General features: G+C 72.3%; 52 protein-coding genes and 1 riboswitch (2 of these 53 only partly in view). Of the genes, 27 read left to right on the top strand and 25 right to left on the bottom strand.

The features are described from left to right. Positions 1 to 1,953 carry the 3' portion of an ATP-binding protein gene (locus DLJ58_RS23310; protein ID WP_124859256.1) on the top strand. 486 nt of this gene lie to the left of the window's left edge, so the window shows 1,953 of its 2,439 coding nt (coding positions 487-2,439); its start codon lies beyond the left edge, outside the window; its stop codon occupies positions 1,951 to 1,953. A gap of 70 nt (positions 1,954 to 2,023) precedes the next feature. Here DLJ58_RS23310 and DLJ58_RS23305 read toward each other — a convergent pair whose 3' ends face one another. From DLJ58_RS23305 to DLJ58_RS23285, 5 genes are read right to left on the bottom strand one after another with little or no spacing between them, the layout of a single operon-like run. Beyond that, positions 2,024 to 4,237, bottom strand: coding sequence for a DUF8189 domain-containing protein (locus DLJ58_RS23305; protein WP_124859254.1), 2,214 nt, complete (start codon positions 4,235 to 4,237; stop codon positions 2,024 to 2,026). Positions 4,238 to 4,283: 46 nt separating this feature from the next. Beyond that, the gene (locus DLJ58_RS23300; protein WP_124859252.1) at positions 4,284 to 6,371 is read right to left on the bottom strand and encodes an alpha-galactosidase; all 2,088 of its coding nucleotides are present in this window, start codon (positions 6,369 to 6,371) and stop codon (positions 4,284 to 4,286) included. Further along, positions 6,368 to 7,189, bottom strand: a complete 822-nt coding sequence (locus DLJ58_RS23295) for a carbohydrate ABC transporter permease (RefSeq protein ID WP_124859250.1) — start codon at positions 7,187 to 7,189, stop codon at positions 6,368 to 6,370. The genes DLJ58_RS23300 and DLJ58_RS23295 overlap by 4 nt, the downstream gene beginning before the upstream one ends. After that, complete coding sequence (locus DLJ58_RS23290) at positions 7,186 to 8,106, bottom strand: carbohydrate ABC transporter permease (RefSeq protein WP_124859248.1); 921 nt, start codon at positions 8,104 to 8,106, stop codon at positions 7,186 to 7,188. The genes DLJ58_RS23295 and DLJ58_RS23290 overlap by 4 nt, the downstream gene beginning before the upstream one ends. 1 nt (position 8,107) lies before the next feature. After that, positions 8,108 to 9,403 carry an ABC transporter substrate-binding protein gene (locus DLJ58_RS23285; protein WP_124859246.1) on the bottom strand — a complete coding sequence of 432 codons (1,296 nt, stop codon included), beginning with the start codon at positions 9,401 to 9,403 and terminating at the stop codon, positions 8,108 to 8,110. 159 nt (positions 9,404 to 9,562) lie between these two features. Here DLJ58_RS23285 and DLJ58_RS23280 point away from each other — a divergent pair, with 159 nt between their 5' ends. From DLJ58_RS23280 to DLJ58_RS23245, 8 genes are all read left to right on the top strand, one after another. Continuing rightward, positions 9,563 to 10,309 (top strand): SDR family NAD(P)-dependent oxidoreductase, encoded by a 747-nt coding sequence (locus DLJ58_RS23280; RefSeq protein ID WP_124859244.1) that lies wholly within the window; start codon positions 9,563 to 9,565, stop codon positions 10,307 to 10,309. A 35-nt stretch (positions 10,310 to 10,344) separates the two neighbouring features. Then, positions 10,345 to 11,055, top strand: a complete 711-nt coding sequence (locus tag DLJ58_RS23275; RefSeq protein ID WP_124859242.1) for a FadR/GntR family transcriptional regulator — start codon at positions 10,345 to 10,347, stop codon at positions 11,053 to 11,055. After that, positions 11,052 to 12,197 (top strand): galactonate dehydratase, encoded by a 1,146-nt coding sequence (gene dgoD, locus DLJ58_RS23270; RefSeq protein ID WP_124859240.1) that lies wholly within the window; start codon positions 11,052 to 11,054, stop codon positions 12,195 to 12,197. Before DLJ58_RS23275 ends, dgoD begins: the two co-directional genes overlap by 4 nt. Beyond that, positions 12,191 to 13,030, top strand: a complete 840-nt coding sequence (locus DLJ58_RS23265) for a hypothetical protein (RefSeq protein ID WP_124859238.1) — start codon at positions 12,191 to 12,193, stop codon at positions 13,028 to 13,030. Before dgoD ends, DLJ58_RS23265 begins: the two co-directional genes overlap by 7 nt. Before the next feature lie 10 nt (positions 13,031 to 13,040). Next, positions 13,041 to 13,661, top strand: coding sequence for a bifunctional 4-hydroxy-2-oxoglutarate aldolase/2-dehydro-3-deoxy-phosphogluconate aldolase (locus DLJ58_RS23260; RefSeq protein WP_124859236.1), 621 nt, complete (start codon positions 13,041 to 13,043; stop codon positions 13,659 to 13,661). Then, on the top strand, positions 13,658 to 14,599 hold the full coding sequence (locus DLJ58_RS23255) for a sugar kinase (RefSeq protein WP_124859234.1): 942 nt from the start codon (positions 13,658 to 13,660) through the stop codon (positions 14,597 to 14,599). Before DLJ58_RS23260 ends, DLJ58_RS23255 begins: the two co-directional genes overlap by 4 nt. A gap of 20 nt (positions 14,600 to 14,619) precedes the next feature. Further along, positions 14,620 to 15,501, top strand: a complete 882-nt coding sequence (locus tag DLJ58_RS23250) for an SMP-30/gluconolactonase/LRE family protein (protein ID WP_124859232.1) — start codon at positions 14,620 to 14,622, stop codon at positions 15,499 to 15,501. A 100-nt stretch (positions 15,502 to 15,601) separates the two neighbouring features. Next, a complete protein-coding gene (locus DLJ58_RS23245; protein WP_124859230.1) occupies positions 15,602 to 16,705 on the top strand; it encodes an L-dopachrome tautomerase-related protein in 1,104 nt (367 codons plus the stop codon). A 17-nt stretch (positions 16,706 to 16,722) separates the two neighbouring features. Here DLJ58_RS23245 and DLJ58_RS23240 read toward each other — a convergent pair whose 3' ends face one another. Further along, positions 16,723 to 17,478, bottom strand: coding sequence for a dienelactone hydrolase family protein (locus tag DLJ58_RS23240; RefSeq protein WP_124859228.1), 756 nt, complete (start codon positions 17,476 to 17,478; stop codon positions 16,723 to 16,725). A gap of 162 nt (positions 17,479 to 17,640) precedes the next feature. Between DLJ58_RS23240 and DLJ58_RS23235 the strand changes: the two genes are divergently transcribed. The 3 genes from DLJ58_RS23235 to DLJ58_RS34300 are packed head-to-tail and all read left to right on the top strand — an operon-like array spanning position 17,641 to position 18,975. Further along, positions 17,641 to 18,051, top strand: a complete 411-nt coding sequence (locus DLJ58_RS23235; RefSeq protein WP_124859226.1) for a hypothetical protein — start codon at positions 17,641 to 17,643, stop codon at positions 18,049 to 18,051. Then, complete coding sequence (locus DLJ58_RS23230; RefSeq protein ID WP_124859224.1) at positions 18,048 to 18,551, top strand: universal stress protein; 504 nt, start codon at positions 18,048 to 18,050, stop codon at positions 18,549 to 18,551. The genes DLJ58_RS23235 and DLJ58_RS23230 overlap by 4 nt, the downstream gene beginning before the upstream one ends. Positions 18,552 to 18,591: 40 nt before the next feature. Further along, positions 18,592 to 18,975 carry an SAV_915 family protein gene (locus DLJ58_RS34300; RefSeq protein WP_208741282.1) on the top strand — a complete coding sequence of 128 codons (384 nt, stop codon included), beginning with the start codon at positions 18,592 to 18,594 and terminating at the stop codon, positions 18,973 to 18,975. Here the strand turns inward: DLJ58_RS34300 and DLJ58_RS23220 are convergent. From DLJ58_RS23220 to DLJ58_RS23180, 8 genes are all read right to left on the bottom strand, one after another. Beyond that, the gene (locus DLJ58_RS23220; protein WP_244219090.1) at positions 18,876 to 20,891 is read right to left on the bottom strand and encodes an FAD-dependent oxidoreductase; all 2,016 of its coding nucleotides are present in this window, start codon (positions 20,889 to 20,891) and stop codon (positions 18,876 to 18,878) included. The two genes, DLJ58_RS34300 and DLJ58_RS23220, sit on opposite strands and share 100 nt — an antisense overlap. Before the next feature lie 102 nt (positions 20,892 to 20,993). Further along, positions 20,994 to 21,674, bottom strand: coding sequence for a response regulator (locus DLJ58_RS23215; RefSeq protein ID WP_124859222.1), 681 nt, complete (start codon positions 21,672 to 21,674; stop codon positions 20,994 to 20,996). After that, positions 21,671 to 24,220: a sensor histidine kinase gene (locus tag DLJ58_RS23210; RefSeq protein WP_124859220.1), complete on the bottom strand. Its 2,550-nt coding sequence runs from the start codon at positions 24,218 to 24,220 to the stop codon at positions 21,671 to 21,673. Before DLJ58_RS23210 ends, DLJ58_RS23215 begins: the two co-directional genes overlap by 4 nt. 74 nt (positions 24,221 to 24,294) lie before the next feature. Further along, positions 24,295 to 25,176, bottom strand: a complete 882-nt coding sequence (locus DLJ58_RS23205; RefSeq protein ID WP_124859218.1) for a potassium-transporting ATPase subunit C — start codon at positions 25,174 to 25,176, stop codon at positions 24,295 to 24,297. After that, positions 25,176 to 27,371 (bottom strand): potassium-transporting ATPase subunit KdpB, encoded by a 2,196-nt coding sequence (gene kdpB / locus DLJ58_RS23200; RefSeq protein WP_124859216.1) that lies wholly within the window; start codon positions 27,369 to 27,371, stop codon positions 25,176 to 25,178. The genes DLJ58_RS23205 and kdpB overlap by 1 nt, the downstream gene beginning before the upstream one ends. Before the next feature lie 20 nt (positions 27,372 to 27,391). After that, positions 27,392 to 29,047, bottom strand: a complete 1,656-nt coding sequence (kdpA, locus tag DLJ58_RS23195) for a potassium-transporting ATPase subunit KdpA (RefSeq protein ID WP_124859214.1) — start codon at positions 29,045 to 29,047, stop codon at positions 27,392 to 27,394. Beyond that, positions 29,047 to 29,136, bottom strand: coding sequence for a K(+)-transporting ATPase subunit F (gene kdpF / locus DLJ58_RS23190; protein WP_036410889.1), 90 nt, complete (start codon positions 29,134 to 29,136; stop codon positions 29,047 to 29,049). Before kdpF ends, kdpA begins: the two co-directional genes overlap by 1 nt. Positions 29,137 to 29,602: 466 nt before the next feature. Further along, complete coding sequence (locus DLJ58_RS23180) at positions 29,603 to 30,643, bottom strand: TRM11 family SAM-dependent methyltransferase (RefSeq protein WP_112603623.1); 1,041 nt, start codon at positions 30,641 to 30,643, stop codon at positions 29,603 to 29,605. 72 nt (positions 30,644 to 30,715) lie between these two features. Between DLJ58_RS23180 and DLJ58_RS23175 the strand changes: the two genes are divergently transcribed. Further along, positions 30,716 to 31,594 (top strand): zf-HC2 domain-containing protein, encoded by an 879-nt coding sequence (locus DLJ58_RS23175; protein ID WP_124859212.1) that lies wholly within the window; start codon positions 30,716 to 30,718, stop codon positions 31,592 to 31,594. Between the two features lie 9 nt (positions 31,595 to 31,603). Here the strand turns inward: DLJ58_RS23175 and DLJ58_RS23170 are convergent, their stop codons facing one another. The 3 genes from DLJ58_RS23170 to DLJ58_RS23160 all read right to left on the bottom strand — a co-directional run bounded on the left by DLJ58_RS23170 (position 31,604) and on the right by DLJ58_RS23160 (position 34,002). Next, positions 31,604 to 32,263: a CGNR zinc finger domain-containing protein gene (locus tag DLJ58_RS23170; protein WP_124859210.1), complete on the bottom strand. Its 660-nt coding sequence runs from the start codon at positions 32,261 to 32,263 to the stop codon at positions 31,604 to 31,606. Positions 32,264 to 32,267: 4 nt separating this feature from the next. Beyond that, a complete protein-coding gene (locus DLJ58_RS23165) occupies positions 32,268 to 33,116 on the bottom strand; it encodes an MBL fold metallo-hydrolase (protein ID WP_124859208.1) in 849 nt (282 codons plus the stop codon). 229 nt (positions 33,117 to 33,345) lie between these two features. Next, complete coding sequence (locus DLJ58_RS23160; protein WP_124859206.1) at positions 33,346 to 34,002, bottom strand: TetR/AcrR family transcriptional regulator; 657 nt, start codon at positions 34,000 to 34,002, stop codon at positions 33,346 to 33,348. Between the two features lie 320 nt (positions 34,003 to 34,322). On the opposite strand from DLJ58_RS23160, the gene DLJ58_RS23155 reads away from it, so the two are divergent. From DLJ58_RS23155 to DLJ58_RS23135, 5 genes are all read left to right on the top strand, one after another. Next, positions 34,323 to 35,489, top strand: coding sequence for an acyl-CoA dehydrogenase family protein (locus DLJ58_RS23155; protein ID WP_124859204.1), 1,167 nt, complete (start codon positions 34,323 to 34,325; stop codon positions 35,487 to 35,489). Further along, the gene (locus DLJ58_RS23150) at positions 35,479 to 36,693 is read left to right on the top strand and encodes an acetyl-CoA C-acetyltransferase (protein WP_124859202.1); all 1,215 of its coding nucleotides are present in this window, start codon (positions 35,479 to 35,481) and stop codon (positions 36,691 to 36,693) included. The genes DLJ58_RS23155 and DLJ58_RS23150 overlap by 11 nt, the downstream gene beginning before the upstream one ends. 14 nt (positions 36,694 to 36,707) lie before the next feature. After that, positions 36,708 to 38,873, top strand: coding sequence for a 3-hydroxyacyl-CoA dehydrogenase NAD-binding domain-containing protein (locus DLJ58_RS23145; protein WP_124859200.1), 2,166 nt, complete (start codon positions 36,708 to 36,710; stop codon positions 38,871 to 38,873). Further along, positions 38,870 to 39,994, top strand: a complete 1,125-nt coding sequence (locus tag DLJ58_RS23140; protein ID WP_124859198.1) for a CaiB/BaiF CoA transferase family protein — start codon at positions 38,870 to 38,872, stop codon at positions 39,992 to 39,994. The genes DLJ58_RS23145 and DLJ58_RS23140 overlap by 4 nt, the downstream gene beginning before the upstream one ends. Positions 39,995 to 40,071: 77 nt before the next feature. Further along, the gene (locus DLJ58_RS23135) at positions 40,072 to 40,347 is read left to right on the top strand and encodes a hypothetical protein (protein WP_124859196.1); all 276 of its coding nucleotides are present in this window, start codon (positions 40,072 to 40,074) and stop codon (positions 40,345 to 40,347) included. Here DLJ58_RS23135 and DLJ58_RS23130 read toward each other — a convergent pair whose 3' ends face one another. Together DLJ58_RS23130 and DLJ58_RS23125 are read right to left on the bottom strand one after the other, a co-directional pair. Continuing rightward, positions 40,348 to 41,193 (bottom strand): cytochrome c oxidase assembly protein, encoded by an 846-nt coding sequence (locus tag DLJ58_RS23130; protein ID WP_124859195.1) that lies wholly within the window; start codon positions 41,191 to 41,193, stop codon positions 40,348 to 40,350. Continuing rightward, positions 41,190 to 41,675, bottom strand: a complete 486-nt coding sequence (locus tag DLJ58_RS23125; RefSeq protein ID WP_244219089.1) for a DUF2243 domain-containing protein — start codon at positions 41,673 to 41,675, stop codon at positions 41,190 to 41,192. The genes DLJ58_RS23130 and DLJ58_RS23125 overlap by 4 nt, the downstream gene beginning before the upstream one ends. Positions 41,676 to 41,858: 183 nt before the next feature. Between DLJ58_RS23125 and DLJ58_RS23120 the strand changes: the two genes are divergently transcribed. The 4 genes from DLJ58_RS23120 (at position 41,859) to DLJ58_RS23105 (ending at position 45,617) form a co-directional block, all read left to right on the top strand. Further along, entirely contained in the window at positions 41,859 to 43,115 is a 1,257-nt protein-coding gene (locus DLJ58_RS23120; RefSeq protein WP_124859193.1) for a DUF2786 domain-containing protein, read from the top strand. Between the two features lie 147 nt (positions 43,116 to 43,262). Beyond that, positions 43,263 to 43,619, top strand: a complete 357-nt coding sequence (locus DLJ58_RS23115; RefSeq protein WP_244219096.1) for a YciI family protein — start codon at positions 43,263 to 43,265, stop codon at positions 43,617 to 43,619. Beyond that, a complete protein-coding gene (locus DLJ58_RS23110) occupies positions 43,616 to 44,869 on the top strand; it encodes an RNA polymerase sigma factor (RefSeq protein ID WP_124859189.1) in 1,254 nt (417 codons plus the stop codon). Before DLJ58_RS23115 ends, DLJ58_RS23110 begins: the two co-directional genes overlap by 4 nt. Before the next feature lie 91 nt (positions 44,870 to 44,960). Continuing rightward, positions 44,961 to 45,617 (top strand): class I SAM-dependent methyltransferase, encoded by a 657-nt coding sequence (locus DLJ58_RS23105; protein ID WP_124859187.1) that lies wholly within the window; start codon positions 44,961 to 44,963, stop codon positions 45,615 to 45,617. A 92-nt stretch (positions 45,618 to 45,709) separates the two neighbouring features. Here the strand turns inward: DLJ58_RS23105 and DLJ58_RS23100 are convergent, their stop codons facing one another. The 4 genes from DLJ58_RS23100 to DLJ58_RS23085 form a co-directional block, all read right to left on the bottom strand. Next, positions 45,710 to 45,883 carry a CsbD family protein gene (locus tag DLJ58_RS23100; protein WP_036410891.1) on the bottom strand — a complete coding sequence of 58 codons (174 nt, stop codon included), beginning with the start codon at positions 45,881 to 45,883 and terminating at the stop codon, positions 45,710 to 45,712. Between the two features lie 74 nt (positions 45,884 to 45,957). Continuing rightward, on the bottom strand, positions 45,958 to 48,204 hold the full coding sequence (locus tag DLJ58_RS23095; protein ID WP_124859185.1) for a heavy metal translocating P-type ATPase: 2,247 nt from the start codon (positions 48,202 to 48,204) through the stop codon (positions 45,958 to 45,960). 12 nt (positions 48,205 to 48,216) lie between these two features. Beyond that, complete coding sequence (locus DLJ58_RS23090; RefSeq protein ID WP_124859183.1) at positions 48,217 to 49,185, bottom strand: hypothetical protein; 969 nt, start codon at positions 49,183 to 49,185, stop codon at positions 48,217 to 48,219. Between the two features lie 13 nt (positions 49,186 to 49,198). Continuing rightward, positions 49,199 to 49,408, bottom strand: coding sequence for a heavy-metal-associated domain-containing protein (locus DLJ58_RS23085; RefSeq protein WP_124859181.1), 210 nt, complete (start codon positions 49,406 to 49,408; stop codon positions 49,199 to 49,201). A gap of 95 nt (positions 49,409 to 49,503) precedes the next feature. Here DLJ58_RS23085 and DLJ58_RS23080 point away from each other — a divergent pair, with 95 nt between their 5' ends. Then, positions 49,504 to 49,800, top strand: a complete 297-nt coding sequence (locus DLJ58_RS23080; protein ID WP_088951268.1) for a metal-sensitive transcriptional regulator — start codon at positions 49,504 to 49,506, stop codon at positions 49,798 to 49,800. Between the two features lie 6 nt (positions 49,801 to 49,806). Here the strand turns inward: DLJ58_RS23080 and DLJ58_RS23075 are convergent, their stop codons facing one another. Next, positions 49,807 to 51,900: a heavy metal translocating P-type ATPase gene (locus DLJ58_RS23075; RefSeq protein WP_124859179.1), complete on the bottom strand. Its 2,094-nt coding sequence runs from the start codon at positions 51,898 to 51,900 to the stop codon at positions 49,807 to 49,809. A gap of 362 nt (positions 51,901 to 52,262) precedes the next feature. Here DLJ58_RS23075 and DLJ58_RS23070 point away from each other — a divergent pair, with 362 nt between their 5' ends. After that, positions 52,263 to 53,633: a YibE/F family protein gene (locus tag DLJ58_RS23070; RefSeq protein ID WP_124859178.1), complete on the top strand. Its 1,371-nt coding sequence runs from the start codon at positions 52,263 to 52,265 to the stop codon at positions 53,631 to 53,633. Positions 53,634 to 53,799: 166 nt separating this feature from the next. Further along, a riboswitch (cyclic di-AMP (ydaO/yuaA leader) is annotated at positions 53,800 to 53,930 on the top strand. A 4-nt stretch (positions 53,931 to 53,934) separates the two neighbouring features. Continuing rightward, positions 53,935 to 54,954, top strand: a complete 1,020-nt coding sequence (locus DLJ58_RS23065; RefSeq protein WP_124859177.1) for a coiled-coil domain-containing protein — start codon at positions 53,935 to 53,937, stop codon at positions 54,952 to 54,954. A 56-nt stretch (positions 54,955 to 55,010) separates the two neighbouring features. Here the strand turns inward: DLJ58_RS23065 and DLJ58_RS23060 are convergent, their stop codons facing one another. Next, the gene (locus tag DLJ58_RS23060; RefSeq protein ID WP_124859175.1) at positions 55,011 to 55,748 is read right to left on the bottom strand and encodes a carbonic anhydrase; all 738 of its coding nucleotides are present in this window, start codon (positions 55,746 to 55,748) and stop codon (positions 55,011 to 55,013) included. Between the two features lie 226 nt (positions 55,749 to 55,974). Here DLJ58_RS23060 and DLJ58_RS23055 point away from each other — a divergent pair, with 226 nt between their 5' ends. Both DLJ58_RS23055 and mycP read left to right on the top strand, forming a co-directional pair. Further along, positions 55,975 to 56,310, top strand: a complete 336-nt coding sequence (locus DLJ58_RS23055) for a helix-turn-helix transcriptional regulator (RefSeq protein WP_124859173.1) — start codon at positions 55,975 to 55,977, stop codon at positions 56,308 to 56,310. A 51-nt stretch (positions 56,311 to 56,361) separates the two neighbouring features. Further along, positions 56,362 to 56,732, top strand: the beginning of a protein-coding gene (mycP, locus tag DLJ58_RS23050; RefSeq protein WP_244219088.1) for a type VII secretion-associated serine protease mycosin. It continues 859 nt past the right edge of the window; 371 of the gene's 1,230 nt are visible here — the first part of the coding sequence; it begins with the start codon at positions 56,362 to 56,364; its stop codon lies off the right edge, out of view.

Genomic DNA, 56,732 nt, shown 5'->3' with positions numbered 1-56,732 from the left:
CACTGGGCTGACCCGGCGACCTGCGAACTCCTCGCCTACCTGAGCACCCACCCGGTGGAGGGGCTGGCCGTGGTGCTGACCGCGCGTACGGCGACGCCGGGGAGCAGTACGCCGATCCACGACGCCCTGGCGCGGACTCCCCCGTGGAGCGTCACACGCGTTGCGCTCAGCCCGCTGGACGCCGACGACGTACGACGGCTGGCGGCCCGCACCCTGCGCCTCGATGATCCTCCGCAGCAACTGACCGCCACTCTGCTCGACCGCACCGCCGGCATCCCGTTCGTGGTCGAGGAGGTGCTGCGGACGCTCGCCGAGCGGGGCGGCGACCCGTTGGCCGACGACAGTGTCCCGTTCGTCCTGCGTGATGTGCTGCTCTGGCGGCTGCGCCCGCTCGACGAGGCCACCCGGGAGGTGCTCGGCGCGGCGGCCGTACTGGGGATGACACCTGATCAGCGCATCCTCGCCTCTGTGCTCAGCCTCGACCGGGTGACGATCGGCGCGGCGTTGACCGCCGCACACCGGGCGGGCCTGCTGCACGACGCCGGGGACGGCCTGCGGTTCCGGCACGACCTGGCCCGCCAGGTGGTGTACGACCTGGTGCCCCGGGAGAACCGGGAGTGGCTGCACCTGCGGGTGGCACGGGTCTTGGAACAGGAACTGCCGAGGCCGGTGGCCCAACTGGCGCACCACTACCGTCGGGCCGGCAGCGGGGCCGACTTCGTCCGCAACGCCGAGGCGGCCGCCGACCTGGCCACCGAGCGCGGCGACGACGCGACCGCCGCCGGCTTCCTGCTCCAGACGATGGACATCGCCGAGCTGCCCCGGCCGGTACGGGTTCGGCTCGCCGCCAAGTTGGGCCGGTCGGCCATCGACGGACTCAGCCAGGCCGAGGCGATCCCGGTGCTGGAACGGCTGCTCGCCGACCGACGGTTGCCGCCGGGCGCCCGCGGTGAGCTGGGTCTGGTGCTCGGGCGGATGCTGCGCCAGCAGGGCGAGGCGCTGCGCGGGTACACCGAGATCGAGCGTGCCGTGCCGTACCTGCGTGCACCGCGCCGCAAGGCCCCGGCGCTCGCGGTGCTGGCGGCCCCCGACACCGTCGTCGGCCGGCACGTCGACGACCACCTGGCCCGCTGCGCGGAGGCGGAGACCGCCGCCGCGGCCAGCGGGGATCCGGCGGCGCACCTCGCGGTCCGCATCGCCCGAGCCTCGCTGCTGCTGGAGCTGGGTGACCCCGCGGCCTGGGCGATCATCTCCGAGCTGCGCGCGTCCGCCGAACTGGCCGACCGGCCCCGCGAGCACGCACGAGCCTGCCTGAACTGGGCGCAGGGCGCGCTGCACGCCGGTCACCCGGAGCAGGCCGAAGCGTTGCTGGCGGCTGGGCGGGCGCTGGTCGACGAGACCGGGTACGAGCGGCTGACGTCCCTGGTGGAGGCGACCGAACTGTCGCTGGACCGGGCCGCCGGCCGTCTGGACGGGCTCGCCGAGCGGCTCAGCCAGTTGGTCGTCAGCAGCGAACGGATGCCGGTCACCCTGCTGGACGCGCGGGTCGAACTGGCGACCGTGCTGGCCCGTACCGCCGGCACCGCAAGCGACAGGCACGACCAGGTCGAATCGGCCGAGCGGGCGCTGTGGGAGGTGGTGGCCGACGCCCGGCGGGTCGGTGCGGTCTGGCCGCTGGTGCAGGCGCTCTCGGCGCTGGCCCGGCTCACCCTGACCTGGCGTCCGGACGAGGCCGTCCGGCACGCGGCGGAGGCGCTGGCGCTGGTACGCGGGAAGGGCATCCTGGCGTGGGCCGCCGAGGCCGTGTTGGTGCTGGCCGAGGCGGCAGCCGCAGCCGGTGATCCGGGTCGGGCCGCGGGACCGGTGGCCGAGTTGGAGGCCGGGATCGCGGGCCGGGACGCACCGCTGGCCCAGGCCGCCCTTCGCCGATGCCGGGAACTCGTCCCGGCCTGAGCGGCCGAGCCGGCCTCAGTCGGTAGTGCGGGGGTGGCGGGCCGTCAGGTCGACGGCCCGCCACCGTGGATCAGAGGGTGACCTGGTGCACCCGGTCGTCAACGCCGCGTACCGCCAGCCAGGCGCTGCCGTTGGCACCGGCGGCGGCCCCGGGCGCACCCCGGAACGCGTCGGTCGCGAACTCACCGCGCCGGAACCAGCCACCCCAGGCACCGTCGGCCAGGTTGCGCTGCCAGAGCCGGTTGTCGGCGGCCAGCGCGAACAGGTAGACCCGGCCGGAGGTGGCGAGCAGGGTCGGGCTGCCGCTGGTGGTGCCGCCCAGGTTCGTCCAGGCCGACCAGGTGGTGCCGGTCCGGCTGCTCCACCACACCTCGTCGGTGCGGCTGCGGACCGCCACGTGCAGCACGCCGGCATCGTCGACGACCGCGCTCGGCCGACCGTAGAACGGCCGGTTCTCGGGAGCCCCGACGCCGGTCCAGCCGGCGTTCGGCGTACGCGACCAGAGCTTGCCGTCGGCACCGCGGGCGACGAGGGTCCACTGCGTCGGGTTGGTCCAGGCCACCGTGGGCGCGTCGGTCAGCGTGCCACCGAGGCTGCGCCACGGTCCCCAGTTGCCGGCGACGTAACTGCGCTGCCAGGCCGCGTTGTCGGTGCCGCGGACGAACACGTCGAGCCGCCCGTCGGCGGAGCCGTACGCCGCCGGCTGGCCGAGGATCCGGCCGCCGACCGGGCCGCCGAGCGAGGTCCAGTGCGTGCCCCACGTCGTACCGGTGCGGGTGTTGACCGCCAGCCCACCGGAAGCATCGCGGACGAAGGCGGTGGCGTGGGTGTCGTCCACCCGGACCAGCGCCGGGCTGGCGCTGGCGGTGCCACCGAGGTCAGCGCCGGCGACCTGGTCGGTGCCGGTCAGACCGAGCATGGCCACCCCGTGCGCCGGCACCTCGACGGTGTACGAGCCGGTGAACGGCTGTACGCCCGGGCTGCCCGGTTGAGCGTCCACTGTGGAGCGGGACCACAGGTCACGAACCTTGACCGACCCGCCGAGGGCGACGTCGGCGAAGTTCACTGTGATCTGCTGGGCGGTGTCGTGCCGGTTGAGCAGTGCGACCGCCCGCTTTCCGGAGCCGGTGAGCACCTTGCTCCAGACCTGCGCGTCGGTGCCGGTGTCGGCGACCTTGACGCCCTGCCGGACCAGCGGGTCCTGGTCCACCGCGATGATCTCCGGGTTGGTCAGCGCCGAGATCATCTCCTTCGGCAGGCCACGCGGGTCGGAGCCGATCACCAGCGGCGCGGCCATGATGGCCCACATGCCGAGCTGCGTCTTGGACTCGTCCAGGCTCAACTCGTACCCGCCGTCGGGCAGCGGGCGCATCGGCAGCAGGTAGTCCGGGTCGTTGTAGTGCCCCGGCCCGGTGGCCGCCGGGTGGTACGCGTTGACGTCCATGTTGCGCAGCACCCACGGGTACGCCCACTGCGGGGACGGGTCGGTGAGCCCTACATCCGTGTAGGTCCGCCAGGAGTCGGCGACGGTGGGCGCGTACGTGTAGCTCCAGGTGGAGAGCTGCTCCGGGGTGTACGGGCCGCCGCCCCAGTCCGAGCTGACCGGGTTGCAGATGTTGAGCAGCATCGGTCGGGGCGACTGGCGTACCGCCTCGGCCAACTCCCGGAAGGTGGTCTCCGGGTCGAGGCCGGCGGCCCGGCCGCACAGCCAGTCGGCCTTCAGCGCGTCGAAGCCCCAGCCGGCGAACTGGGCGATGTCCGCCCGGTAGTGGCCGTTGCTGCCGAGCCCACACTGCCCCGGCAGGTACGGGCCGGCGTCGGTGTAGATGCCGGCCTTCATCCCCTTGCTGTGGATGTACGCGGCCAGCGCGGCCATTCCGCCGGGGAAGCGGGCCGGGTCGGCGACGAGCTGACCGGCCTCGTTGCGCGGGGTGGGTGCGGCCCAGTTGCCGTCGATCCAGACGTAGGTGTAGCCGGCGTCCCGAAGGCCACTGTGGACCATGTAGTCGGTGACCGACCGTACTTCGGCCTCGGTGGGGTCGCCACCGAGGCCGAAGTAGGTGTTCCAGCCCTGGTAGGGCGTCGGGGCGAGCCCGCTGTTGAAGAAGGTCGGCGCTCCCTGGTCCTCGGCACCGGTGGCCGCCGGGGCATGACCGGGGCGGCCCGGCCCGTGGCCGGCCTGTGGTGGGTCGGCGTGGGGTGGGCCGGCCATCGCCGGCATCGGGCCGGCCAGGCCCAGGCCGAGCACGGCCAGGGCAGCGGTCAGCGGTCGGTTCAGGCGCATGGAGGTACTCCTGTCCCTCGGGGGTGGGGGTGGTGGTGCTCCGATCTCAGCCGCGGGTCAGCACGATGAGGTCGGCGTCGTGGGTCGCGCTCCACTGCACGGGCAGGCCGACGGTGACGAGGTGGCTGCCGGAGTAGTGCCGATCGCCGTGCGAGTAACGGCCAGTCGGGTCGAGGCCGCGCAGGGGCAACCGGACCGGACGGGACGGAAGCAGCCCGGCGCCGTCGAGCCGGCCGGTGTGCCAGGCCAGGACGACCACCTGGTTCTCGTCCGGCGCGGTGTACTGCACCGCACAGCGGGCCTGGTCGGGGCCACCGATCAGGTGCACCTCGCCGTGCGTGACGACGTCCCGGATCTCCTTGTAGCGGGCGATCCAGCCGGCCGCCTCGGCCCGCTCGGCGGCGGTCCACGCCCGGATGTCCGCACCGATGCCGAGCACACCGGCCATCGCCAGGACGAATCGGAACGCCAGCGACCGGGGGCGGGGGTCGAACAAGCCGGGCGCGTCGGTGACCCAGGAGCTGAGCAGGTGTGGGGCGTTGGCGTGCAGGAAGCCGTACTGGATGGCCAGCCGGTCCAGCGGGCCGGTGTTGTCGCTGGGCCAGAAGACGTCGGCCCGGGCGGCCATCGCCAGGTCGGTCCGCGCGCCCCCGCCGGCGCACGCCTCGATCAGCACACCGGGATGGTCCCGGCGCAACCGCTCGTAGATCCGGTGCAGGTTGGCGACGTGCGCGCCGTCCAGGTCGAGCGGGCCCACCCCGCCGGACCGACCCGGTTCGGTACGCGGCCGGTTGAAGTCCCACTTCAGGTAGTCGATGTCGTACCGGCGCAGCAGGCCGTCGACGGTGGAGTGGACGAACTCGGCGACCTCCGGCCGGCCCAGGTCGAGCAGGTACTGGTTGCGGACCGGGGTGAGTGGTCGGCCGTCGACGGAGTAGACCCAGTCCGGGTGCTCGGCGTACAGGGACGACTTCGGGTTGACGCATTCCGGCTCGACCCAGAGCCCGAAGTTCAGCCCGAGGGCGCGGACGTCGGCGATGAAGGTGTCGAACCCGGCCGGGAACTTCGCCGGGTCTGGCGTCCAGTCGCCCAGCCCGGCGGTGTCGTCGTCGCGGCCCACGAACCAGCCGTCGTCCACGACGAACGTCTCCACGCCCAGCTCGGCGGCGATCCGGGCGAGCGCGAGCTGACTCTGCGCCTCGACGGCGAAGTAGGTCGCCTCCCAGGAGTTGTAGAGCACCGGGCGAGGGCTGAGCCGGTCGGCGGCCAGCAACCGCTGGTGGGTGTGCCAGACCCGGGCCAGCCCGTCCAGGCCGTCCGGGCTGTACGCGCCGGTGGCCGCCGGCAGGGCCAACCGCTCGCCCGCGGCCAGTTCCAGCGGGCCGTCGACCAGCTGACGGCCGACCCGGACCCGGGTCAGGCCGCCGGTGTCCCGCTCTGCGCTGATCTCCCACGAGCCGGTCCACGCCAGCGCGATCCCCCAGGCCGGGCCGGCCGGCTCGGCGGTGTCGCGCACGGCCAGCCAGGGCACGTGCAGATGCCCGGGTACGCCCTGGGAACTGCCGATGCCGAACGCGCCGTGGCCCAGCTCGACGTGGGACAGCTGGAACTCCTGCTCCCACTGGCCCCACTGGTGGCTGAGCAGCGCGCCGTGCGGCGTCGGTACGCAGAACCCGCCCGATCCGGCCCGGACGACCCGCAGCGCGTCGGTGCCGTCGTTGGCCAGCTCGACCCACCGCTGCACCACGTCGGTGCCGGCGGGCACCCGGTAGTGCACTGTGGCGCGCAGCCCGGTGACCGGGTCGGCGAAGTCGACGGCCAACTGCCGCTGGTCGGCGTCGATACGCGCGTCGGTGTGCACGAAGCCCACCCGGCGCTGCCCGTTCGAAGTCTCGATCACCAGGTCCGCGCCGGTGAACGGGCGGTCGGCGTCGGTGGCGTACTCGATGGGGGCCGCGTCGCCGGCGGTGAGGAACGGGACCGGACCGTCGTAGGCGACCGGCGAGGGCCCGTCGGAGACGCCGTGCGGCCCCCACGCGACAAGTTCCAGCCAGCGACCGTGCGCGGGCACCGCCACGGTGTACTCGGTGTGCGTGCCCCGCAGCGTCCAGCGCTGCCCGGTCTCGGCGGTCACTTGACCGCTCCGAGCGCCAGGCCGGAGACGAAGTGCCGCTGGAAGCGGAGGAACACCGCGACGGTGGGCACGGCCGCGATGACCGTACCGGCGGCGATGACGTTCCAGGACGAGACGAACTGGCCCTGAAGGGCGAGCAGCGCCGGGGTGACCGGCATGTTGTCATCGGTACGCAGCACGGTGATCGCCCAGAGCAGGTCGTTGAAGATCCAGGTGAAGGAGAGCGCCCCGAGAGCGGCCAGCGCGGGTCGGGTCAGCGGCAGCATCACCCGGGTGAAGATCTGCGCCGTGCCGGCACCGTCGATGGTGGCCGCCTCCTGGATCTCGCCCGGCAGGTCCCGCATGAAGCCGTGCAGGACGAACGTGTAGAAGCCGAGCCCGAAGCCGACCTGCACCGCGATCAACGCCCAGAGCGTGTCGTACAGGCCGGTCAGCTCGCTGAACTTGGCCACCGGGATGAGCAGGATCTGCGGTGGGAGCAGGTTGCCGGCGAGCATCAGCAGCAGGATCGTGCGCCGCCCGGGGATCCGGAAGCGACTCAGCGCGAACGCGGCCATCGCGGCCAACCCCAGGCTCAGCGCCACCGACGGGACGGTGACCAGCATGCTGTTGATCAGCGCCCGCAGCTCGCCGCCGTCGGTCCACGCCTGCCGGTAGGTGTCCAGTGTGAACGACTGGGGCAGGCTGCCCACGCCGTGCGCGGCGATGTCGTCGAACGACCGGGTGGACATCACCACCACCCAGAGCACCGGGCCCAGCCAGAGGAGCGAGAGCAGGACCATGCCGGTGTGGAAGGCCCCGGTACGGAGCTTGTTCATGACGCTTCCTCCCGGAACGCGCGGACCAGGTAGCCGAGGATGACGGCCAGCGCGAGCACGAAGATCACTACAGCGATCGCCGAGGCGTAGCCCAGCCGCAGGCTCTGGAACGCGGTCGAGTACATGTAGGTGCTGAGCAGCTCCGACGAGTGGTACGGCCCGCCCTTGGTCAGCGACCAGACGATGTCGAACGAGCGCAGCGAGTCGATCACGATGACCGACAGCACCACGGCGTTGACCCCCTTGAGCTGGGGAATCGTGACGTGTCGTAGCCGCTGCCAGGCGTTGGCGCCGTCCATCCGGGCCGCCTCGTGCAGCGCCGGGTCGATCGCCTTCAACCCGGCCAGGAACAGCACCATCACGTACCCGATCTGCCGCCACAGCGCGGGCAGGATCACCGCGTACAGGGCGGTCTGCGGGTCGGCGAGCCAGGGCCGGATCAGCTGCTCCAGGCCGACCGCCCGCAGCAGCGTGTCGGCGATGCCGTCGGGCTGGTAGAAGACCCGCCAGACCAGCGCGGTCACCACCAGCGAGAACACCACAGGGGTGAACAGCGCGGCCCGGTAGAAGCCGACGAAGCGCCGCTCCTTCTGCAGGACGAGCGCCATGCCGAAGCCACCCAGCACGGAGAGGCCGCCGAAGAGCACCAGCCAGATCACCGTGTTGACCAGCGCACCCCGGAAGGTGGCGTCGCCGGCCAGCTCGACGTAGTTGTCGGTGCCGACGAAGGTCGGCGGTGTCATCCCGTCCCAGCGGGTGAGGGAGAACCAGAAGCCCTGGATCGCCGGCCAGAAGACCCAGACGCTCTCGACCGCGAACGGCACGAGGACGAACGCCACCAGCAGCGGCGACAGTCGAGCCGACCGTCGCCGCCGCCGGGTGGGGGTGACCGAAGTCGTGGAGATCGTTGCTGTCACGTCAGCCCTTGAAGACCTTCTCGGCGCCGGCCTGCCACTCCCGCAGGATCGCGTCGATCTGGTCCGGCTTGTCGATGAACTTGGTCAGCGCGGTGTCCGCGGTCGGCTGAAGCGCGTCACTGGAGTCGCGGTTGAAGAACTGGGTCAGCTCCTTGGCCTCGTTCAGCATCGCCTTGCCCTTGACCACCAGCGGCGAGTCCGACGCCTTGGCCCTGGGGTTGGCCGGCAGCACGATGCCGGAGCTGGCCTTGACGTACGCCTCCTGGGCCTCGACCCCGGCCAGGTAGCTGAGCAGGGCCTTGGTGCCGGTCGGGTTGGCGGTCTTCGCGCTGGCGAAGAAGCCGTCGGTCGGCGCCTCCTCGGCCAGCGGCACCGCCGGGTCGATGATCGGGAACCGGAAGAAGTCCAGGTCGCCGAGCGCGTCCTTGGGCGCGGCGTCGGCGAAGAAGGTGCCGATCAGGAACATGCCGGTCTTGCCGGCCAGCAGCGCGGTGGTCGCCTCCTGGAACGGGTACGCCTTGCCCTTGGGGTCGAAATAGGGCAGGGCCTCGCGCCAGCGGGTGAAGACCGCCTTGACCTTCGGGTCGTCGAAGCGCTGCTTGCCGGCGAGCAGCTCGCGGTGGAACGGCGCGCCGTTGATCCGGATGTTCAGGTAGTCGAACCAGGCCGAGGCCACCCACGGGGTGTCGCCGAGGCCGATGCCGATCGGCGGGACGCCCTTGCTCTTCAGCGTCTCGCAGAGCGCCAGGAACTCGGTCCACGTCTTCGGCTCCTGCACGCCCCACTTGGCGAAGTTGGACTTGCGGTAGAAGAAGCCCCACCAGTAGTTGTTCATCGGCACGAAGATCTGCTTGCCGCTGGCGTCGGTGGAGAGGGTGCGCAGCGACTGGGGGTAGTCGTCCAGTGACTTCCACACCTCGGAGACGTCCAGCAGCAGGTTCTTGCTGGCGTAGTCGTTGGCGACCGAGCCCGCGTACCAGGTGTAGAGGTCCGGCGGGTTGGCCGAGGTCAGGTAGGTCGGCAGCTGGGTCCGGAAGGTCTCCGAGGCGATCGTGTTGAGGCTCGCCGTGCCCTTGCCCTGCGCGTTGAAGGTCTCGATCAGCTTCTCCATCGCCGCCTTGGCCTGCGGCGAGGAGAGGTTGGACTGGATGGTGACCGCGCCCGAGCCGTTGCTCGTGGTCGGCCCGCTGGCGGAGCTGGCGCACGCGCTGAGGAACGAGCTGGCGCCGAGCGCGCCCAGTCCGGCGAGCCCAAGGTGGCCAAGGAATCGCCGGCGACCGGGGTCGAAGTCGCTCACGGAGGTATCCCTTCCTTTACGACACTCAGCGTCACCACGCGATGTGTCGTCCATGTGAATGCTGTGACGAGAAGGTTGCATCGGCCGTCGCCGGCTGTCAAGATATCTTCGTAATTAATGATTAGACGAGTCCAAGGCGAGGGTCAGGTGGATCAGCCTATGCGTCGGCTTGAGGGCAAGAACGCGCTGGTCACCGGTGCGATGGGTGGGATCGGCGCGGCCATCGCCCGGCGACTCGCCGCCGAGGGGGCAGCGGTCGCGCTGCTCGACGTGGCCGACCCGGCCCCACTGGCCGAGGAACTGACCGCGCGGGGCGACCGCGCACTGTCCGTAGTGGGCGATGTCAGCGACGAGGCCGACTGGACGGCCGCCGTGAGCGCCGTACGGGACCGCCTCGGCCCGGTCGACATCCTGGTCAGCACCGCGTACGCCGTGCGGGTCGCCCCGGCGCACGAGACCAGCCGGCAGTCCTGGGACCACCAGCTCGGCGTCAGCCTCACCGGCTCGTTCCTCGGCGTCCGCGCCTGCCTGGACGACCTGCGGGCACGCTCGGGCGCGGTGGTGCTGATCTCCTCGGTGCACGCGCTGGTCGGGTTGCCCGGCCGGCCCGCGTACGCCGCGGCCAAGGGCGGCCTGGTCGCGCTCGGCCGCCAACTCGCCGTCGAGTACGGCCCGCAGGTGCGGGTCAACACCGTGCTGCCCGGGCCGATCCTCACCGCCGCCTGGGCAGACGTGTCCGAAGAGGACCGCCGTCGCAGCATCGCGGAGACCGTCGCGAAGCGCTTCGGCACACCGGACGAGGTGGCCGCCACGGTCGCCTTCCTCGCCTCGCCGGACGCCGCCTACGTCACCGGCGCGAGCCTCGTGGTGGACGGTGGCTGGACAGCGGTGAAAGCCTCGGCCTGAGAGATCGATACCGACCAGCGAAAAGGCCAGGAGCATTGGCACAGTACGCACGCCGCGGCGTCCACGGGCAGACCGTCGAAGCGATCGCCCGTCGCATCCTCACCGGCGAGATCGCCGCCGGCGCGACCCTGAACATCGTCGCGTTGCAGGAGGAGTTCGACGTCAGCCTCACGGCGCTCCGCGAGGCGCTGAAGGTCCTCTCGGCCAAGGGCATCGTCGACGCCCGACAGAAGCGCGGCACCTTCGTCCGACCCCGTGCGGACTGGAACCTGCTCGACGGTGACGTGATCCGCTGGCAGTTCGCCGAGGGCACCGACCAGCGGTTGCTCGACCAACTGCACGAGGTGCGCGCCATCATCGAACCGGCCGCCGCACGGCTGGCCGCCACCCGCGCCACCGAGGACGACCTGACCGCCCTCGACCAGGCGCTGGCCGAAATGGCCCAGGCCAACGGCGATCCCGCCGCCGCCATCGCCGCCGACCTCGCCTTCCACCGAGCGCTGCTCACCGCCACCCACAACGAACTGCTGGAGCGGATGGAGGTGGTGATGGAGACCGGGCTCGCCGAACGGGACCGGCTGGTGCACGGTGGCAGCCCGCACGACGACCCGGTGCCCAGCCACCGCGCGGTGGTCGACGCACTGCGCGACCGGGACGAGACGGCGGCCGAGACCGCGATGCGTCAGTTGCTGGACAAGGCCGTCCGCGACGTCGAGAAGGCACGGGGACGAAGGGGCAGTCAGTGAAGATCGAGCGGATCGAGACCTTCCTGGTCGCGCCACGGTGGTTGTTCTGCCGGGTGGAGACCGACGACGGGTTGGTCGGGTGGGGTGAGCCGGTGGTCGAGGGCCGCGCCGAGGTGGTGCGCAGCGCGGTCGAGGTGCTCTCCGAACATCTGATCGGTGCGGACCCCCTGCGCATCGAGCAGCACTGGCAGGTGCTCACCAAGGGCGGCTTCTACCGGGGCGGCCCGATCCTCTCCAGCGCGGTCGCCGGTCTCGACCAGGCGCTCTGGGACATCGCCGGGCAGGCGTACGGCGCGCCGGTGCACGCGCTGCTCGGCGGGCACGTACGCGACCGGGTGCGGATCTACTCGTGGATCGGCGGTGACGAACCCGGCGAGGTGGCCGACGCCGCCGCCGCGCAGGTCGCCGCCGGCCTCACCGGGGTCAAGATGAACGCCTGCGGGCGGCTCTCGCCGATCCCCACCCCGGCCGAAGTGGACGCGGTCATCGGCCGGGTGGCCGCCGCCCGCGAGGTGCTCGGCCCCGACCGGGACATCGCCGTGGACTTCCACGGTCGCGCCGGAATGGCCGCCGTCCGCCGGATCCTGCCCGAGCTGGCCGCCCTGCGCCCGTTCTTCGTGGAGGAGCCGGTCCTGCCCGATCAGGCTCACCACCTGCGCGACATCGTCGCCAGCACGTCGATCCCGGTGGCCACCGGCGAACGGCTCTACGGTCGGTCCGAGTTCCTCGGCCCGTTGCAGGCCGGGGTCGCCGTGGTCCAACCGGACCTGTCGCACGCCGGTGGGATCTCCGAGGTCCGCCGGATCGCCGCGCTGGCCGAGACGTACGGCGCGCTGCTCGCCCCGCACTGCCCGCTCGGCCCGATCTCCCTGGCGGCCAGCCTCCAGGTGGCCTTCGCGACGCCGAACTTCCTGATCCAGGAGCAGAGCATCGGCATCCACTACAACGCCGGCTCGGAGTTGCTGGACTACCTGGTCGACCCGGAGCCGTTCCGATTCGTGGACGGGCACATCGCCCGCCTCGACCGGCCCGGCCTGGGCATCACTGTCGACGAGGTGGCGGTCCGCAAGGCCGCCCAGACCCCACACGCCTGGCGCAACCCGGTCTGGCAGCACGCCGACGGGTCCTTCGCCGAGTGGTGACCGGCGCGCGGCCGGTGGCCCTGCGGGTGGCGTACGACGCGGCGCACGGCGGTCGGTGGACGAGTCTGCGCGGTGGCGGCCGGGAGTGGCTCTGGCGTGGCCCTGCACCCGGCCGGCACGAGGTATGCCCCGACGACGCGTTCGTCGACGCCGGTGGGCTGGAGGAGTGCCTGCCCACAGTGCGCGGCGAGCCCGACCACGGCGAGGTGTGGTCGCGGCAGTGGCGCAGCGGCGGCCCCGGCACCGCTGTCATCGAGCGGCCGACGTTCACGCTGAGCCGGCGGATCACCGACTCCGGCGGCGTGGTGGTGGCCGACTACCTGTTGGCCGCCGACCCCGGGTACCGGTTCGTCTGGGCCGCGCACGCCCTGCTCGACCTCTCCACCGCCGCGCGCCTCGACGCGCCCACCGGCACCCCGACCCGGCTGCACCCGGAAGCCGCCGCGCTCCTGCCACCGGGCAGCTGGCCCATCGGCGACCCGTGGTTGACCGGGCCGTGGCCGGCCCCGGCCGGGCTGACCCTGGACATGTTCGGGCCGGACGACGGGACCGCGCTCGGCGCGGTGCTGCTCGACTGCGCCCGGGTGCAGGTGATCGACGGCCCCGACCGGCTGACTCTGGAGCTGGAGTGCGCCGGCCAGCCCCGGAGCACCGCGCTCTGGCGCAACCTGGGCGGCTGGCCGGCGGACGGCCCCTACCGCAGCATCGGGATCGAACCGATGCTCGGCGCTGCCTTCGACCTGGCCGACGCCGGCCCCTCCGACGCGGCGGTCGTCCCGCCCACCGGAGAGGTCACCTGGCGACTCACCATCTCCGCCCACCGCAACCACTGAGGACACCGTGATGAACCTGCTCGACGAGCTGCGTACCCACCGGCTGTTGGCCATCGTGCGCGGTCCGGACCCGGCCGCCGCCCTGACCGCCGTACTCACACTGGCCGAGAGTGGCGTCGCACTGGTCGAGGTCTCGATGACCAGCGCCGACGCGCTCGGCGTCATCCGCCGCGCCCGGGCCGCCCTCGGACCCGACTTCGCCCTGGGCGCCGGCACCGTGCTCAGCGTCGAGGACGCCCGCGCGGCGGCCGACGCGGGCGCCGGTTTCCTGGTCACCCCGGCCATCGCGGCGAGCCTCGCCGAGGGCGGCCGGCTCGGGCTGCCGGTGCTCGCCGGCGCCCTCACCCCCACCGAGGTGGTGCGGGCCAACGATGGCGGGGCCACCGCGATCAAGCTCTTCCCGGCGTCGCTCGGCGGGCCCGACTACCTCGGCGCGCTGCGCGACCCGTTCCCCGGTACCGCGTTCGTACCGGTCGGTGGTGTCGACGCGGACGGTGCTCGACGCTACCTCGACCGGGGCGCGACAGCGGTCGGCGTCGGTTCCCCTCTGCTCGGTGACGCCGTCCGTGGCGGCGACACGGCGGCGCTGCGCGAGCGATCCGCCGCCTTCCTCGCGGCGGTCCGGCGATGACCGACCTGCTCACGCTCGGTGAGACGATGGCGGCGTTCCGCATCACCGGCCCACTGCGACTGGGCGGTACCGCAGGTATCTCCGTGGCCGGGTCCGAGTCGAACGTGGCGATCGGCATGGCCCGGCTCGGCCACCGGGCGGCCTGGGTCGGTGTCACCGGCGACGACGAGCCCGGCGAGCTGGTTCGCCGTACGCTGCGCGCCGAGGGTGTCGACCTGACCTGGTCCCGGGTCGACGCGACCGCCCCGACCGGGCTGATCGTCTTCGAGAACCGGGTCGCCGACATCAACCGGGTCACCTACCACCGCGCTGGCTCGGCCGGCTCCCGGCTGGGCCCGGCCGACGTGACAGGGGCCTTCGACGCGCCCGGTCCGCCACCCCGGCTGCTGCACGTCACCGGCATCACCTGCGCGCTCGGCGTCGGGCCGTACCAGGCGGTGGTGGAGGGCGTGCGGCGCGCCCGCGTCGCCGGCAGCACGATCTGCCTGGACGTCAACCACCGCAACCGGCTCTGGTCGGTCGCCGAGGCCGCCGCCGCGCTACGCCCGCTGCTGCCCTCGATCGACCTGGTGATCGCCTCCGACGACGAGTTGGCGGTGCTCACCGATGCGACCGACCCGGCCTCGGCGCTACTCTCGGCCGGCGTCACCGAGGTCGTGGTCAAGCACGGTGCCGATGGAGCGACCAGCCACAGTGCGACCGGCACCATCCACCGTCCAGCCCGGACGGTGCCGGTGGTGGACACCGTCGGCGCGGGCGACGCCTTCGTCGCCGGGCTGCTCTCCGGCTGGCTCGACGGCGTCGACGCATCGGCCCGACTGGACCGGGCCGTCACCACCGGCGCGTTCGCGGTCGCCACCCGGGGCGACTGGGAGGGCCTGCCCGACCGGGCCGAGCTGGCGCTGCTCGACCACGGCCCCGGCGGTACGGTCCGCTGACGACCCATTGGAGGAGCACCATGGAGCTGACCGAGCCGACCGTCTGGAGCACCGACCGGCTGGAGTTGGGTGAGGGCCTGCGCTGGGTCGACGACCGGCTGGTCCTCGTCGACCTGCTGGCCGGGCGACTGTTGGAGACCGACGGCGACGCCCCGACCCCGCTGCGGGAGCTACGCCGCCTCGACGTGCCGCTCGGCGCGGTGGCCCCGGTGGCCGACCGACCCGGCGAATGGCTGGCCGCCGCCGGGACCGGCGTCACGGTGCTGCCCGCCACCGGCGACCCTCGCCCGGTCGCCGAGCTGGTCGCCGACGCGCCCGAGCCGACCCGGATGAACGACGCGGTCGCCGACCCGCACGGCCGCTTCTGGGCCGGCAGCATGACGTACGCGATGGTGCCCGGCGGGGGCACGCTGTTCCGCCTCACCCCGGGCGCCGAGCCGGTCCCCGCGGTGACCGGGCTGACCATCCCGAACGGGCCGGCGTTCGACGCGACCGGCACCACCATGTACCTGGCCGACACCCCGCGTGGCGAGATCGACCGGTTCACCGTCGACCCCGCCACCGGTGACCTGCGCGGGCGGGAGCCGTTCCTGCGGTTGTCCCCCTCCGACGGCGGCCCGGACGGCATGACGCTCGACGCGGCCGGCCACCTCTGGATCGCGTTGTGGGGCGGCTCGGCGGTACGTCGCTACCGGCCCGACGGCACCCTCGACCGGGAGATCCGGCTGCCGGCCAAGCAGCCGGCCGGCATCTGCCTGGGCGGCCCCGACCTGCGGCGACTCTTCATCGGCACCGCCCGGGTGGGGCTGGACTCGGCGGGCCCGCAGGACGGCGCGCTGCTCGCGGTGGACGTCCCGGTGCCCGGCCTGCCCGCCGCGCGGGCCGGCGCGCCAACGAGCTGATCGGAGGCATATCGGACGCCCGGGCGGGAACAACCGCACCGAAGCGCCGTAACAGCCGACCGGTAGGGAGCGAGCCGATGAGCACCGTGGGGCGGACGTCATGAACGGGCCGGTCGGCGACGAGCCGATGGGCGAGCTGGAGCTCGTGCACACCTTCACCGGCCCGATGCCGACCGGGGTGAGCGTCTCGCATCGGGGCCGGATCTTCGTCAACTTCCCGAAATGGGGCGACGAGGTGCCGGCCACCGTCGTCGAGCTGCGCGACGGCCGGGAGATGCCCTACCCCGACCAGGCCTGGAACGACCCGTCCGGCGACGACGACGCGGGCGCGTTCGTCTCGGTACAGAGCATCGTGGTGGACCCGGCCGACCGGCTCTGGGTGCTGGACACCGGCAGCCCGATGTTCCAGCCCACCAAGCCGGGCGGCCCCAAGCTGGTCCGGATCGACCTGGACACCGACACCGTCGCCCAGGTGATCACCTTCCCGGCGGACGTGGCGCTGCCGACGACGTACCTCAACGACGTCCGCTTCGACCTGCGGCGGGGCGAGGCGGGGGTCGCCTACATCACCGACTCGGCGGACTCCGGGCCGAACGGGATCATCGTGGTGGACCTGGCCAGCGGGGCCTCCTGGCGGCGGCTGCACGACCACCCGTCCACCAAGGCGGAGCCGCTGACGTCGTTCCGGCCGGTGGTCGAGGGCCGGCCGTTCCTCGAACGGCCGGCCGACGGCCCGCCGAAACCGGTGAGCATGGGCTCCGACGGCATCGCCATCTCCGCCGACGGCGATCGGCTCTACTACTGCCCGCTGGCGTCCCGGCGCCTGCACAGCGTGTCCACCGAGGCGCTGGCCGACCCGGGCGTCACCCAGGAGGCGGTCGCCGCCTCAGTGGTCGACGAGGGCGACCGGGGCACCGCCTCGGACGGGTTGGAGAGCGACGACGCCGGACGGCTCTACCTCACCTCGTACGAGCACAACGCGGTGCTGCGTCGACTGCCCGACGGCGAGTACGAGACGCTGGTGCACGACCCGCGACTGCTCTGGCCGGACACCATGTCGGTGGCCACCGACGGGTACCTCTACGTCACCGCCAACCAACTGCACCGGCAGCCGCAGTACCAGCGGGGCAAGGACCTACGGCGCAAGCCGTACGCGCTGTTCCGCACCCGCATCGACGCCGGCCCGGTGCTGCTGCGCCGCTGACCAGGCCGGCGCGCTCGTCAGCTGACGGGCAGGGTGCGGTCCAGGAGGTCGAACAGGGCGGCCCAGTGCCGCTCGGTGGCCTGCTCGTCGAACATCGGGGTGTCGGCCATGGTGAAGCCGTGGTGCGCGCCCGCGTACACCTCGGAGCGGTAACGCACCCCGGCGGCGTCGAGCGCCTTCTCCAGCGTGGCGATCTGCTCGGGCGTCGCCGACTGGTCGGCGTCGGCGTGCCCGAAGTACACCTCGCCGATGATCGAGGCAACGCCCAGGTGGGGGCTGTCCGGCGCGTCGGTGACGAGGTGCCCGCCGTGGAAGCTGGCGATGGCCGCGATGCGGTCCGGGTGCGCCTCGATGGCCCGTAGCGCGTTCGTGCCGCCCAGGCAGTAGCCGGTGATGGCGACCGGGCCCGGCCGGACGTCGTCGCGGGCGGCCAGGAAGTCGGTGTACGCGGCGGTGTCCCGGCTGATCGCCTCGGGGGTCAGCGCCTGGGCCAGCGGTGCGATCTTCGCGAAGAGCGCGCCGCGCTGGTCGGCCTCACCGAGGCGGGCCAGGTCGAACAGCGGTGCCCGGCCGCCCCGGTAGAACAGGTGGGGCGTCAGCACCAGGTAGCCCCGGGCGGCGATCCGCTCGGCCATCTCGACCAGGCGGGGGCGCGGCCCGAAGGCGTCCATGAAGAGCAGTACCGCCGGGAACGGGCCCTCGCCGTCCGGTCGGGTCAGGCTCGCGTCCGCCACTCCGTCGCTGGTCGGGATGTCCACCGTTGTCGTCAGCACCGTGCCTCCTCGTACGCCGATCTTGGTCCGTTCGGACGTTACTCGCCGTATCTGGGTATCCGGCGGGCAGCCGCGTGAACGCGGCGTCAAGAAATGGCGGTGGCCCGTCGAAACCGCGTATCGACTGGCGCTCCGCCGTCGCTCGGTGGTGACGATGGGTCCATGAGTCCTTGGCGGATGACACGCTGGGAACGCGGTGGACCACCACCCGGCACCGACACGGCCAGCGACCCCGGCGAGCCCGCGACCAGAGCGGAAGAACCGGTACGGCGACACGAGGCGCTGGTCAGCGTCCGGCTCGGCCCGTCCGCGCCCGGCAGCCACCTGGTGGAGTACCTGCGGCACGAGCCGTGCGCAGTCGACGCGTGGTGGATCGCCGCCGACGTCGATGCCGTGGTCCGTCTCTCCGCCGACAGCATCACCGTGTTGCACCGCGCCGTGGCCGACCTGCGCCTGCGCGCCGGGGTGGAGGTGGCGGAGGCCAACTACATCCTCCGCGCGCTCGACCTGACCACGCCGGCCGACCCGCGTACCGGGAAGGACGCCCCGGCGTGGGTGGGGTCCGCCGCATGAACCGCCGCACCGGTGCCCACCGGATCGTGGTGGGAGTCGACCGCTCGTTCGCCGGGATGCAGGCGCTGCGCCGGGCGATGGAACTGGCCCGCCGCGACGGCGCGCAGCTGGACGCCGTCCGCGCCTGGGTCTTCGCGCCGACGTGGCGACCCGGCACCCTGACCTGGCGGTGGCAGGACGAGTGTGACCGGGCGGCCCTGATCTACCTGCGCGGCGTCTTCGACGCGGCGCTCGGTGGCGTGCCCCGGGACGTGACGGTGCGGCTGGTGGCGACCCAGGGATACGCCGGGCAGGTGCTTGTCGACCACGCGCACCGGGAATCCGACCTGCTGGTCGTCGGTAGCCCGGATCGCGGTCGGTTCGGCAGGTCCCGTGGCCACGTCACCCGGTACTGCGTGACCCGTGCGGCAGTACCCGTCGTCACGGTGCCCGCGCCGACCTGGGCGCGCGCCGCGACGATCCGCCGCTTCGCCCGCGACCTCGAACGATTCAGCCGATGACTGTCGCTTCGCGACACGTGTGGAAAGGACCAACCCGACAATGGACGAGGGCCCGATAATCTTCGCCGTTCCGGTGCGCGACCTGCCGGGACGGCTGGTGCGGACAGTGCGGACCGGCCGTTCGCCGCAGGGGCAACGGGTGGGTATCGCCTTCACCCGACCGGAGCTGCTGGTCGCCGCGATGGGCGCGGACCAGCCCTGGGAAGAGCTGTGCGAGTCCGCACTGCGGGGCATGCTGCGCCCGCTCGGAATCGACGTGATCCAGGTCGACCCGCTGCTGGTGGCACCGCCGATCGACCGGGTCGACCCGGCGCCGCGTGTCGCTCAGGCGCGGACGAAGCGGACCGCGTCCGCGACCACGAAGCCGTCGGTGTCCTCGGTTCGGATCAGCACGCTCCCGTCGCTGCCCGCCGTGAAGGGGTAGGTGCCCAGCGCCACCCACTGGCCGCCGGCCTGTCGCTGGTCCACCGTCCTGGTGATCAGCCCACCGGCGTACGCGATGTCCACCGGCACGTTCGTCGCCCGGTTGGAGTGCGCGGTCCAGCGCAGCTGCACCGTCCACGACCCGGCGGTGGGCAGCGTCGGGCGGAACCGCAGCCGGTTGACCCCCTTGCCGACGTTGCCGTCGTGCTCGTAGTCCGGCCCGTAGTAGCCGCCGCTGCTGGTGCTGCGCAACCACGTCCCGGCCCGGGTGATCCCGCTGGTCGACGCGTTGTCCAGGATCACCTCGCTGGTGGAGCCCCACTCCAGCACCGCGCCGTCCTGGCGGAGCCGGGTCTGGAGGGCGGGCACGGAAACGGCCTGCACGGCGAGGTTCCCGGCGAGCGCCAGGGACGCCGCGGTGGCTGCGGCCTGCCCGAGGATCATGAAGACGGGTTCCATCCGGATCGAGCCGTACGCGATGTGACTCGCCGAGAGGCAGACCGGCACCAGCAGGTTGGCGCACTGCGCCTGGTGCGGCACGATCGCGCGATAGCTCACCGGGTACGGCGCCGGCACGCCGATCTGCACGTCCCCCTCGTTGCGCACCTTGCCGTCGACGACCACCCGCTGACAGTTGTGCGAGTCCATCGTGTAGCTGGCCAGGCCCACCGAGTCGGTGGCGCGTACCCGGCCCCGACAGTCGGCCTCGGTCATCACGTACGCGGAGATCATCCGCCGTGCCTCGCGGATGTAGAGCATCGGTGGCCAGCCGCCCGTGCCGGTGAACTCGTCGACCGGCAGCCCCCACCGGGCCGTCGAGTCGCGGACCGACGCCGGCAGTCGGGGGTCGTTGGCCAGGAACCACATCAGCCCCTGCTGGTAGGTGCGGTGCTCGGCGATGATGCTCTCCCGCGTCGCCCAGCTCGCCGTCGGGTACGCGTAGTTGAACCCGATGTTGTCGGTCGACACGGCGCCGTTGTTGTTGGAGTCGGTCTTCCCGCCGCCGACCGAGTGGGTGGTGAAGTACGGCCCGGTGTAGCCGGCCTGGATGTGCCGCAGCAGCAGCTCGTACCGGACCGGGTCGTAACCGGACGGCTTGCCGAACGGGATCCGGTTGGCCGCCTGGGTCAGGCACATCCGGAAGCAGTACGCCTGGATCCGGTCGTCGCCGCTGCCCTGTGGGGCGAGGGGCGTGGCGGAGATGCCCGGTAGCAGCCCGCTGGCGGGCGAGCCGGCCGTCACGTACGGGTCGACGGGGTAGGCGAACTGGTGGGTGTTGCGCGACTGCACCCCGTTGATCGTCTCGCCGTAGGTGTCGTTGGACTCCCGCCCGACGGTGAACCCCACCCCGGCCATGGCCAGCAGATCGCCCTCGTAGGTGGCGTCGACGAACACCCCGCCCCGGTAGATCGACCCGTCCTCGGTGCGCAGCTCGGTGATCCGGTTCCCGGTTCGGCCGAGGCCGGCCAGCCGGGCGTCGACGACCACCGGGACGCCCGCCTCGGCCAGCATCTCGGCGAAGACGTCGGTGGCCACGTGTGGTTCGAAGGTCATCCGCAGCGGCGAGGTCGGCGTGAGGGTTCCGCCGTGGTACCTCACGTACACCCGGCGGTAGAACTCGGCGGCGAGCCCACCGATGGACGCCTGGACGCCGGTGTCGGTGGCGCCCAGCCCGGCGGTGCTCAACCCGCCGACGTGGCCGGTGGGCTCCACCACCACGGCGGTGCGGCCGAGCCGGCGCATGGTGATCGCGGCGGCCAGCCCGCCGGAGGTGGCGCCGTAGACGACCAGGTCGGCGGTGGTGACGGCGGCTCGGGCGGGGGCGGCCCGAAACGGGTCGGTGAGACCGGCCAGGACGAGGCCGGCGCCGCTGGCGACCAGCAGCCGACGACGGGACAGGGGAAGGGGCACGGACACGGCGGGCTCCCGAGGGGTAACCGGTGAAGGGGACGGTTACAGAAGCACGCCGCTGCCGCTGCGAAAGAAATTCTTCAATCTCTGCCGGCGGGTGTCAACGGGTCACGGCCGGTAGCGGTAACCCATTCCCGGCTCGGTGATGAGGTGGCGAGGGCGGGCCGGGTCGTCCTCCAGCTTGCGCCGCAGCTGGGCCAGGTACTGCCGCAGGTAGTTGGTCTCGTTCTGGTATTCCGGCCCCCACACGTCCTGGAGGAGCTGACGTTGGCTGACCAACTTGCCGGGGTGACGCAGCAGCTTCTCCAGCACGCTCCACTGGATGGGGGTCAGCTTGACCTCGGTGCCGTCGTCCCGCAGCACGCTGTGGTCGGCCAGGTCGACGGTGTGCTGGCCGATCCGCAGGGCCGGCACCGATTCGCTGGGCGCGCCGAGGCGGCGGGTCACCGCGCGGATGCGGGCCAGCAACTCCTCCACCCCGAACGGCTTGGTGACGTAGTCGTCCGCGCCCGCGTCCAGCGCCGCGACCTTGTCCTCGCTGCCGGCCCGGCCGGAAAGCACGATGATCGGCACGGTGGTCCACCCGCGCAGGCCCCGGATCACCTCCACGCCGTCGATGTCGGGCAGGCCGAGGTCCAGCACCACCAAATCGGGCGGGTGGCTGGCGGCGGCCTTCAACGCGGCGGCCCCGGTGCCGGCGACGTCCACGTCGTACCGGCGGGCGCGCAGGTTGATGCGCAGGGCACGCAGGATCTGCGGTTCGTCGTCGACGACCAGGATGCGCGTCATTCCTGCGGCCCCTCCGAGCTGGTCGGCGCGGCCGGCAACCGCAGCACCATGGTGAGCCCACCGCCGGGGGTGGTCTCCGGGGTGATGCTGCCACCCATCGCCTCGGCCAACCCCCGGGACAGGGCAAGACCGAGACCGACGCCGGTCTGGTTGTCCCGGTCCCCGAGTCGTTGGAACGGCAGGAAGACGTGCTCCCACTGGTCCTCCGGGATGCCCGGCCCCCGGTCGATCACCCGCAGCTCGACCTGACCGGCGTGGGCGCTCGCGGTGATCGTGGGCGGCTGACCGGGCGGGCTGTACCGCAGCGCATTGGCGACGATGTTGACCAGCACCCGTTCCAGCAGGCCCGGGTCGGCGGTGGCGGCCGGCAGGTCGGCCGGGATGTCCGTGCCGACCGTCGCGGCCGCCGGGCCAAGTTCGTCAAGCGCCAGGGGTACGGCGTCCTCCAGGCCGATCGCGGTCGCCGAGATGCCCAGCACGCCCGCCTGGAGCCGGCTCATGTCCAGCAGGTTGCCGACCAGCCGGGCGAGGCGGTCCAGCGACTCCTCGGCGGTCTCCAACAGCTCCTCCCGGTCGGACTCGTCGAACTCGATGTCGTGGCTGCGCAGGCTGGTCACGGCTGCCTTCGCGGACGCCAGCGGCGTACGCAGGTCGTGGCTGACCGCGGCGAGCAGTGCGGTGCGCATCCGGTCCGCGGCGGCCAGCGGCCGGGCGGTGGCGGCCTCCTCGGCGAGCCGTTCCTGGCGCAGCGCGACGGCGGCCTGGGCGGCGAACGCCTCGACGATGCGGCGGTCGGCGGCCTCCAGCCGTCGGCCACAGAGCACGACGGTGATCCGGTCGTCGACCGGTACCGTCGTCTCACCGCCTTCGGGCGTGCAGGGCGGGCTCTCGCCGACGCTGGCCACGACGCACCAGGCGTGCTCCTCGCGGGCCCGTTCGGGGCGTCCGCTGGCCTCCTCGGCCAGCTCCAGGACGCTCACGGCACGCAGCCCGAAGGTCTCCCGGAGCTGTTCCAGCAGTGCGGGAAGTGGGCGGTCGCCGCGCAGCACGCCACCGGCGAGGGCGGCGAGGGTCTGCGCGTCGGCGGCGGCGCGGGCGGCCTCCCGGGTGCGCCGGGCGGCCACGTCGACGACCCAGCTCACCGCCAGCGCCACGGCGACGAAGACGGCCAGGGCGAGCAGGTTGTCGGCCTCGGCGATGGTCAACGTGCGGTATGGCGGGGTGAAGAACCAGTTGAGCAGCAGCGAGCCGCCGAGCGCGGCGACCAGGGCCGGCCACACCCCACCGACCAGCGCGACACCGACGACCCCGGCGAGGAACAGCAGGATGTCGTTGGTCAGCGTCAGGTCGGGCAGTGTCCTCAGCAGCACTGTGAGCAGCGGCATCCCCAGCGCGGCCAGACCGAAGCCGAGCAGCCGTCGACGCCGGGACAGCGCCGCCGGCACGGCCATGGCTCGACGGCCCTTGCCGGCCTGCTTGTGGGTGACCAGGTGCACGTCGATCGACCCGGACAGCGCTGTGGTGGTCACCCCGACGCCCCGGGCGAAGATCTGCGCGAGGCGACCCCGCCGGCTGGCGCCGAGCACCAGCTGGGTGGCGTTCACGCCCTGGGCGAAGTCCAGCAGCGCGGCCGGCACGTCGGTGCCGAGCACCTGGTGGTACGTGCCGCCCAGGCTCTCCACCAGCACCCGCTGCCGGGCCAACTGGGCCGGGTCCGCCCCGGCCAGGCCGTCGCTGCGGGCCACGTGCACGGCGAGCAGGTCGGCGCCCTTGCTGCGGGCCGCGACCCGGGCCGCGCGCCGAATCAGCGTCTCGCCCTCCGGGCCGCCGGTCAACGCCACCACCACCCGTTCCCGGGCCTCCCAGGTGGCGGCGATGCCCTGCTGGCTGCGGTACCGATCAAGTTGCTCGTCGACCTTGTCGGCGAGCCAGAGCAGCGCCAGCTCCCGCAGCGCGGTGAGGTTGCCGACCCGGAAGTAGTTGCCCAACGCGGCGTCGATCTTGTCGGGTCGGTAGATGTTGCCGTGCGCCATCCGCCGGCGCAGCGCCTCCGGGGTCATGTCGACAAGCTCGACCTGCTCGGCTGCGCGGACGATCTCGTCCGGCAGGGTCTCCCGCTGGGTGGTGCCGGTGATCTGCGCGACGACGTCGTTGACCGACTCCAGGTGCTGCACGTTGACCGTGGACAGGACGTCGATCCCCGCGTCGAGCAGCTCCTGGACGTCCTGCCAGCGCTTGTCGTGCCGGGAACCGGGCACGTTGCTGTGCGCCAACTCGTCGACGATCGCGATCTCCGGCCGGCGGGCCAGCACCGCGTCGAGGTCCATCTCGGTGAACTCGACGCCCCGGTACTCCATCGTGCGGCGGGGCACCTGCTCCAGGTCGGCGAGCATCGCGGCGGTGTGCTGGCGACCGTGGGTCTCCACGAAGCCGATCACCACGTCGGTGCCGCGGGCGGCCCGCCGCTGGGCCTCCTCCAACATGGCGTACGTCTTGCCGACGCCGGGGGCGGCCCCGAGATAGATGCGCAGTTCTCCGCGTGGCACGGGGTCCATCCTCCCTGGTCAGATCGGCGGGCGGGGCCGTGCCCGGTCGGCACGGCCCCGCCTTTCGAGGGTGCTCAGCGCGCGGCGAACTGCTTGTCGAGGGCGAGGTTGAGTTCCAGCACGTTCACGCCGGGCTCACCCATGAAGCCGAGCGCCCGCCCTGCGGTGTGCTCCTCGACCAGCTTGCGGACCGCCGCTGGGTCCGCGCCTCGCTCGCGCGCGACCCGGTTCACCTGCAACTCGGCGTACGCCGGGCTGATCTGCGGGTCGAGGCCACTGGCGCTGGCGGTGACCGCGTCGGCGGGCACCGCCGGGTCGGCGGGCGCGTCGCCCCGGATCGGGGTGACCACCCCACCGGCGGCCACGTAGTCCTCGCCGGGCTGGGCCGGCTCCACCGTCACGCCCTGGTACTCGGTGACGAACGGCGTGGCCGGGGCGGCCTGGTTGACGCTGACCACCCGGGTGACCGGGCCGGTCAGACCGTCGGCGCGGAACACCGCGAGCACGGCGCCCACCCCGTCGTCGGTGCAGTACGGGCGCCGGCCGTCGACGCCGTTCAGCTCGCCGACGGCCTTGCTGCGCCCGCACACCTGGGTGAGCAGGCTCTCGCTGGACTCCTCCGGGTCGGTGGCGATGGTGTCGACCACGCTCTCCGGGCCCAGGTTGCTGGCCGAGGTTGCCGTCGGGTCGTAGCCGTCGCCGGCGGCGGACGGGCGAGACTGGAAGTAGCGGGCGACGGGGTTGCCGTCCGCGTCGGTGAACGACTGGCCGATCAGGGCGCTGCCGACGGTGGTGCCGCCCACGGTGATCAGCGAGCCGTCGGTCTTGTGGTTGAGGCCGGGCAGCTGACCAACCGCTACCAGGGCCAGCGGGTAGACCAGGCCGAGCAGCACGGTGAAGACGAGTACGGCGCGCAGCGCGGCGAGGTGTTGGGCGATCCAGGTCGGTAGACGCATCACGAAATCCCCGGGATGAACTGGATGAGCAGGTCGATGAGCTTGATCCCGATGAACGGCACGATGATGCCGCCCAGCCCGTAGACCAGCAGGTTGCGGCTGAGCAGCTTCGACGCGGCGGCCGGCCGGTACCGCACGCCCCGCAGGGCGAGCGGGATCAGCGCGATGATCACCAGGGCGTTGAAGATGACCGCGGACAGGATCGCCGACTCCGGGCTGGCCAGCCGCATGATGTTCAGTGCGTCCAGGCTCGGGTAGAGGCCGGCGAACATGGCCGGGATGATCGCGAAGTACTTCGCGATGTCGTTGGAGATGCTGAACGTCGTCAGCGCACCCCTGGTGATCAGCAACTGCTTGCCGATCTCCACGATCTCGATCAGCTTGGTCGGGTCGGAGTCGAGGTCGACCATGTTGCCGGCCTCCTTGGCGGCCGACGTGCCGGTGTTCATCGCCACCCCGACGTCGGCCTGTGCGAGCGCCGGCGCGTCGTTGGTGCCGTCACCGGTCATCGCGACCAGCCGGCCACCCTCCTGCTCCCGCTTGATCAGCGCGAGCTTGTCCTCCGGTGTCGCCTCGGCCAGGAAGTCGTCCACCCCGGCCTCGTCGGCGATCGCCTTCGCGGTACGCGGGTTGTCGCCGGTGATCATCACGGTTCGGATGCCCATCCGGCGCATCTCGTCGAACCGCTCCCGCATGCCGGACTTGACCACATCCTTCAGGTGGATGACGCCCAACGCTCGGGCGGGCGCACCGTCGACGTGCTCGGCGACGACCAGCGGGGTGCCGCCGGTGCCGCTGATCGCGTCCACGATCTCGCCGACCTGCTCGGTCGGGTGGCCGCCGTTCTCCCGTACCCACTTCATCACCGCGGCGGCGGCGCCCTTGCGGACCCGGCGGGCCGTGCCCACCGCACCGGCGTCCACGCTGGCGTCGGGGGTGAGGTCGACGCCGCTCATCCGGGTCTGCGCGGTGAACGGTACGAAGGTGGCGTGCGGCATCACGCCGGGCTCGCGCTCGCGCAGCCCGAACTCGTTCTTGGCCAGGACGACCACCGAGCGCCCCTCCGGGGTCTCGTCGGCCAGGCTGGACAGCTGCGCGGCGTCGGCCAGCGCCGCGGGGTCGACCCCCTCGACCGGTACGAACTCGGCGGCCTGCCGGTTGCCCAGTGTGATGGTGCCGGTCTTGTCCAGCAGCAGGGTGTTGACGTCGCCGGCCGCCTCGACGGCCCGGCCGCTCATGGCCAGGACGTTGCGCTGGACGAGGCGGTCCATGCCGGCGATGCCGATGGCGGAGAGCAGCGCGCCGATGGTGGTGGGGATCAGGCAGACCAGCAGCGAGATCAGCACCACGCCGGTGACACCGGAGTCGGTGATCGCCCCGCTGTTCGGCGCAGCCGCCTGGTACGCCTTGGAGAAGATGGCCAGCGGCTGGAGGGTGACCACGGCCAGCAGGAAGATGACGGTGAGCGCGGCGAGCAGGATGTTCAGCGCGATCTCGTTCGGCGTCTTCTGCCGGTTGGCCCCCTCGACGAGGGCGATCATCCGGTCGATGAAGCTCTCCCCCGGCTTCTGGGTGATCTTCACGATGATCTGGTCGGAGAGCACCTTGGTGCCGCCGGTGACCGCGCTGCGGTCGCCGCCGGACTCCCGGATCACCGGCGCCGACTCGCCGGTGATGGCCGACTCGTCGACGCTGGCGATGCCCTCGACGATGTCGCCGTCGCCGGGGATGATGCCGCCCGCCTCGACGAGCACGACGTCGCCCTGACGCAGGTCCGGCGCCGGCACCGCCTCGTCCCGGTAGGTGTTGGCCCGCGCGCCCGGCTTCCAGTCGATCAGCCGCGTGGCGATGGTGTCCTTCTTCGCCTGCCGCAGGGTCGCGGCCTGGGCCTTGCCCCGACCCTCGGCGACCGCCTCGGCCAGGTTGGCGAAGACCACTGTCAGCCAGAGCCAGATGGTGATCGCCCAGGCGAACACCGACGGGTCGATCACCGCCAGGACGGTGGTGAAGGCCGCACCCACCTCCACGATCAGCATCACCGGGTTGCGCCACAGCGTGCTGGGGTTGAGCTTGCGTACCGCGTCCGGCAGGGACCGGATCAACTGCTTGGGGTCGAGCAGGCCCCCGCCGATCCGGTTGCCCTGGGTGGCGGGCGTACCGGGGAGTTGCTCTGTTGGGGCGGACGTGACGGACATGTCCTCGTTCCTCATGATGGTCAGAGCCCCTCTGCCAGCGGACCGAGCGCGAGCGCGGGCAGGAAGGTCAGCGCGACGAGGACCACCGTGACGCCGACGACCATGCCGATGAACAGCGGTCGGTGGGTCGGCAGGGTGCCCTCGGACGCGGGGGTGGGTGCCTGGCGGGCCAGCGAGCCGGCCAACGCGAGCACGAAGATCAGCGGCAGGAACCTGCCCAGCAGCATGCACAACCCCAGCGCGGTGTCCCACCACGTCGTGTTGACGGTGATGCCACCGAAGGCCGAGCCGTTGTTGTTGCTGGCCGAGGTGAACGCGTACAGCACCTCGGAGAGGCCGTGCGGGCCGACGTTGAGCGCCGTGGAGTTGTTGCCGGTGGCGAACGCCGTCGCCGTGCCGACGAGCACCAGGATCGGCGTGATCAGGAAGTAGAGCGAGGCGAACTTGATCTCGCGCGACCCGATCTTCTTACCCAGGTACTCAGGGGTGCGGCCGACCATCAGCCCGGCCACGAAGACCGTGATCACCGCGAGGATGAGCAGGCCGTAGAGACCGGAACCGGTGCCGCCCGGCGCGACCTCGCCGAGCATCATGTTGACCATCGGCATCATGCCGCCGAGCGAGGTGAACGAATCGTGGAACGAGTTCACGGCACCGGTCGAGGTGAGCGTGGTGGCGGCGGCGAAGGTGGCCGAGTTCGACACGTCGAACCGCACCTCCTTGCCCTCCATCGCTGCGCCGACCGCCTGCGGCACAGTGCCGTGGCCGGCCAGCTCGAAGATGTTGGTGATGGCGACGCTGAGGAACGCGAGGATGCCCATCACCGCGGCGATGGCGTAGCCCTGCCGGTTCTGCCCGACCATCCGGCCGAACACCCGGGGCAGGCTGAACGGGATCAGCAGGATCAGGAAGATCTCCAGCCAGTTCGTCCACGCGGTCGGGTTCTCGAACGGGTGGGCGCTGTTGACGTTGTAGAAGCCGCCACCGTTGGTGCCCAGCTCCTTGATCACTTCCTGGCTGGCGACCGGACCGCCGGTGATGGTCTGGGTGCCGCCGGTCAACGTGGTCACGTCGGTGCCACCGGAGAGGTTCTGCACCGCCCCGCCGATCATCAGCGCGATGGCGCCGAGCACCGCGATCGGCAGCAGGATGCGCAGCACGATCCGGGTCAGGTCGACCCAGAAGTTGCCGAGCTGCCCGGTGCGGCTGCGGGCGAAGCCGCGCACCAGCGCGACAGCCACCGCGATGCCGACCGCCGCCGAGACGAAGTTCTGCACGGCCAGGCCGGCCATCTGCACCAGGTGGCCCATCGTCGACTCACCCGAGTACGACTGCCAGTTCGTGTTCGTCACGAACGACACGGCCGTGTTCCACGCGCCGTGCGGCACCACCGGGTCGAACCCCAGCGACAACCACAGGTGGTTCTGCACCCGCTGGAACAGGTACAGGAACAGGATCGAGACCGCGGAGAACGCCAGCACGCTGCGGGCGTACACGCCCCAGGTCTGCTCGGCGGCCGGGTTGACCCCGACCAGTCGGAAGATGCCCCGCTCGACCCGGGACTGCTTGGTGCCGGAGACCGCCCGGAACATGTAGTCGCCGAACGGCTTGTAGACGGCGACCAGGGCCGCCACCAGCGTCAACACGAAGATGACGCCCGCTGTTGTCATGGTCATCAGAAGCGCTCCGGGAACAGCAGGGCGAACACCAGGAACGCGCCCAGGACGACCGCGAGCACCAGACCGACGGCGTTGACAGCGTTCACAGCTTCTCCACCGCCCGGACCACCAGGGCGAGCACTGCGAACAGCACCACCGTCAGGACCACGAACACCACGTCAGACACGCTGACTCCTCAGCCGGAAAGGTTCGTCGCGACCGCCTTCCGATCGCGCCGGGCAATCAAAGCCCCACCACCCGCCGAACGGCAGGGGTCATAACGCGACCATGACGGGGTCGCCCCTTTTCTTGACGTGGTTTTCACACCTACCCGCTGAACAGGTGAAATGCGGCACAACGCCCCGGCGGTCCGGGGGGGTCAACGACCGGTTTTCCGCCCTTTGCTCTGCACCCGCGGAGGCGCCAGCTACGGACCGTGAGCGTCGCCTCCGCGGGTGCAGAGCAAAGGACGCACGAGACCGTGGGCGATCCGGACGGGGCGCGGCACGGCGGAGGAGGCGCGACGCCCGGGGTCAGGTCGGGTCAGGTCGGGCAGAGCGGGCGAGGCCGGAGTCAGGCCGGGCGGCGGGCCACCAGCACGTCTCGCATGATCGACTGGTCCACCCGGTGCCGCAGCGCGCGGTAGGGCTCGGCGTCGACCACGGTCAGGCCGGCGTCGGCCAACGCCGCCGCCGCGTCGTCCCGACTGGCGACGTGGGTGTTCCAGGAGATCCCGAGCGCACCGCCGGGGCGCAACAACCGGGCCCAGACCGGCGCGGCGTCCGCGAGCAACGCCAGCGGGTCGCGGGTCAACCCCTGCCCAGCGGTACGACTGCCGTGCTGCACGCCGTACGGCGCGTCGGCGACGACCAGGTCCACGGTCTCCGGGCGGAAGAACTCCGCCGAGCGGGCCGTGTCGGCATTGACCACGTCCAGCAACTGCGTCTGGCCGGCCTTGTGCTCCTCGCGGGTCGGCGCCAACTCGATCCGCACCCGCCGGCCGACCACCTTGCGCTCCCGCCGCACCGGCCCCGACTCCAGCACCCGGTGCTTGACCCGCTTCTGCTTCAGCCAGGTGGTGATGAACGCCCGGTACGCCTCGACGTCCTTCTGGTCGCGCTCGATCCCGGCGGCGTCGAAGCCGTACATCAGCGCCTGGTTGAGGGTGGTGCCCCGACCGCAGAGCGGGTCGAGCACCCGGAACCGGCGGCTGGTCATCTCGGCGGCCCAGTCCGAGGCGAGCAGGGTGACGTTGAGCAACAGCTTGGTGAACTGCTCGTTGGTCTTGCCCGGGTACTTCTGGATGGTGAGCAGATCGTCGTCGTAGCGGTCCAGACGGCTCCACTCGATCGGCCGCAACAGCTCGCCGACGATCTCGAACAACGCGTACCCGGCGGAGAGGTTGCCCAGGACGGCCAGGTCACGCTCGGTCAGCCCGTCGCCGGTGAACGTGATGTAGGACGCCCCTCCGACAACCTCGGTGTCCAGCTCGCCGATCCGACCGTCCAGCGCCGAGCGGCCGAAGATCTCCAGCTCGGCTCGGGTGAGGTCGACGGCGGCGCGGGCGTACACCCGGTTGGTGGCGGGCAGGATCAGCAGGCCGTAACGCGTCATGATCCGGCGAGTATTCCACAACCGGTGACGGTCTCCGGGAACCGGAGCGGCTGCCGGAGCGACTACCGATACATGGGGTGTGAGCAGTGGCGGGAGGTCCTGTCCGCGCAGCTGGACGGGGAGGAGACCGCCGCCGAACTGACGGCGGTGCAGGGGCACCTGGACGGGTGTGCCGAGTGCCGGGCCTGGTTCACGGCGGCGGCGGCGGTGACCCGTCGGGTTCGTACCCGATTGGTGGTTGAGGTGCCCGACCGGACGGCGGCCATCCTTGCCGCCGCCAGCGCGGCCCCGGCCCGCCAGTCACGGTGGCGGCGTGGCCCGCTGGTCGCCGGCCTGCGGAAGGTGCCCGGACGGGGCCAGCTCGCCGCCGGGTTGCGCGCGGCGTTCGGACGGGGCCCGCTGGTCGCCGGCCTGCGGTCGGCGCTCGGGTTGCTCGGCGCGGTGCAACTGGTGCTCGGCCTGGCCCAGGTGGGCCGGGGCGCGACCGCCGACCACCTGCACCCCACCGGCCAGCACCTGTGGCACGAGTCGGCGGCGTGGAACGTGGCCGTGGGCGCGGGCTTCCTCTTCGTGGCGCTGCGCCGCAGCCCGCCCGCCGGGCTGCTGCCGATGCTCAGCGCGTTCGTCGGCACGTTGCTGCTGCTGTCGGTCAACGACCTGGCCACCGGTTCGGTAGGCGGGGAACGGCTGATCAGCCACGGCTTCCTGGTGGTCGGCTACCTGATCACCGTGCTGCTGTCCCGGCCCGGGCTGCGCCCCGGTGGCCCGGCACCACAGCGGCAGCCGACACCGTCGCGCTGGCGGTTCGGGGCCGACGAGGTGGACCGGCCGCTGCGGGTGGTACGCCCCGAGTCCTATCCAGCGCAGGCGGCAGACCGGTACGCCGCCCCGGCGGCGCATGCCGGCCGGGCCACCCGCACCGGCGAGGCCGACGAACGCCGGGCCGCCTGATCGGCTGAGTCAGTCCACCTGCCGTTGGCGCGCGCGGTGGGCGCGCAGGTTGGTCGGGTGCCCGCAGACGCGTACGGAGTGCCAGACTCCGCTGTTGTTGCGTGAGCGGTCGTAGAACGCCACCCGGCAGCGGGGGTTTCGGCAGGTCTTGATCCGCCGCCCGACGTCGGCGAGCTGCGCCTCGAACAGCGCGCCGAGGATGAGTGAGATCAGCAGATCGGCCCCAACCCCCGCCGGGTCGAGGTGGACGAACCCGTCTCGATCGAGCCGGAGCGTGGCACCGGTGGAACGGAATCCGGCCGGAACCCGATCCGACGCCTCGGCGGATTGCCCGAGGTCCGGCGTGCCACGCAGCCCGCTGTCGATCCCGTCCAGCAACTCCTCGCGGAAGGTCCGCAGCTCCCCGAGCCCCGCCGGATCGAGCGGGACGGCGGGTGCCGGCCGCCCGGTGGCCGTCGACCACTGCGCCACGGCCAGCCGCGCCCACTCCGTGGCGCTGTCCAGATCGTCCAGGAGGTCCGGTTGCCGTGGCGCGCCGGCCGAGATCGTGTTGAGCAGATCCTGAACGAGCCCGAGACCACCTGGGGCGGCGTCCAGGTCGTACCTCGCGGTGGCGGGCCACGACCCGACCACCACATCTGCTGGGTGGTCGGGGATCGAAGGCACCATCAGCTCACTTCCCGAGCAGGGCAAGCGCCCCGTACCACGCCGGTCCCGGATTGACCCGGTCTGGGTAGAGTCGCACGATCTCGTCGAAGAACTCACTGGCGGTCTGCTTCTCGGCCAACAGCCGCTCCACGTTCAGCAGGTACTGCCGGGTCTGGTCGATGCTGGCCGGGTCGTCGGGGAGGTCCCGGTTCTTGTGACTGGCGACGACTGCGCGGGGTGCGAGCGCCTCGACGCGGTCGAGGGCGTCGAGCCATTGCCGCAGGCCCCCGTTGGCGCTCTCCGAGATGTACTGGTGAACCCCGTTGTAGACGACGTCACCGGCGACCACCAGGCCGATCGACGGAACGTGCAGCACGGTGGACTGGTCGGTGTCGGTGTGCCCGGTTTCGACGGGTTGGATGAGATTGCCCTCCAGCAGGAACCCGTCGGCCGGCACGGGCACCGCGTCGACCGGCGACTCCGGGATCAGGCCGGGGAAATCCCGGTCGAACACCTCACTCCGGCCAACCGTGGCCTGCTGGTGCATGACCTCGATGGTGCCGGGCGTCGCGTAGGTGACGGCACCGGGGAAGCGCTTGACCAGCTCAGCCGCACCGAACCAGTGGTCGCCGTGCCCGTGGGTGGCGTAGATGTACGTCAGCCGCTTACCCGACTGGGCGATCCAGTCGCCCACCTTCGCGATCTGCTCGTGGGTGAAGGGTGGGTCCACGAGAAGGGCCTCCTCGGCCCCGAAGATCAACGTGGACGCGACCGGGCTCCCGTAAAGCCGCGACCCGTCCGGCATGCGCTGATCACCGGCTCGCATCGGGCCGTCTGAGACGAACACCTCGTAGGACAGGGCAGATGTGGTCATGTCTCCTCCTCCGGTGACGCGCTCGGCGGCACGTCGGGGCTGGGTACCCGTAGACCGCTGAAATAACCATAGACCCTATGCCTATTTCACTGCCGCACTTGCGCCTGTGGACTGCGGCACACCGGATCGGGCCCGCCGGCACGTCACGTGATCTGGGCAGCGCAGCGCGGCCCGACCCGAGAGCGGCGGCAGGTCCGGGCTGTCTTCTCCGCCTTGTCCGCCTTGCGGCCTACGCCGGTGGCTGGGCCGGGTGCGCCGGCCGGGCCGAACCGTCGATGACCTGCGGGATGACCTGCTCCACGATCGTCAGCAGCGTGGTGGTGAGCAGCAGGTGCACCTGGGCGCGGTTGAGCGCGCCGCGCTGAAGCCACTCCCGGGCGGTCGACGTCGCCAGCCCGCAGTACGCCCGGACCATCCCCCGCAGTTCCTCGCGGTCCTCGGCCTCGTCGGCCAGCCCGACGGCGACCAGCATCCGGTCCGCGGCGACCTCCTCGGCCTCGGCGAGCACCCGCTCCACGTCGGCGTCGCCGCCCATCCCCCGGGCGGTGACCGCCGCCAGCCACGAGGTGCTGTGCCGGGACACCACGTCGAGGAACCAGGTGACACTGGCCTCGACGCGGGTGCGGAGATCACCCTTGGGCAACCGTTCCACTGCCACCTCGGGGATGGTCACCATCACCCGGACGACCTCCAGGTAGAGGTCCTTCTTCGCGCCGAAGTAGTGGTTGACCAGGCCGCGAGCGACGCCCGCCTCACGAGCGACGTCGGTGGTCGACACGTCCGCGTACGGGCGCTCACCGAACAGCCGGACCGCGCAGGCCAGGATCTGCCCACGCCGGGCGTCCGGCTCCAAACGGCGGCGGCGCGGGGCCGTCTCGACACTCATCTGCCCGACCCTATCGACAGCTCACCGGTCGGCCGCCGTTCCGCACCTTGATCACTTGATGCTGATCAGTCGTAGGAGCTGCCCCCTGGGCAACTCACGCGGCGTCAACTCGCCAAGATCGCGCTACATCCGGGATGTAGTGGCATCACCGAGCAGTTGAGGCCACTACATCCTGGTTCGAGCACGATCTTGCAGGTTCGAGCACGATCTTGGCGCGGGGCGCGGGGCGCGGGGCGCTTCGCGGACGTCCCGACGGGCTGCGCCCGTCCGCTGATCACGACTTATTGACATGCCGCCAACAGCGCGCGAGGGTGGTGCACATGCCGACCCCCCTGCCCGACGGCTCCCCCTCACCCTGGCGCGAGCCGGAGCACGACGACCTGGCCGAGCTGGCCCGCACCTTCTTCGCCAAGGAGGTGTTGCCGCACGCCGACCGCCTCCAGGAGCAGGGCCACCCGGACCGCGAGCACTACCGGCGCGCCGGTGAGCTGGGGCTGCTCGGCCTGTCGGTCCCGGAGGAGTACGGCGGTGGGGGCGGCGGGTTCACCCACGAGGCGGTGCTCCTGCACGAGCAGGCGTACGCCGGGGAGAGCAGCCTCGGCCTGGCCGTCCACAGTGGCATCGTCACGGGCTACCTGGTCGCGTACGGCAGCGAGGAGCAGAAGCGACGCTGGCTGCCCGGCCTGTGCAGCGGTGAGCTGGTCGGCGCGATCGCGATGACCGAGCCGGACGGTGGCTCCGATCTTCAGGCGATGCGCACCCGGGCGGTCCGCGACGGCGACGACTACCTGGTGACCGGCGCGAAGACGTTCATCACCAACGGCGGCCTGGCCGATCTAATCATCGTGGCCGTGAAGACCGACCCCGAGCAGCGGGCGGCCGGCGTCTCGCTGCTGGTCTGCGAGGTGGGCGGTGACCCGGAGGGCTTCCGCCGGGGTCGACTGCTGTCCAAGATCGGGCTGCACGCCAACGACACCGCTGAGTTGTTCTTCGACGAGTTCCGGGTGCCGGCGGCGAACCTGCTCGGCGGCGCCGAAGGGCTGGGCTTCATCCAGCTCATGCAGCAGCTTCCGCAGGAACGGCTGGTCATCGGCGTCGGCGCGGTCGCGGCCATGGAACGGGCGGTCGCGCTGACCGTCGCGTACGCCAAGGAGCGCACTGCCTTCGGCAAGCCCTTGATGGGCCACCAGAACACCCGGATGGTGCTCGCCGAGTGCGCCACCCGCACCCGGGTCAGCCGCGTCTTCCTGGACGACTGCATCGTCCGGCACACGCGTGGCGACCTGGACGTCTCCACTGCGGCGATGGCGAAGTCGTGGCTCACCGACGGGCAGTGTGAGGTCGTCGACCGGTGCCTTCAGCTCTTCGGCGGCTACGGCTACACGACGGAGTACCCGATCGCCCGGATGTACGCCGACGCCCGCGTCCAGAAGATCTACGGCGGCACCAACGAGATCATGAAGGAGTTGATCGCCCGTGCTCTCTGAGGCGTACGTCTATGACGCGGTCCGCACCCCGCGCGGACGCGGCCGGGACACCGGCGCGCTGCACGGGGTCAAGCCGATCTCCCTGGTGGTGGGCCTGATCGACGCGTTGCGCGAGCGCAACCCCGGCCTGGACGTCGGCCGGCTGGAGGATCTGCTGCTCGGCATCGTGACCCCGGTCGGCGAGCAGGGCGGCGACCTGGCCCGGGCGGCCGCGCTGTTGGCCGGGCTGCCCGACCAGGTGGGCGGGGTGCAGCTCAACCGGTTCTGCGCCTCCGGGTTGGAGGCGGTCAACTCCGCCGCCGCGCGGATCCGCTCCGGCTGGGAGCATCTGCTGCTCGCCGGCGGGGTCGAGTCGATGTCCCGGGTGCCGATGGGCTCCGACGGCGCGGCCTGGGCCACCGATCCGCAGACCGCGCTGGCCACGTCGTTCGTGCCGCAGGGCGTCAGCGCCGACCTGATCGCCACCCTGGAGGGCTTCACCCGCGACGACGTGGACGGCTACGCGCTGCGGTCGCAGGAGCGGGCCGCCAAGGCGTGGGCCGGCGGGTACTTCGCCCGCTCCGTGGTGCCGGTCCGCGACGGCAACGGGTTGGACATCCTCACCGTCGACGAGCACCCGCGCCCGGAGACCACCCGGGAGGCGCTGGCCAAGCTGACCCCGTCCTTCGCCACGATGGGCGAGGCGGCCGGCTTCGACGCGGTCGCGTTGCAGAAGTTCCACTGGCTGGAGGCCATCGAGCACGTCCACCACGCGGGCAACTCGTCCGGCATCGTGGACGGCGCGGCGCTGGTGCTGATCGGTTCGGAGCAGGTTGGTCGGGATCTCGGCCTCACCCCGCGGGCCCGGATCGTCGGCGCGGCGGTCACCGGCGCCGACCCGACGCTGATGTTGACCGGTCCGATCCCGGCCACCCACAAGGCGCTCGCCGTCGCCGGGCTGACCCTCGACGACATCGACCTGTTCGAGATCAACGAGGCGTTCGCCGCGGTGGTGCTCAAGTACGTCCGCGACCTGGGCCTCGACCCGGACCGGGTGAACGTCAACGGCGGCGCGATCGCGCTCGGCCATCCGCTCGGCGCGACCGGAGCGATGCTGCTCGGTACGGCGTTGGACGAGTTGGAGCGCCGCGACCTGCGCCGGGCCGTGGTGACCCTCTGCATCGGCGGCGGCATGGGCGTCGCCACCGTTCTCGAGCGCTGCTGACCCGGAGGACGACCATGACCAACACCATCCGGTACGACCGCGGCGCCGACGGCATCGTCACGCTCACCCTGGACGACCCCACCCAGTCCGCCAACACCATGAACCGGGCGTACGCCGCCTCGATGAGCGCCGTGCTGGACCGGCTGGAGGCCGAGAGCGATCTCGTCGGCGTCATCGTGACCAGCGCGAAGTCGACCTTCTTCGCCGGCGGCGACCTGCCCGAGATGATCCGGGCCACCCGCGCCGACGCGCCCGACCTGGCAGCCCTGCTCGGCACCATCAAACGGGACCTGCGCCGCCTGGAGACGCTGGGCCGACCGGTGGTCGCCGCGGTCAACGGTTCCGCGCTCGGTGGTGGCCTGGAGATCGCGCTCGCCTGCCACCACCGGATCGCACTGGACGCGCCCGGCAGCCGGCTCGGGCTGCCCGAGGTGACCCTGGGCCTGCTGCCCGGGGCGGGCGGCGTCACCCGGACCGTGCGGATGCTCGGCCTGGCCGGCGCGCTGACCACGGTGCTGCTCACCGGCCGGCGGATGCGCCCGACCGATGCCCTGGCCGCCGGCATCGTGAACGAGGTGGTCGCCACGCCGACTGAACTGCTGGACCGCGCGCGGGCCTGGATCGCGGCGAACCCGCAGCCGAAACAGCCGTGGGACCGACCGGACTACCGGATGCCCGGCGGCACCCCGGCCAGCCGCTCGCTCGCCGCGCAACTGCCCGCCTTCCCGGCGACGCTGCGCAAGCAGCTCAAGGGTGCCCGGCTACCCGCGCCCGAGGCGATCCTCGCCGCCGCCGTCGAGGGCGCACAGGTCGACCTGGAAACCGCCCTGACGGTGGAGACACGGCACCTGATCGGCCTGCTCACCGGGCAGGTCGCCAAGAACATGATCGGTGCGTTCTTCTTCGACCTGAAGGCCGTCAACGGCGGTGCTGCCCGACCGGCCGATGTGGACGCACCACCGGTACGCCGGGTGGCGGTGCTCGGGGCCGGCATGATGGGCGCGGGCATCGCGTACGCCTGCGCCAGCGCCGGGCTGGACGTCGTGGTCAAGGACGTCACCCCGGAGGCCGCCGGCCGGGCCCGGGAGCACGCCGAGCGGTTGCTGGCCCGCGCGGTACGCAAGGGTCGCAAGACCGAGGCGGACGCCCGCGCCGTACTGGACCGGATCACCACCACCGACCAGGCGGACGCGCTGGCCGGCTGCGACGCGGTCATCGAGGCGGTCTTCGAGGACCCGGCGCTGAAACAGCAGGTCTTCGCCGAGGTGCTGCCCGTGCTGGCGCCCGACGCGCTGCTCGCCTCCAACACCTCCACCCTGCCGATCACCGGGCTGGCCGCCGGCGTGGACCGGCCGGCGGACTTCATCGGCATGCACTTCTTCTCTCCGGTGGACCGGATGCCGTTGCTGGAGATCGTGGTGGGCGAGGGGACCGGGGACGTGGCGCTGGCCCGGGCGTTCGACCTGGGCCGGCGGATCGGCAAGACCCCGATCGTGGTCAACGACGGCCGGGGTTTCTTCACCAGCCGGGTGATCGGCAGGTTCATCGACGAGGCGGTCGGCATGGTCGCCGAGGGTGTCCCCGCCGCATCGGTGGAGCAGGCCGCCCTTCAGGCCGGCTACCCGACCGGGCCACTGGCGCTGGCCGACGAGGTCAGTCTCACGCTGATCCAGCGGATCCGCCGCCAGTTCGAGGCGGCCAGCGAGGAGTTCCGCCCGCTGCCGGCGCACCGCCTGGTGGACGAGCTGGTCGACGCGTACGACCGGCCGGGGCGCGCCGCCGGACGGGGTTTCTACTCGTACGACGACGGCAACCGGGGCCGGCTGTGGTCCGGGCTCGCCGACCTGACCACGGACGCGGGTCGGGCGGTGCCGTTCACCGACCTCCAGGAGCGGATGCTCTTCGCCGAGGCGCTGGACGCGCTGCGCTGCCTCGACGAGGGGGTGCTGCGCACCGAGACCGACGCCAACATCGGCTCGATCTTCGGCATCGGGTTCCCAGCGTGGACTGGCGGGGTGATCCGCTACGTCCGGCAGTACGCGGGCGGCCCGGCCGGCTTCGCGGCCCGTGCCACCGAGTTGGCCGACCGCTACGGCGACCGGTTCACGCCCCCCGCCGACCTGGTCGACCGGCTCGCCGCCTCGGCCGACCGCCCCGCCGAACCGGCGGGCGTCGCGTGACGGCGGCGCGCGGCGGCGGGCCGCTGGCCGGGGTACGGGTCGTCGAACTGGCCAGCCTCGCGCCGGCCCCGTTCGGCTGCATGGTGCTCGCCGACCTCGGCGCGGACGTGGTGCGGGTGGACCGGCCGGGCGCCCCGGGAGCGGGCCGGCTGGCCGCACCGACCAGCGGGCCGTTGCAACGCGGACGGCGGGTCACCGCACTGGACCTGAAGTCACCGGCCGGGGTGGCGGACCTGCTGCGCCTCGCCGAGCGCGCGGACGTGCTGGTCGAGGCGTACCGGCCGGGGGTGGCCGAGCGGCTCGGCATCGGGCCGGAGGTGTGCCAGGCCCGCAACCCCCGACTGGTGTACGCGCGGATGACCGGCTGGGGTCAGGACGGCCCGCTGGCAGCCCGAGCCGGGCACGACATCGACTACATCGCGGTGGCCGGGGCGTTGGAGCCGCTGGGACGGGCCGGCGAACGCCCGTACGCGCCGATGAACCTGCTCGGCGACTTCGGCGGCGGCGGGATGCTGCTCGCCGTCGGGGTGCTGGCCGCGCTGCTGGAGCGGGAGCGCTCCGGCTTCGGCCAGGTGGTCGACGCGGCGATGGTGGACGGCTCGGCGCTGCTCACCTCGTTCCTGCACGGGCTCCTCGGCACCGGCCTGTGGGCCGCCCCGCGCGGGCGCAACATGTTCGACGGCGGGGCGCCGTTCTACGACACGTACGCCACCGCCGACGGTGGATTCATGGCGGTCGGCGCGATGGAACCGGCCTTCTACGCCGTACTGCTCACCGGCCTCGGCCTCGCCGACGACCAGGACCTGCCCGCCCAGTACGACCCGAGCGGCTGGGACGAGCTGCGCCGCCGGTTCACCGGGCGGTTCGCCGAGCGCACCCGGGACGAGTGGACGGCGGTCTTCGCCGACCTGGACGCCTGCGTCGCGCCGGTGCTCGCCCCCGGCGAGGCCCACGCTCACCCGCACAACGCGGCCCGGGGCACGTTCGTCGAGGTCGGCGGCGAAATCCAGCCGGCCCCCGCACCCCGCTTCGACCGCACCCCGACCGCGCGGCCAACCCCGGCACCCGACCCGGAGCAGGACGTCCTACCGGTCGAGGAAATCCTCACCCACTGGCAGTGATCTCGACGATCGGCGGTCGAGCCGTTCTACCGGGAGCAGCTGGGACGGCAGCCAGATCTTCCAAGGAGCCGACGAGCATGGGTACGGACAGTTGGAAGGGCCACGTCAACGGGATCCTCTACGGAGTCCAGTTCGACCGGGTGCTCGACGACTCGGTGGTGACCCGGGTCGTCGACGGGGTGACCGCCGGGCTCTACCCGGGAGACCGGGCTGAGACGCGGGACGCGCTGGACCAGGCGCTGCGCTATCCGGGCCCGCTGAACGAGCAGGCTGAGACGCACCACGGTGAGGACGAGATCCGCTTGTTCTTCCGCCGACTCTCCGCCGCACTGCACACCCCTCCTCCGAGCTGATCAAGGGGTTTGCGTCAAAGAATCGCCTTCCGGTGACGCAAACCTCTTGATCAACGGAGATGGGGTCGGGCGGGGGCGGCGGGAGTGGTACCAGGTGGCGAAGAGGGCTGCTGCCAGGAGCAGCTCGGCCAGGTCGCCGCCGTAGTACATGAGTTGGGCGGCCGAGCGGAACGCTTCCGGGTCGCGGTCGGTGAGGCCGGGCGGGAGGGTTTCGGCCTGGGCGTACAGGTACTTGGCCAGCGCGGCGTGGCCGGCCGACGCGACCAGTAACGCGCCGATGCGTACCGCCAGTCCAGGGCGACGCGGCGCCGGGTCCGGTCCGGCCAACGACCAGGCGAAGAGGTACCCGGCGGCCAGGTAGTGCAGGTGCACGGCGTGGTGCAGGACGGGTTGCCGTTCGGCCGCCGCGTACAGCGGGGTGAGCAGCACCAACGCCAACCCGCCGGTGGTCAGCAGCGCGGCGGTGAACGGGTGGGCGAGCAGGTGCAGCGGGCGGGCGCGCAGCAGCCGGCCGACCGCTCGGCGTACCGGCGGCGGCGCGACCCGCAGCAGCAGCGTCACCGGGGCGGCGAGCACCAGCCCCAGCGGGGCCAGCATGCCGAGCAGCAGGTGCTGGGCCATGTGCCCGCTCGGGTTGTCGGGGAGTTGGGCCAGCGGGCCGACGGCGACTGCCAGCAGGGCGCAGCCGACCAGCCAGGAGGCGGTACGTCGGTGGTCCCAACCCCGCGGGTCGCGCACGGCGGCCAGCACGTAGCCGACCGCCAACAACGCGACCGGGAACAAAGGGAACCAGGTGGGCCCGGCCGCACCGTGCCCGGCGTGCGCCAGCGGCCCGGCCACCGTCATCGGGGGCCGTCGCCCGGGCGCCGGGACCGGGCCCACCACACCACAGCGGCACCGACCAACAGCAGCACCGCGCCGGACGCGATCCACAGCACGTCGTACGGCAGCAGGTGTACGCCGTAGCGGATCTGGTGCAGCCGGAGCACCTTGTGATCGACCACCCCGTCGAAGACCTGGAACCCTCCGGCTCCGAGCAGGAAGCCACCCCACGCCAGCCGGTTCGACAGAGCACGTCGTCGACGCAGGTCGGCGAACCAGAAGAACCCGCCGACCAGGATGATCAGCTCAGCGGCGTGCAGCAGCCCGTCCGAGAGCAGCGCCACCGATGGCGTGGACCGGTCGTAGAAGTGGTGCCACGCCAGCAACTGGTGGAAGACGATCTCGTCCACCGCAGCCATGATCGCGATGCCGATCAGGACGCCGACGAGCGTGGAGGAGCGTACGTCGGCGGAACGGGGCCTCGGCAGGCTCGAATCGACCACCACACCTCGCAGTCAACTGGATCAGGTCAGAAATACCCCGAACCGGATGAAACATGCCGGACCGGAGCGGCGGGAAGGCCCACTCGGCCGGTGGCACATCCCCGTTTCGTGACTCCCGGGCCACGGGCGGCATGATCATGGAGCCTGGAGGGGCAGCGACAGCCAGATCCCGAGAAGGAGGTGCCCGTGCCGGACGCGGACGAACTCGTCGCCAACGCGCTCGCGGCGGTGCGCGGCACTGACGTACGGCAGGCCGAACGGCAGCTGGACCAACTGATGGTCGGCACCGGCGCCGCGGACGGCACCGCGGCGGTGGACGCCGCTCTGCTGCGTCGCCTGGTCCGCGGCCTGGGTCGGCTGTGGCCGCGCGGCTGGCAGCCGGTCGACGTGGACCGGATCACCGGTCGACGGCTCGACGCCCGCGCGGCCCGGCTGGTCCGTGCCGCGATGGCCGCCCAGCGGCGCGATCAGGCCGAGCCGGTCCCGGCCTGGTGGGACGACCAGCTTCGCGAGTTGGCGGCCACCGAGGCCGACGGCAGCGTGTTGGCCGGCTGGGCCAGCCGGGAGGGTCTGGACCGGGCCGACGCGCTCCGCGCGGCCGTGGACACTCTCGCGCTGGTGGAGAGCCTGCCGCCCATCGCGGTGCTGCGCCCACCGCCGGGCACGAGCGGCGCGGCACTGCCCCGCACGGGCGGCACGGCTCGCAGCGGGTCGCCGATGCTGGACCGGGTGCGGGCGCTGCTGGCGAAGGCGGAGTCGACCACCTTCCCGGCGGAGGCGGAGGCGCTGACGGGGAAGGCCCAGGAGCTGATCGCCCGGCACAGCATCGACGAGGCGCTGCTGGCGGCCCGATCGGAGCGCGGGGACCTTCCCGGCGGCGTCCGCCTGAGCACCGACGCCCCGTACGCGGGTGCGAAGGCGCTGCTGGTGCAGGAGGTGGCGGCGGCGAACCGGTGCGAGGCGGTCTGGTCCGACGATCTCGGCTTCGCCACAGTGCTGGGCTGGCCGGCCGATCTGGTGGCGGTGGAGTTGCTCTACACGTCGCTGCTGGTACAGGCCACGGCGGCGATGCTGCGTGGGCGTGCCGAGCGCCGGCCGGGGTCGGGGCGGCGGACGAAGGTCTGGGACGAGTCCTTCCTCAACGCGTTCGCGCTGCGGATCGGCGAGCGGCTGCGCACAGCCACCGAGGCGGCCACCAACGCGGCGGACCAGGCAGCGGCCGAGACGGCCGGGGCGGAACGGCTGTTGCCGGTGCTCGCGGCGCGGGGCGAGGCGGTCCGGGAGCGGTTGGACACGCTCTTCCCCGGCGTCACCCGGCACCGGCTCAGCGTTCGCGACGCCGAGGGCTGGTCGTCCGGCACCTCGGCCGCCGACCGGGCTTCGCTGGACGTCGGCGGCGCCCGGAAGCCCCGACAGGTGCCCGGCCGACCCGATCCGCGCTGAACCATCCGGCGTGGGAACGCGCCCGGCGGAGGTTTCTGCGATTTTCTTCGGTACGCGGTAGGGATCGGGGGAACGGCTCCGACCCTCCGGTGAGTCGCGCCCCGATCGGGGTGCGACCAGAGCCTGAGGAGCATCGCCGTGAAGTACATGCTGCTGATCTGGAACCGGCCCGGCTTCACCGAGGAGCTGAGCGAGCAGGAGCGCACCGCCCTCTTCGGCGAGGTCGACGAGATCATGAAGGAGCTGACCGAGACCGGCGAGCTGATCGGCGGCCAGGCGTTGGCCAATCCGTCGCAGACGTTGACGGTCCGGCTCGTGGATGGCAGCCCCGAGGTTCTCGACGGCCCGTTCATGGAGAGCAAGGAGCAGTTCGCCGGTTACCTGGCCGTCGACTGCGACAGCCCGCAGCGGGCTGCCGAGATCGCCGCGCGCTGGCCGGACGTCCGGTACGGCGGCGCGATGGAGGTCCGCCCGATCATGGACGAGGCCGGGACGGAGATGTGACCGAGGACCGGACGGTCGAGGATCTGCTGCGCACGTTCGCGCCGCAGGTCCTCGGCCTGCTGGTCCGTCGGCACGGACAGTTCGACAGGTGCGAGGACGCGGTCCAGGAGGCGCTGCTCGCCGCCGCGACGCAGTGGCCCGGGCAGGGCGTACCGGACAATCCGCGCGCCTGGTTGCTCACCGTGGCCATCCGCCGCCTCACCGACGAGTGGCGCAGCGAGAGCGCGCGCCGGGACCGCGAGGTGGCGGTGGCGCGGCGCGAGCCGGCGTACGCCGGGGTGGCGCCCGCGGCGGACGCCGAGCCCGCCGTTCCGGCCGACGACGACACCCTCACGCTGCTGTTCCTCTGCTGCCACCCGGCACTGCCCGGATCGGCGCAGGTGGCGCTCACCCTGCGGGCGGTCGGCGGTCTCAGCACCGCCCAGATCGCCAGGGCGCACCTGGTGCCCGAGGCGACGATGAGTCAACGGATCCGGCGGGCCAAGCAGCGGATCGAGGCTGCCGGGGCAAGGTTCACCATGCCCGGGCCGGCCGAGCGGGGCGAGCGGCTGGGAACGGTGCTGCGGGTGCTCTACCTGATCTTCAACGAGGGCTACACCGCGTCCAGTGGCCCGGATCTGCGGCGGGCCGAGTTGACCGGCGAGGCGATCCGGCTGGCTCGCATCCTGCGCGGGCTGCTGCCCGACGACGGCGAGGTGACTGGGCTGCTGGCGCTGATGCTGTTGACCGACGCGCACCGGGCGGCCCGGGTGGGGTCGGACGGGGAGTTGGTACCGCTGGCCGAGCAGGACCGCTCCCGATGGGACGCCGCCGCCATCGCGGAGGGGGTCGCGCTGATCACCGAGGCGCTGACCTGGTCGCCGCCCGGCCCGTACCAGCTCCAGGCGGCGATCGCCGCGGTGCACGCCGAGGCGTCGACGGCAGCGGAGACGGACTGGCGGCAGATCGTCGCGCTCTACCGACTGCTGGCCCGGATCGCGCCGAACCCGATGGTCACCCTCAACCAGGCGGTGGCGGTGGCCATGGTCGACGGGCCCCGGGCCGGGCTCGCTCTGCTCACGCCGTTGGACACCGACGAACGCACGGCCGGGCACCACCGGCTGGCCGCCGTACGGGCTCACCTGTTGGAGCTGGCCGGGGAGGTCGGTTCGGCGCGGGAGGCGTACCTGATGGCGGCGCGGGGCACCACGAGCCGGCCCGAGCAGCGGTACCTGGAGGTACGGGCGGCCCGGCTGACCGGGCAGGGGTGAGCCACGTCGTCTTGCCGTTCTGGCAACAATCTTTGCGCATCACCCGGTCGCCGGTCACAGTCGTGGGCGACGCGCGAAGGAGCAGGCACAGATGACCGAGCAGCACGAGTTCGACAAGGACTACTGGGAGCGGCACTGGCACCAGGCGCACCACGGCCGCCCCGGAGCGATGAGCACGAGTCCCGCGCACCCGTACCTGGCCCGGGAGATCGGCGCTCTGGTGCCGGGCTCGGCGCTGGACGCCGGGTGCGGCGCGGGCGCCGAGGCGATCTCGCTCGCCGCCCACGGCTGGCAGGTCACCGCCGTCGACATCGCACCCGTCGCCCTCGCTCGCGCCGCCGAACGCGCGACGGAGAGCGGGGTCTCCGAGCGCGTGCGGTGGGTGGAGGCAGACCTCACGGCCTGGGCCCCGGACACGCGGTTCGACCTCGTCACGACGCACTACGCGCACCCCGCGATGCCGCAGTTGGCCTTCTACGACCGCATCGCCGGTTGGGTGGCGCCCGGCGGCACCCTCCTGATCGTCGGTCACCTGCACACCTCGGAAGCCACCGAGCAGGGGCACGGACACGGACACGGACACGGGCACCACCCGCCCGACGAGGCTTCGGTCACCCTCGCGGACATCACCGCCGGTCTGGACGACGCCACCTGGGAGATCGTCACCGCCGAGGAGCACCGCCGCACGATGCCGGGCCGGGACGCCCCGCTGCACGACGTGGTCGTCCGCGCCACCCGACGCCCCTGAGCACAGCGTCGGCTCGCTGATCGAGGAGGCCGGACACACAGCACGCCGGGCCGGTGATGATCACCGGCCCGGCGTGCGGGTTACGTCGTACGTCAGCTCTTGAAGGCGTCCTTGATCTTCTCGCCCGCCTGCTTGAGCTTGGCGGTGGACTGGTCAGCGCGACCCTCCGCCTCCAGCTGCTCGTTGTCGGTGGCCCGACCGGCGCCTTCCTTCAGCTTGCCGGTCGCGTCCTCGGTGGCGTTGTTGATCTTGTCGTCGAATCCCATTGCCAACCTCCATTGCAAGCGTCGCTACGACAACAGAGGTACCCCCGTCGTCACCGGCCCAACCATTACCGTCGTCACAGATCGGCAGCGGCCGGACGGAAGCGACGCAGCCGCAGGCTGTTGGCCACCACGAAGACCGAGGACAGCGCCATGGTGGCGCCGGCGATCATCGGGTTGAGCAGCCCGGCGGCGGCCAACGGCAGGGCCGCCACGTTGTAGCCGAACGCCCAGAACAGGTTGCCCCGGATGATGCCGAGCGTGCGTCGGGACAACCGGATGGCGTCCACCGCCGCGTCCAGGTCGCCCCGGACGAGGGTGAGGTCGGCCGCCTCGATCGCCACGTCGGCGCCGGTGCCCATGGCCAGCCCCAGGTCGGCCTGGGCCAGCGCCGGGGCGTCGTTGACCCCGTCACCGACCATCGCCACCGACCGCCCCTCGGCCTGGAGCCGCTTGATCACGTCGACCTTCCCGGCCGGCAGCACCTCGGCGATCACCTCGTCGACGCCCACCTCGGCGGCGACCGCGCGAGCCACTGTGGTGTTGTCCCCGGTCAGCAGGACCGGGGTCAGCCCCAGCCCGCGCAGCCGAGCCACCGCCGCCCGGCTGGTCGGCCGGACCACGTCGGCGACCGTGAGCACGCCCCGGGCCCGTCCGTCCCAGCCGGCGACGATCGCCGTACGGCCGGCGTCCTCCGCGTCGCGCACGGCCCACTCGACCTCCGGCGGTACGTCGATCTCGCGCTCGCGCAGCAGCCGGACCCGGCCGACCAGCACGGCCCGGCCGTCGACAGTGCCGGTCACCCCAAGCCCTTCGAGGTTGCCGAAGGCGGTCACCGGGGGTAGGGCGCCCGCCTCGGTGGCAGCCGCCGCGACCGCACGGGCGATCGGGTGCTCGGAGGCGGCCTCCACCGCCCCGGCGAGCCGGAGCAGCTCGGCCCGGTCCACACCGCTCGCCGGCACCGCGTCGACCAGTGTCATCCGGCCGGTCGTCACGGTGCCGGTCTTGTCGAGGACGACCGTGTCCACCCGGCGGGTCGACTCCAGCACCTCCGGGCCCTTGATCAGCACGCCGAGCTGGGCGCCCCGACCGGTGCCGACCAGCAGCGCCGTCGGGGTGGCCAGGCCGAGCGCGCACGGACAGGCGATGATCAGCACGGCCACGGCGGCGGTGAACGCGGCGGTCGGACCGGCCCCGGTGCCGAGCCACCAGCCCAGCGTCCCCATGGCGAGGGTGATGACGATCGGCACGAAGACGCCGGAGATCCGGTCCGCCAGCCGCTGCACCGCCGCCTTGCCGCTCTGCGCCTGCTCCACCAGGTCGGCCATCCGGGAGAGCTGGGTGTCCGCACCGACCCGGGTGGCGGTGACGATCAGCCGCCCGCCCGCGTTGATCGTGGCGCCGACCACGCCGTCACCAGGGGCGACCTCGACCGGCACCGACTCACCGGTGAGCATGCTGGCGTCGACCGCGGAGGTGCCCTCGTCGACCACTCCGTCGGTGGCGATCTTCTCCCCGGGGCGGACCACGAACCGGTCACCGACGGCGAGCCGGTCCACGGGGATCAGGGTCTCCACGCCGTCACGCAGCACCGTCACGTCCTTGGCGCCGAGGTCGAGCAGGGCGCGCAGGGCCGCGCCGGCAGTCCGCTTGGACCGGGCCTCGAAGTAGCGACCGGCCAGGATGAACACTGTGACCCCGGCGGCCGCCTCCAGGTAGATGTTGCCGGCGCCGTCGGTCCGGGTGATGTCGAAGCGGAACGGGTGCGTCATGCCGGGCATCCCCGCGTCACCGAGGAAGAGTGCCCAGAGCGACCAGCCGAACGCGGCCAGGGTGCCGAGCGACACCAGGGTGTCCATGGTGGCCGCACCGTGCCGCAGGTTGGTCCAGGCGGCCCGGTGGAACGGCAGCCCACCCCACACCACCACCGGAGCGGCCAGGGTCAGCGACAACCATTGCCAGTAGTCGAACTGCCAGGCCGGGACCATGGCCAGCAGGACCACCGGCACGCTCAGGGCCACCGACACCCAGAGCCGGGTACGCGGTCCCCGCAACGGGTCCACCGGGGGTTCCGCGCTGGGAGGGGCCGGCAGCGCCGCGGTGTAACCGGTCTTCTGCACGGTCCCGATCAGGTCGTCCGGCGTGACGCCGTCGGCGTACCGGACGGTCGCCTTCTCGGTGGCGTAGTTGACGGTGGCGCTCACCCCGTCCATCCGGTTGAGCTTCTTCTCGATCCTGGCGGCGCACGCGGCGCAGGTCATCCCGCTGATCGCCAGTTCGATCCGGTTCGGTGCCTCGGGCAGCGGTCTGCTGGTGGTGGTCATCGTCTGGTCCCGTCAGTTGTGTCCGTGCCCGGGGGTGCCGTGGTCGGCCCCGCCGGTCGGCGCGGGTCCGCTCGGGGTGGGGGCGACTCCGGTCGGGGTGGGGGCGACTCCGGTCGGGGTAGCGCCGGCGACCACTGTGAACTCGGCGGTGTGCACCCGCCCGCCGTGCTGGAAGTCGAGGTAGAGCCGGTAGCTGCCGGCCGAGGGCACCTCGGCGAGGAAGGTGACGGCCGGACCGGGCCGGGTGCGCCCATCGCCGGGCGTTCCGTCCGGGTGCACGTGCAGGTACGCCAGATCACCCCGCCGTAGTGCCACCAGATGCCCGTACGCGCCCAGGTAGGGCTCCAGGTCGGTGACCGGCTGCCCGTCCCGGCTGACGGTCAGGGTCAGCGACGACGTGCGGCCGGGCTGCGGCGCACCGGTCAACGTGACCGTGTAGCCGTCGACGGTGGTGCTGGTCGCCGGGGCGGGCAAGGGCCGTTCGGTCAACTCGCCGGGGACGGTCACGTCCACGCCGAGGGTCAGCGACTCACCCCCGGTCGGGGTGAAGTCGGCGAACGCCCGCCACTGCCCGGGGCCGGCCAGCGGGGTGTCGACCCGCCAGGTGCCGTCCGGGGCCAGCTCGGGGTGCACGTGGCGGAAGCCGGAGAGGTCCCGCCGGGCGACGATCAGGTGCATCTGCTTGTCGTGCGCCACGTCGTACCGGGTGACCGGTTGACCGTCCGGACCGGCGATCCGGAAGGCGAACTCGTCGGCCGGGGCGTCGACCGGTTCGAGGGTGTAGCCCCGGTCGGAGACGAGCAGGCCGCCGGGGAGCCGGTCGGCCGTCTCGTCGTGCTCGCCCGTCGCATGGGCGGCGTCGCCGTCGTGCCGGCCCTCGACCACCGGGGCGCGGTCGACCACCCGGCCGATCCCGTACGTCGTGCCGAAGACCGCCGCGAGGCCCACGGCGAACCCGGCCAGTCTCGTCACGGTGCGCATGCCCGCCCTCCGATCACGCGTCGACGAGGTCGTAGCCGGCCTCGTCGACGGCAGCCCGGACAACTCCCAGGTCCAGTGGCTGGTCGCTGCTGACGGTGACCCGGCCGGCCGCGAGGTCGACCTGGACGTCCTGCACGCCCGGGATCGCGCCGACCTCGGCGCTCACCGCGCTGACGCAGTGCCCACAGGTCATGCCCTGCACCTGGTACGTCGTGTCGACCATTGGATCGTCTCCTTCTCGGTACCGGTACCCGGTGGGGGTATCCCACCCGAAGACGACCGTACCATACCCCCCAGGGGTACGCTATCCTGGTTCACATGACCGCACCCACCCCGATCCGCGGGTACACCGCCAGCAAGGACCAGCTGCTCACGCGGCTCCGCCGCGTCGAGGGGCAGGTCCGCGGCATCGAGAAGATGGTCGACGACGACCGCTACTGCATCGACGTGCTCACCCAGATCTCCGCCATCCAGGCCGCACTCGACAAGGTGGCCCTCGGGCTGCTCGACGGGCACGCCCGGCACTGCATGCACGAGGGCGCCGCCGAGGGTCGGGCCGACGAGATGGCCACCGAGATGATGGCGGCGGTCGGCCGGCTCATGAAGCGCGGCTGAGCGCGCTCAGTCCGGCGCGGGGTCGAGACGGACCCGGCGCAGCAACTGCGCGTTGAGCGCCACCACGATGGTGGACGCCGACATCAGCACCGCGGCCACCGCCGGGCTCAACGCCACACCGGCCCAGGCCAGCACCCCGGCGGCCAGCGGCAGCGCCACCACGTTGTAGCCAGCCGCCCAGGCCAGGTTCTGCCGCATCTTCCGGTACGACGCCCGGGACAGCCGGACCACGGCCCCCACCCCGCGCGGGTCCGAGGATGCCAGCACCACCCCGGCGGACTCGATGGCCACATCGGTGCCCGCGCCGATCGCGATGCCCACGTCCGCCCGGGCCAGCGCCGGCGCGTCGTTCACCCCGTCACCGACCATCGCAACGACCAACCCCCGCCGCTGGAGCTCGGCCACCCGGTCGTCCTTCTCCGCCGGCAGCACCTCGGCGAAGACCTCGTCGACGCCAGGTCGGAAGCCGAGGTCGGCGGCGACCGCCTCGGCGACCGACCGGGCATCACCGGTGATCATGGCGATGGTGCGGACACCCTCGGCACGCAACTCGTCGACGGCGCGCCGGGCCTCCGGACGCACCTCGTCGGTCAACGCGAACGCACCGAGCACGGCGTCCGGCAGCCGCACCAGGTGCAACACTGCGGCACCCCGCGCCGACCACCGCCCGGTCGCGGCCTCCAGCTCCGCCGGGAGCGGAAGGCCCAGCTCCCGCAGCAGCGCCGGCCCGCCCACCGCGTACTCCCTACCGTCGATTGTCGCTTTCACACCGCGGCCCGGCAGCGACCGGAACCCGGCGGCCCGGGCCGGACCGGCGCGCCCGGCCGCCGCCACGATCGCCCGGGCCAACGGATGTTCGCTGTCCGACTCGACACCGGCCGCGAGCCGCAGCACCTCGTCCCGCTCGACGCCGGACGCCGTCACCAGGTCGGTCACCCCGTGCTCGCCCCGGGTCAGCGTGCCGGTCTTGTCGAAGAGCACCGCGCCGACGGTCCGCATCCGCTCCAGGGCCAACCGGTCCTTGACCAGGATCCCGGACCGTGCGGCGAGCGCGGTGGAGAGCGCGACCACCAGCGGGATGGCGAGACCCAGCGCATGCGGGCAGGCGATCACCAGGACGGTGACCGCACGGACCACCGCCTCGTCCGGCTGACCGAGCGCGGTCCAGACCAGCACGGTCAGCACGGCGGTGCCGGTCGCCAGGTAGAACAGCGCGGCGGCGAACCGGTCGGCCAACAGTTGGGCCCGGCCACCGGAAGCCTGGGCCTGCGCGACCATCCGCTGGATGCCGGCAAGGGCGGTCTGCTCACCCAACGCCTCGACGCGCACCCGGATCGCCGAGTCGGTGGCGACGGTGCCGGCCACCAGCCGGTCGCCCGTCGACCGGGCGACCGGCCGCGACTCCCCGGTGATCATCGACTCGTCCAGCTCGGCGCCGCCCTCGACGACCCGGCCGTCCGCCGGCACCCGACCCCCCGGCCGAACCAGCACCACGTCGCCGATCCGCAAACCGGTCACCGGCACCGCCTCGACCCGCCCGTCCGCCGCCACCCGTTCGGCCTCGTCCGGCAACAGCGCGGCCAGCGCCGCCAGTGCTCCCCTGGCCTGCCCGATGGCCTTCATCTCCTGCCAGTGCCCGAGCAGCATGATGGTGACCAGCGCGGCCAACTCCCACCAGAAGTCCAGGTCGAAGGCGCCGACGCTGGTCGCCAGGGACGCGCCGTACGCGACGGTGATCGCCATCGCGACCAGCAGCACCATCCCGGGCGCCCGGTCCCGCACCTCCCGAACCGCACCGACCAGGAACGGCCACCCACCCCACCAGAACACCACCGAGCCGAGCACCGGCCCCACCCAGGCCTGACCGGGGACGCTGCCGTCCCCGGCCAGGCCCAGCTGATCCGACACGAGACGACTCGTCAGCACCACCGGGATGGTCAACACCAGGCAGACCCAGAACCGGCGACGGAACATCGCCGGATCGTGCCCGGCGTGCTTGTCGTGCCCGGCGTGCTCGTCGTGCCCGGCGTGCTCGTCGTGCCCGGCGTGCTCGTCGTGCCCGGCGTGCTCGTCGTGCCCGGCGTGCTTGTCGTGCGGCATGGATTCGGCGCGTCGCGATCGGTCTGGATCGGGCGGTGACGAAGCGGGCATGACTCCAACATGCCGCCCCGGAGACCGCCGCGCGAGTGGTTCGGCCGCCCGACACTCCGCCACGACCTGCAACCCCCGGGAGGGCTGGCTAGCATCTCCCACGATGGCCCTCCGAATGCCGCTGCACAGTCGGGCACCGGCGCCGCCACGTCGTGGCGTCGCCCCCGGCCGACCGGGCCGAGCACTGACCGTCCGTGATCAAGCGGTCGTCGGGCAGCGATCCGCCCCGCCGTCCGCCGCGTTTCCACCGCATTGGTGAACCGCCCGGCCCGTTGACCCGTATCCCGCACCGGACCGTTGGGAGTCTCGCTTTGGGTTCCGGCCACACTCACCCCGCTCCGTCCGCCCCACCACGGGTGCGACGGATCCTCGTCGTGACGGTGGTACCCCTCTTCGTCGCCACAGTGCTGGCCGCGGCGCTGCTCTGGCCGCGCGGCGGGTCACCGCAGACCGACGGTGGTGCGGACGTGCCGCGCTACCCCGGCACTGTCACCCGGGTGGTGAGCGAGCCGTGCCCGTCGGTGCCGTCGGTTCCCGAGGGCACACCGAGGGTCGGCGACGGGCGGTGCGGCACTGTCGACGTCCGGGTGGACGACGGGCCGACCGCCGGCCAGCAGGTACGGACTCCGGTGCCCGACGGACCCGGCGCACCCCGGGTCGAGGTCGGCGACGAGGTCATCCTGGTCGAGCTGGCCGACCCGACCGATCCCACCACCAGCAACTGGAACATCGCCGAGCACCAACGCGGCACCCCGATGGTGTGGCTGGCGGTGGTCTTCGCGGCCGCGATCGTCGCGTTCGGTCGGTGGCGAGGTCTGGCCGCGCTCGCCGGGCTGGCCGCCAGCTTCGCCATCCTGCTCACCTTCGTGCTGCCGGGAATCAGCGCCGGCAGGTCACCGCTGCTGGTGGCGGTGGTCGGCGCGGCCCTGATCATGTTCGTGGTGCTCTATCTGACCCACGGGGTCACCGCACAGACCTCGGTCGCGGTGCTGGGCACCCTGGGCAGCCTGGTGCTGACCGGCGTGCTCGCCACCATCGCCACGGCCGCGACCCACCTCACCGGCTTCGGCAGCGAGGACGCCACCACCCTGTCGATGTTCCAGGGCGATGTGGACCTGCACGGTCTGCTGCTCGCCGGGATCATCATCGGATCGCTCGGGGTGCTCGACGACGTGACGGTCACCCAGGCGGCCACCGTCACCGAACTGGCGAACGCCAACCCCGGGCTGACCCGGTTGCAGCTGTACCGTGCCGCCACCCGGGTCGGCCGCGCGCACATCGCCTCCACTGTCAACACCATCGTGCTGGCGTACGCGGGCGCGTCACTGCCCCTGCTGCTCCTGCTCACCGCCGACTCGCGGCCGATCGGGCAGATCCTCACCAGTGAGTTCCTCGCGCAGGAGATCGTCCGCAGCGCGGTCGCCACCCTCGGCCTGATCGCCGCCGTTCCGCTCACCACCGGGCTGGCCGCAGTGGTCACCGCCGCCGGGCGCACCAATGCCACGGCGTCCACCGACGCTCCAGCGCCCCGGCCCCAGCCGGACCGCAGCGAGGCACTGGCCGCACTCAGCTCACCGCGAACGACCGGCTCCGACGAGCCGGACCGGACGCGGACCGCACCCCCATCCCAGGCCACCGACCGGTGGCCGAAGTCGAACAGGAGCACGGATACGGCATGGTGACACTCCTCAGCGTGACCAGATCGGGCATCCACCCTGAGAACCGCGTCACTGGTCACTCAACGCTATGGCGAAATGACGCTTTTGGTCGGCATCCAGGCGTAGCTCACCCGGCCGACTCTCGGGTAACCTCGCTGCCGGTTACCGATGAAGGCGCGAAGCGGCGCCTGCGGTGCCACCGCCCAATCGCCAACCGGCGAGCCGGGGACCCAGGTACCTGGGGTGAATCCGCATCAGCGGTAGGGGCCACTTCCGCCCCGAACCCGTCAGCTAACCCGGTCGGCGGTCGACGGAAGGGAACATTGTGACGGCACCCCTACGCCGCTGGATGACACCCGTGGTGGCCGTGATCGCCGCACTGACCGTGCTCGCCGGGCCGCTCCCAGCGCACGCCGCCCCGACGACCCCCACACCGTCCGGGCACGAGGAGGACGGCGAGCCCAAGCTGCTCAACGACGTCATCGAGCAGGCCAACCGTGACTACTCCGCCGCGAAGTCCAAGCTGGACAAATCCAAGAAGCGGCAGGACGAGTTGGCCGCGGAGGTCAACCGGGCCAAGGCCGACCTGGACGCGTTGGCCCCGCAGGTCGGGCAGATCGCCGCCCAGGCGTACCGGACCGGCCGGATCGGCGCGGTCGCGATGCTGCTGGAGAGCGACGCGCCCGACTCGTTCGTCCAGCGCGCCGGGATGCTCGACGAGATGAACATGGTCAACGAGAAGAAGCTCTCCGAGGTCAACGAGGTGAAGGCCCGCGCTGAGCAGGCCAAGCTGGCCCTCGACACCGAGGTCCGCGAGCAGCAGAAGCAGACCGCCCTGATGGCCAAGCGCAAGAGCGAGGCCGACAAGGCGCTCTCCCTCGTCGGCGGCAAGGGTTTCACCGGCGGCCTCGTGGATGCCACCTCCAAGGTCGCGAAGATCGGCCCGGGTCGCACGGCCGACGGTGACTGGAAGCCTCAGTCGTGCAGCGAGAACGACCCCACCACGTCCGGCTGCATCACTCCGCGCACGCTGCACGCGTACAAGGAGGTCAAGGCGGCCGGCTTCAACCGGTTCGTCGGCTGCTACCGCCCCGGCGGGCCGTGGGAGCACCCGAAGGGCCGCGCCTGCGACTGGTCGCTACAGAAGAGCGGGTTCTCCCCGTGGCACAACAACGACACCCGGACGTACGGCAACAACGTCGCCGCGTTCCTCATCCGTAACGCCGACCGGCTCGGCATCTACTACGTGATCTGGAACCGGCAGATCTGGTTCCCGGCCACCGGCTGGAGTTCGTACAGCGGGCCGTCGAACCACACCGACCACGTCCACATGTCGCTGCTCTGACCCGCACGATCCCCGTCGAGGGCCGTTCCGCGTGACGCGGAGCGGCCCTCGTCGCGTCAGACTGCGGCAGCCGCGGCCGGGTCGGTCGACTCGGGCGATCCGGCCGGGGTCTCCAACGTCGCGAGGTCGGCCGGTACGGCGGCCACCGGGCGCACCGCTCCGGCGGCCAGCCGGTAGGACACCCCCACCACCGCGCACCGCCCCCGCGCCACCGAGTCGGCCAGCACGGGCGACTGCCCGAGCAACGTCTCGACGGTCTGGGCGATGTGGATGTCGACGATGCCGTCGATGTCGTCCACGCCCTCGGACGCGGCCCGGCGCAGGCTGGGCAGCACGGCGTCGACCACCGCGCGCAGATGGCCACTCGGCGCGGTACCGGTCGCGGCGGACTCCCGGGCGGCCTGCACCGCACCGCACGAGTCGTGGCCGAGCACCACCACCAGCGGGGTGCCGAGGACGGTCACCGCGTATTCGACGCTGCCGAGCACCTCGGGGCCGGCGGTGTGCCCGGCGGTGCGAACCACGAACAGGTCGCCCAGGCCCCGGTCAAAGATGATCTCGGCGGCCAGTCGCGAGTCGGAGCAGCCGACGATCACCGCGAACGGGTGTTGCCCGTCGGCGACGGCAGCCCGGTGCCCGGCGTCCTGGTTGGGGTGGCGGGGAGCGCCGTCGACGAAGCGCCGGTTGCCGGCGACCAGCTCGGCGTACGCCCGGGTCGGCTCGCTGAGCGGGGTTGCCAGGTCGGTGGTCCGCTGCGGGCCCGGCTGAATGCCGGAGCTCCCGGTATGACTCATCCCGCACCTCGTCTCGACGCATCTGACCTGGTCAAGCCGGCTTTCCGCCGACCGGGCGGCGGGCGCTGGCTCGTGCTCCACCGTCACACGCACCGTAAGATGCGTCAAGGTATGCGTGATTTAGATTTCATACGTTGACTTCGGCCACCCCCTGGGCATTCTTCCCGGGGCAGGGCGGACCAGACTCTCGCAAAGGCAGGCGGACATCCGGAAAGGCGGTCACACGATGGCGAGCACGGTGACGGACGACACCGGCGGCGGGCGGAACTGGACGTTCCTCACCAATCACGGGCACGTCCTGCTGGCCATCGGCCGCGACCCGACCGCCCGGCTGCGCGACGTCGCCGCCGAGGTCGGGGTGACCGAACGGGCTGCGCAGGCGATCGTCGCCGACCTGGAGGCGGGCGGTTACCTGCACCGCACCCGGGTCGGACGACGCAACGAGTACACCCTCAACCCGGCCGGCCGGTTCCGGCACCCCGCCGAGGCCGACCGGCAGGTCGGCGACCTGCTCGCGCTGTTCGCCGACGCTTCCACCGCGAAGACAGAGCCCCAGGCCTGACCCTGGTCACCGGGGGCCGCTGACCGACGGTCACGGCGGTAACCTTTGCAGGTGCGCGAATGCCCGCCGTTGAGCGCGACCCCGTCTCGCCGTGTCCTTCGCGGCGTCCTCAGTGGAACGCTGGCGGTCCTGCTCGGCGCCGGCCTGGTGGCACCCTCCCCCGCGAGCGCCGCGCCGCCCCTCTGCGGTCCCACCGGCACCGACAGCCTGACCCAGATGCCGTGGGCGCTCCGCCGGCTGGAGCCGTCCTCGGCGTGGCCGCTGTCCCGGGGTGCCGGGGTCACGGTGGCCGTGATCGACTCCGGAGTCTCCGCCGCCCACCCGCTCCTCAAGGGGCAGGTGCTCGAGGGTCGCGACTTCAACGGCCTGCCGGCCCGACAGGGCCAGTGCGACGAGGCCGGGCACGGCACGCTGATCGCCGG

This window comes from Micromonospora arida (assembly GCF_003857035.1).
GTDB classification, from domain to species: Bacteria; Actinomycetota; Actinomycetes; order Mycobacteriales; family Micromonosporaceae; genus Micromonospora; species Micromonospora arida.
The sequence above is the reverse complement of the archived record's forward strand: the minus strand, read 5'-3'. Positions and strand labels throughout refer to the sequence as shown.

Bases quoted from the DNA above. Each gene is read 5' to 3' on its own strand.
- DLJ58_RS23305 (WP_124859254.1), bottom strand. From the start codon at position 4,237: ATGCGCCTGAACCGACCGCTGACCGCTGCCCTGGCCGTGCTCGGCCTG.
- DLJ58_RS23295 (WP_124859250.1), bottom strand. From the start codon at position 7,189: ATGAACAAGCTCCGTACCGGGGCCTTCCACACCGGCATGGTCCTGCTC.
- DLJ58_RS23280 (WP_124859244.1), top strand. From the start codon at position 9,563: ATGCGTCGGCTTGAGGGCAAGAACGCGCTGGTCACCGGTGCGATGGGT.
- DLJ58_RS23260 (WP_124859236.1), top strand. From the start codon at position 13,041: ATGAACCTGCTCGACGAGCTGCGTACCCACCGGCTGTTGGCCATCGTG.
- DLJ58_RS23255 (WP_124859234.1), top strand. From the start codon at position 13,658: ATGACCGACCTGCTCACGCTCGGTGAGACGATGGCGGCGTTCCGCATC.
- DLJ58_RS23250 (WP_124859232.1), top strand. From the start codon at position 14,620: ATGGAGCTGACCGAGCCGACCGTCTGGAGCACCGACCGGCTGGAGTTG.
- DLJ58_RS23245 (WP_124859230.1), top strand. From the start codon at position 15,602: ATGAACGGGCCGGTCGGCGACGAGCCGATGGGCGAGCTGGAGCTCGTG.
- DLJ58_RS23235 (WP_124859226.1), top strand. From the start codon at position 17,641: ATGAGTCCTTGGCGGATGACACGCTGGGAACGCGGTGGACCACCACCC.
- DLJ58_RS23230 (WP_124859224.1), top strand. From the start codon at position 18,048: ATGAACCGCCGCACCGGTGCCCACCGGATCGTGGTGGGAGTCGACCGC.
- DLJ58_RS34300 (WP_208741282.1), top strand. From the start codon at position 18,592: ATGGACGAGGGCCCGATAATCTTCGCCGTTCCGGTGCGCGACCTGCCG.
- DLJ58_RS23215 (WP_124859222.1), bottom strand. From the start codon at position 21,674: ATGACGCGCATCCTGGTCGTCGACGACGAACCGCAGATCCTGCGTGCC.
- DLJ58_RS23205 (WP_124859218.1), bottom strand. From the start codon at position 25,176: ATGCGTCTACCGACCTGGATCGCCCAACACCTCGCCGCGCTGCGCGCC.
- kdpB (WP_124859216.1), bottom strand. From the start codon at position 27,371: ATGTCCGTCACGTCCGCCCCAACAGAGCAACTCCCCGGTACGCCCGCC.
- kdpA (WP_124859214.1), bottom strand. From the start codon at position 29,047: ATGACCATGACAACAGCGGGCGTCATCTTCGTGTTGACGCTGGTGGCG.
- DLJ58_RS23180 (WP_112603623.1), bottom strand. From the start codon at position 30,643: ATGACGCGTTACGGCCTGCTGATCCTGCCCGCCACCAACCGGGTGTAC.
- DLJ58_RS23175 (WP_124859212.1), top strand. From the start codon at position 30,716: ATGGGGTGTGAGCAGTGGCGGGAGGTCCTGTCCGCGCAGCTGGACGGG.
- DLJ58_RS23170 (WP_124859210.1), bottom strand. From the start codon at position 32,263: ATGGTGCCTTCGATCCCCGACCACCCAGCAGATGTGGTGGTCGGGTCG.
- DLJ58_RS23165 (WP_124859208.1), bottom strand. From the start codon at position 33,116: ATGACCACATCTGCCCTGTCCTACGAGGTGTTCGTCTCAGACGGCCCG.
- DLJ58_RS23160 (WP_124859206.1), bottom strand. From the start codon at position 34,002: ATGAGTGTCGAGACGGCCCCGCGCCGCCGCCGTTTGGAGCCGGACGCC.
- DLJ58_RS23155 (WP_124859204.1), top strand. From the start codon at position 34,323: ATGCCGACCCCCCTGCCCGACGGCTCCCCCTCACCCTGGCGCGAGCCG.
- DLJ58_RS23145 (WP_124859200.1), top strand. From the start codon at position 36,708: ATGACCAACACCATCCGGTACGACCGCGGCGCCGACGGCATCGTCACG.
- DLJ58_RS23135 (WP_124859196.1), top strand. From the start codon at position 40,072: ATGGGTACGGACAGTTGGAAGGGCCACGTCAACGGGATCCTCTACGGA.
- DLJ58_RS23130 (WP_124859195.1), bottom strand. From the start codon at position 41,193: ATGACGGTGGCCGGGCCGCTGGCGCACGCCGGGCACGGTGCGGCCGGG.
- DLJ58_RS23115 (WP_244219096.1), top strand. From the start codon at position 43,263: ATGCTGCTGATCTGGAACCGGCCCGGCTTCACCGAGGAGCTGAGCGAG.
- DLJ58_RS23105 (WP_124859187.1), top strand. From the start codon at position 44,961: ATGACCGAGCAGCACGAGTTCGACAAGGACTACTGGGAGCGGCACTGG.
- DLJ58_RS23100 (WP_036410891.1), bottom strand. From the start codon at position 45,883: ATGGGATTCGACGACAAGATCAACAACGCCACCGAGGACGCGACCGGC.
- DLJ58_RS23095 (WP_124859185.1), bottom strand. From the start codon at position 48,204: ATGACCACCACCAGCAGACCGCTGCCCGAGGCACCGAACCGGATCGAA.
- DLJ58_RS23090 (WP_124859183.1), bottom strand. From the start codon at position 49,185: ATGCGCACCGTGACGAGACTGGCCGGGTTCGCCGTGGGCCTCGCGGCG.
- DLJ58_RS23085 (WP_124859181.1), bottom strand. From the start codon at position 49,408: ATGGTCGACACGACGTACCAGGTGCAGGGCATGACCTGTGGGCACTGC.
- DLJ58_RS23080 (WP_088951268.1), top strand. From the start codon at position 49,504: ATGACCGCACCCACCCCGATCCGCGGGTACACCGCCAGCAAGGACCAG.
- DLJ58_RS23075 (WP_124859179.1), bottom strand. From the start codon at position 51,900: ATGCCGCACGACAAGCACGCCGGGCACGACGAGCACGCCGGGCACGAC.
- DLJ58_RS23060 (WP_124859175.1), bottom strand. From the start codon at position 55,748: ATGAGTCATACCGGGAGCTCCGGCATTCAGCCGGGCCCGCAGCGGACC.
- DLJ58_RS23055 (WP_124859173.1), top strand. From the start codon at position 55,975: ATGGCGAGCACGGTGACGGACGACACCGGCGGCGGGCGGAACTGGACG.